A 55,822-nucleotide genomic window follows, 5' to 3' on the forward strand; every position below is an offset into this window, starting at 1 on the left:
GCAGCACCAGGAGCACCGCCTCCTGGTCGACCACAACGTCCCGCACTGCAAGTCCAACGTCGTCTACAAGGGCGCGCTGCAGGGCGAGGCGGCGCACGCCGTATGGATCGGCGACGTCCTCATCGAGGCCACGGCCGAGGGCACGGACACCTACGAGATGAACCGCAACCTCGTCCTCACGGACGGCGCGCGGGTCGACTCGGTGCCGAACCTGGAGATCGAGACCGGCGAGATCGTCGGCGCCGGTCACGCCTCCGCCACCGGCCGCTTCGACGACGAGCAGCTCTTCTACCTGATGGCCCGCGGCATCCCGCAGCACGAGGCCCGCCGCCTCGTGGTCCGCGGCTTCTTCGCCGAGCTGGTCCAGCAGATCGGTGTCGACGACATCGAGGAGCGGCTCATCGCGAAGATCGAAGAGGAGCTGGAGGCGTCCGTCGCATGACGTACGTACGCGCCTGTGACCTGAGCGAGCTGGAGGAGGACACCCCGAAGCGGGTGGAACTCGACGGCACGCCGGTCTCGGTCGTCCACACCGAGGGCGAGGTGTTCGCGATCCACGACATCTGCTCGCACGCGAACGTCTCCCTCTCCGAGGGCGAGGTGGAGGACTGCCAGATCGAGTGCTGGCTGCACGGCTCCGCGTTCGACCTCCGCACCGGCAAGCCGTCCGGCCTTCCCGCGACGCGCCCCGTCCCCGTATACCCCGTAAAGATCGAAGGGGGCAACGTCCTTGTCGACGTACGCGCCTCCCTCACCCAGGAGTCCTGAGGCACCCATGGCAACGCTTGAAATCCGCGACCTGCACGTGACCGTCGAGGTCGAGAACGGCACTAAGGAAATCCTCAAGGGTGTCGACCTGACCGTGAAGCAGGGCGAGACGCACGCCATCATGGGCCCGAACGGCTCCGGCAAGTCGACCCTCGCCTACTCCATCGCGGGCCACCCCAAGTACACGATCACGCAGGGCACCGTCACCCTCGACGGCGAGGACGTCCTGGCGATGGAGGTCGACGAGCGCGCCCGCGCCGGCATGTTCCTCGCCATGCAGTACCCCGTCGAGGTCCCCGGCGTCTCCGTCTCCAACTTCCTGCGCACGTCGGCGACGGCGATCCGCGGCGAGGCCCCCAAGCTGCGTACCTGGGTGAAGGAGGTCAAGGAGTCGATGGCCGGGCTCCAGATGGACCCCTCCTTCGCCGAGCGCAACGTGAACGAGGGCTTCTCCGGCGGTGAGAAGAAGCGCCACGAGATCCTGCAGATGGAGCTCCTCAAGCCGAAGATCGCGATCCTGGACGAGACCGACTCCGGCCTGGACGTCGACGCGCTGCGGGTCGTCTCCGAGGGCGTCAACCGCGTCCGTGACACGGGCGAGGTGGGCACCCTGCTCATCACGCACTACACGCGCATCCTGCGCTACATCAAGCCCGACTACGTCCACGTGTTCGCCAACGGCCGCATCGCCGAGTCCGGCGGCCCCGAGCTCGCCGACAAGCTGGAGAACGAGGGCTACGAGGCATACGTGAAGGGAGGCGCGTCCGCGTGACACAGCTGCCGGGCCTCCTCGACACCGAGGCGCTCCGCAAGGACTTCCCGATCCTGGAGCGCTCGCTCCACGACGGCAAGAAGCTCGTCTACCTGGACAACGCGGCCACCTCCCAGACCCCGCGCCAGGTCATCGACGTACTCAGCGAGTACTACGAGCAGCACAACGCCAACGTCCACCGCGGCGTGCACGTCCTCGCCGAGGAGGCCACGGCGCTGTACGAGGGCGCCCGTGACAAGGTCGCGGAGTTCATCAACGCGCCCAGCCGCGACGAGGTGATCTTCACCAAGAACGCCTCGGAATCGCTCAACCTCGTGGCCAACATGCTCGGCTGGGCCGATGAGCCCTACCGCGTGGACCACGACACCGAGATCGTCATCACGGAGATGGAGCACCACTCCAACATCGTGCCGTGGCAGCTGCTCTCGCAGCGCACGGGCGCGAAGCTGAAGTGGTTCGGCCTCACCGACGACGGCCGCCTCGACCTGTCGAACATCGACGAGGTCATCACGGAGAAGACGAAGATCGTCTCCTTTGTGCTCGTGTCGAACATCCTGGGCACGGTCAACCCGGTCGAGGCGATCGTGCGCCGCGCCCAGGAGGTCGGCGCGCTCGTCCTGATCGACGCCTCCCAGGCCGCGCCGCACATGCCGCTGGACGTGCAGGCCCTCCAGGCCGACTTCGTGGCCTTCACCGGCCACAAGATGTGCGGCCCGACGGGCATCGGCGTGCTGTGGGGCCGCCAGGAGCTCCTGGAGGACCTGCCTCCGTTCCTCGGCGGCGGCGAGATGATCGAGACGGTGTCGATGCACTCCTCGACCTACGCCCCGGCGCCGCACAAGTTCGAGGCGGGTACGCCCCCGATCGCGGGGGCCGTCGGCCTCGGCGCGGCCGTGGACTACCTCACGGCCATCGGCATGGACAAGATCGAGCGGCATGAGCACGCGATCACCGAGTACGCGGTGAAGCGCCTGCTCGAGGTCCCGGACCTGAAGATCATCGGCCCGTCCACGGCCGAGGACCGGGGCGCCGCGATCTCCTTCACGCTCGGTGACATCCACCCGCACGACGTGGGCCAGGTCCTCGACGAGCAGGGCATCGCGGTCCGGGTCGGCCACCACTGCGCCCGCCCCGTCTGCCTGCGCTACGGAATTCCCGCGACCACGCGAGCGTCGTTCTATCTGTACTCCACGCCCGGCGAGATCGACCTGCTCGTCGAGGGCCTGGAGCACGTCCGGAACTTCTTCGCCTGAGGGGCTGGCTGGGAATCGTGAAGCTGGATTCGATGTACCAGGAAGTGATCCTGGACCACTACAAGCATCCGCACGGGCGCGGCCTGCGCCCGGGTGACGCCGAGGTGCACCACGTCAACCCGACGTGCGGCGACGAGATCACGCTGCGCGTGAAGTACGACGGATCGCGCATCGAGGACGTCAGCTATGAGGGCCAGGGCTGCTCCATCAGCCAGGCCAGCGCGTCCGTCCTGAACGACCTGCTCGTCGGCAAGGACCTGGCCGAGGCGCAGAAGATCCAGGGCGTGTTCCTGGAGCTGATGCAGTCCAAGGGCAAGCTGGAGCCGGACGACGCGATGGAGGAGGTCCTGGAGGACGCGGTCGCGTTCGCCGGGGTCTCCAAGTACCCCGCCCGCGTCAAGTGTGCTCTGCTGAGCTGGATGGCGTGGAAGGACGCGACGGCGCAGGCCCTGGGGGCCGACGTCGACGCCGAGAGGAAGACCGCATGAGCGAGAACGAGACCCTCACGACCAAGCCCGCCTCGGAGGAAGAGGTCCGCGAGGCGCTGTACGACGTCGTCGACCCCGAGCTGGGCATCGACGTCGTCAACCTGGGCCTGATCTACGGCATCCACGTCGACGACGCCAACATCGCCACCATCGACATGACGCTCACCTCGGCGGCCTGCCCGCTGACCGACGTCATCGAGGACCAGGCGAAGTCCGCGACGGACGGCATCGTCAACGAGCTCCGCATCAACTGGGTGTGGATGCCGCCGTGGGGCCCGGACAAGATCACGGACGACGGCCGGGAGCAGCTGCGGGCGCTGGGCTTCAACGTCTGATTCTGCTCGGATTAGGAGCCCCCGGGTATACCACCCGGGGGCCTCGCCGTGTTCAGCGCCGCAGTGTGTGGGCGAACGTCCGGAAGGCGCTGATCCGCTGGTCTCCCCTCAGGCCGCGGAGTGCGACGAGGAAGCCAACGAGCAGGGCCAGCACACACGTGAGGGGGATGATCAGCACGAGGAGTAGTTCGACCAACGACATGTCGGACCTTTCGGGAGACCGGCGGGAGACACGTCGAGGGAAGCTCACCACATCGGCACATGTCGTGCGGCGGGCAGTACGGAAGCGGCGTTTCCGCAGGTCATGGGTAGCATTCGGAAGTTCCGGAGCGGTCCGGATCAGTGCCGAAACCCTCGGTCCGGGTTCCGTGCGTTCTCCGCTCGAAAGGGCTTGAACCAGTCGTCTGGGGCGAGGTTGGCTAGCCCCAGATGCTGGTTGAGATGGTGGTCGGGGTTCTCGATTCCCTCCATCCACGGCTCGTACAGCATCAGTACGTCGTGGTCCTCGAAGAGCAGTTCCTTGCAGCTCCACCAGTCGTAGTCGTCGGTTCGGGCCGGAATCCCCTCAGTGAACTCCTCGGCCAGCTCTGGTAGGTCCTCAGTGATTGAGGCTGCTTGCTCCAGCGCTAGGTGGAGGGCTATTTCCTCGCCTGTGCAACGTGGCAAGGGAAGTCGTCCCTCGGTAATGTCGCCGACGAGATCATCGAAGGCGCGGATCATCTGCCAGCGCCAGCCGATGCTTTGGTGCCAGGTTTGAGAAGGCAGGGCTTCAAAGACTCTCACCCAGTCGCAGGTCGTGATTGGCCTTCCCTCGATCCTTGTCAGGGCATCGGCAGCGTCGTCGGCCTCGATCTCCAGAGCGGTCTTCAGCACACGCAGAGTACGAGGGCTCGGCTGCCAGGGCGTATCGGCCTCGTCGTCTTCGCAGGGAAGGCCCAGAGGCTGGTGGTACGCCAGGGTGGGCTGATTGAAGTATGCCGCGGAAGCCGGGTCGCCGAGTTCGGCGGCGCGTACGTAGCACTTGCGGGCCTTCGCGTACTTGTCGCGCCGCTGGTAGAGATTTCCGAGGAGACGCAGAGAGAGGAGGTCGCCGTGGTCGAACGCCCGTCGGTACCAGTCCTTCGCGGTCTTTGCGTCAGCGTTCCACTTGCCCTCCTGCTCGGCCTGGTCGAACAACCTCTGCAGTGAGTCGGAGATGCGGCGGATGTATTCCTGATGGTCTTGTTCCGGAGGCAGGAACTTCCCCCGCCATTCGTTCAGAGCTCCGAGAGCGCGCATCGCGACGGAGTCTCCTGCGTCAGCGGCGATAAGGTAGAGCTTTTCGGCATCATCGAGGCGTCCTTGTGTGAAGAGGACCTGAGCGAGATTGGTGGTCGACTCGCGATGTCCTTTCCGTGCGGCTTCCAAATAGAGCCGTCCGGCCTCGGCGTAGTCCTCGCGCTGATAGGCCAGGATCCCGAAGCGGAAGAAGGCATCGGGCACCTCGGCCTCGAGCGCGAGGTTCCAGAGCCTCTCGGCTTCGTCGTGCTCCCCTTGATCCTCATGGACGTTGGCGAGTTTGGCGGCCGCGTCCATGAGGCCTGCATCGAATGCCCGGCGCCACCACTTCTCCGCCTTCTTCCGGCGGCCCTTTCGGGAGTGCCGGACTCCCAGGTTCAGCATTCCCCGCGTGTTCCCTGCCTTCGCGAGGCGTAGCCACCAAGGCTCCGCTGCCGCTTCCTTGCCTTGGTCTAGGAGGATCGACCCCACGTACAACATGGAATCGATATGCCCGTTTTCGGCGGACGGTGTGAAGGCGCGAAGCGCGAGCTGGACTTGCCCGGCGTGGTAGCACGAGAGGCCCACGCTGTAGCGCTCTTGTGCAGATGAGGCGTGTTCCACGGCTGCTTCCCGGATGGGCGTGGGTACCTCTGGGGCTTCTTGACGGAGCGAGTACATGTCGACCAGATAGTCGAAGGGGCGCCAGACTCCCTCGCCGAGGGGCATGAGCAGACGGCTGACGCCTATGGGGTCCTCAGTAGCCCAAGCTATTGCTTCGTCGAGGGACTCGGGCGAGAGGAGGGAGTTGTCCTCGCCCGCCAGGTAGCCGTGGTGCAGTGACGTCACGAGCTCGGTGGGCAAGGGGGCGCTGAGACCCGATCGGGCGAGATCGACTGCGGCGGCGACGAGGGCGTACCCCCGCGGATGCCCGCCTACGTAACGGGAGTTCTGCCACCGGTCCCACAGGGGCGGTCCTGCGGAAAGGTATTCGGCGATGCCGTAGCGCTGGTGGTGGCGCAAGGACTCCACCACGCGGGGATCCGTCTCCGCCCTGGCCCGGTCGAGTTCGGTAGGACTCCAAAGCCGGCTCACATCGATGGCCTCGACAGTCCTGAGTACGGGATCACCGATGTCGATCCTCGCGTACGCGTCGCTCCCCTTGGCCGTATGTGTGGGGCGGGAGGTGCGGCCGTTGAACGCCGAGAGGCGCATGGTGGCAAGGAGGACGGCCCGGCACTCGATCAGCTTGTGCAGAACCGCCTGGTCAAGTCGGTTGGGGCCAAGGTGGTGCTCCAACTCGTCCAGCCACAGCACGCACTGTCGGCCGCGGCTTGCGAGCTTGCGGGCATGGTCGACTGTGGAGTCCAGAGGGCTCTCTCGTCGAGGGCACAGCAAGTGGAAGTCCGGCAGAACGCGCGTCATCGCCTCGTAGGCAGCGCGGGTCTTGCCAGCGGTCGAGTCTCCCCTGAGTAGAACCAGGCCGCCGCTCTCGGCCGCGGTTTCGAGGGCGGCGTCGATAGCCGGGTCGCAGTCTCGTTTCACATATGCGGGTACCGGTGACAATCCGTCCACGCTGCGTGCTCGGCGGACACCGAGCAGAACGGGATCCGCGTGACGTACGAGGTTCCGGGTGGATGAGTCGGGCGCGGACGATGAGCCGGAGGCAGAGCCCTTCTGTGCAGCCGCGTAACGGGCTCGCCAACTCGAAGGGGCGAGCCGGTTGCGGGGTATGTCGGACAGTTCCCCGACGATCGACAGGAGGGTGGCGAGGGAGGCGAAGCTCGCCGGGCGTGCCGTGCCGTTCTGCCAACTGCTCAGTGTGGTGCGGGACAGTGGTACGTGGCGTCGTGTGCGACTCGCGTCCACGATGCGGTCCAAGGTCAGTCCCGAGGCGCGTATGAGATCGCGAATCGCTGCCCCAAGCTCCGGATATTTCGGCTCAACCATCCCTGTCCCCTGCCGTATCAGCTGTCGCGACTCATCATCGCGGAAAGGGCTGACATCGCCGAGGGGGCAGGGACTGCACTCCGGTGATGCCGTCACCGCGCAGTTGTGTACAGCCGTACGCATCGATGCGTACACTCGTACGCATGGGATACGGACTGCTGGCCGCGGCGATCGCGGCGGAGGTGGCCGGGACGACGGCCATGAAGTACAGCGAGGGGTTCAGCAGGCTGTGGCCGTCGCTGGTCACGGTGGTGGGGTACGTGCTGGCGTTCGCGTTGCTGGCGCAGACGCTCAAGACCCTGTCGGTGGGGACGGCGTACGCGATCTGGGCGGGCATCGGGACCGCCGCGGTCGCCGGCATCGGCATGGTGTTCATGGGGGAGTCGGCGAGTCTGCTCAAACTGTCCGGCATCGCGCTGGTCATCGCGGGGGTCGTCGTGCTGAATCTGGGCGGGGCCCACTGATGGGGCGCCGCTATGACCCCGAGCGGCGGCAGCGGATCATCGACGCGGCGCTGCGGGTCGCGGGCGAGAAGGGGATCGTGGGCCTCAGCCACCGGTCCGTCGCCGCCGAGGCGGATGTGCCGCTGGGCTCCATGACGTACCACTTCAAGACGCTGGACGACCTGCTTGTGGCGGCCCTGCGGCAGTCCGGCGAGGCGTACGCGAAGGCGGTCGCCGACCGGGGGCTGCTGCGGGCGCCCGGCGCGGGCCTCGCCGGGGAGCTCGCCGTGCTGCTCGGCGAGTGGCTCCGCGGGCGCTGCGAGGACGTGGAGCTGGAGTACGAGCTGTATCTGGCCGCCCTGCGCAGACCCGCCCTGAAGCCCGTCGCGGCCGAGTGGTGCGAGGGCCTCATGGCCCTGCTGCGGGAGCACACCGACGCCGCCACCGCGCGCGGGCTGAGCGCGCTGATGGACGGCATCTGCCTCCAGGTGCTGCTCGCGGGGGACGCGTACGACGAGGCCTACGCGCGCGAGATGTTCGCGCGTCTTATCGGCTCCCCGCGCGGCTGACCGCCCGCCCGCGCGGCCGGTCGGGGCGCGGGCCCTTCCGGGCGGCGAACGCCCGGTTCGCCTCTGTGCCCCCACCCCGGTTAGGTTTTCACCCATGACCGATACGACTGCTTCCCGCACCACCGGAGCCGTGGCCTCCGGGCTCGCCACCATCGCCGCCGACGGCACCGTGCTCGACACCTGGTTCCCCGCCCCCGAGCTCACCGAGGAGCCGGGCCCCGCCGGGAGCGAGCGGCTGAGCGCCGAGCGTGCCGTGGAACTGCTCGGCGAGGGCGCCGCCAAGGCGGTCGGCCCCGACGCCCGCCGCGGCGTGGAGGTCGTCGCGGTCCGCACGGTCATCTCCTCGCTCGACGAGAAGCCGCTGGACGCGCACGACGTCTACCTCCGGCTGCACCTGCTCAGCCACCGCCTGATCAAGCCGCACGGCGCGAACCTGGACGGCATGTTCGGCTTCCTCGCCAACGTCGCCTGGACCTCGCTCGGCCCCGTCGCCGTCGACGCCCTGGAGACCGTGCGCCTGCACGCCCGCGCCGAGGGCCTGCACCTCCAGGTGACCTCCGTCGACAAGTTCCCGCGCATGACCGACTACGTCGCCCCCAAGGGCGTCCGCATCGGCGACGCCGACCGCGTCCGCCTCGGCGCGCACCTCGCCGAGGGCACCACCGTGATGCACGAGGGCTTCGTGAACTTCAACGCGGGCACCCTCGGCACCTCCATGGTCGAGGGCCGCATCTCCGCCGGTGTCGTCGTCGGCGACGGCTCCGACATCGGCGGCGGCGCCTCCACCATGGGCACCCTGTCCGGCGGCGGCAACGTCCGCATCGTCATCGGCGAGCGCTGCCTGATCGGCGCCGAGGCCGGTGTCGGCATCGCGCTCGGCGACGAGTGCGTCGTCGAGGCGGGCCTGTACGTCACGGCCGGTACGCGCGTGACGATGCCCGACGGCCAGATCGTCAAGGCCCGTGAGCTCTCCGGCGCCTCGAACATCCTCTTCCGCCGCAACTCGGTCACCGGCGCGGTCGAGGCCCGGCCGAACAACGCGGTGTGGGGCGGCCTGAACGACGTACTGCACAGCCACAACTGACCGTCACGGTCCCGCACGAAAAGGGCGCCCCTCCGCACCGGAGGGGCGCCCTTCGCGCGTATGCTGCGCGAAACGGAGGGGAGATCAACATGAACAGAGCGGGAACGAAGGCCTTGGTGTCGGCGGGCGCGGCGGTGGCCCTGCTGCTCGCAGGGGGCGGGTCGAGCGTGGCCGGCGGGCCGAGCGTGGCCAAGGACGCGAGCGCGAAGCCCAAGGGGAGCCACAGCTACAAGCTCCAGCACACCGACATCGACTACGGCGGCGACAAGACGAGCTTCGAGTCGCAGGTGAAGCTCGCGGACGGCCGCCGCGTCGCCATGCACTACCGGGACAAGAAGGGCCTGTACGTCCAGGACTACAGCCCCAAGGCGCGCGGCTGGTCCAAGCCCAAGAACGTCTACCGCACCAAGACCGACGTCTGCCAGGGCATCACGCTCAAGGCCCGCGCCGGGACCGTCGCGGCGATCGCCGACTGGGCGAGGTGGTGCTACGACGGCGAGCCCCCGCAGGAGTCGCTCGCCGCCGTCGCCACGGGACGTCTGACGAAGTGGGACCGTCATCTCACCCGGGGCTTCGACGGCTGGATCAAGGCCGAGATCACCAAGAGCGGCAAGCAGGTCACGTTCAAGCGCTACGCGCACCAGCTGAAGTGGACCAAGGCGAAGGGCTTCCCCAAGAACCCGCTCTCGGACTGACGTCCGGCCACCGCACCGCATCCGAGGACCCGCGTCGCAGCACAGGCATAGCGACGCGGGTCCTCGCACGTCATCCACAGCAGAGGGGGCAGTGAGGCCGCCGGAGAAGAGAAGGTGACGATGGATGCCGAGAGCCAGGACCGCTTCCGGGAGTTCGTGGAGAGCAGATCGTCGGCCCTGCTGAGAACCGCCGTGCTGCTGTGCGGCGGCGACCGGCACGCCGCCGAGGACCAGTTGCAGACGGCCCTGGTGAAGGTCGCGGGCCGGTGGAGCGGGATCGAGGACCCGGAGGCGTACGTCCGGCAGGTCCTCTACCGCCAGCAGGTCAGCCGGTGGCGTCTGAAGTGGCCGCGCCGCGAGGTGGCCGTCGCCGAGCCGCCGGAGCGGCCGGGCGACGGCGGCGAGGGCGCGGCGGAACTGCGCGTCGTGATGCGCGGCGCGCTCGCCCGGCTCACCCCGCGCCAGCGCTCCGTCCTCGTGCTGCGGTACTTCGAGGACCTGCCGGAGGCCGACGTGGCCCGCATCCTCGGCTGCACCGTCGGCACCGTCCGCAGCACCACGCACCGCTCCCTGGCCCGGCTGCGCGACCTCGCGCCGGAGCTCGCGGCCCTCGGCCCCGCCGCTGCCGCCGCCGTCCCGTCCCGTGACATCTCGCCTGTGGAGGTACGTCCGTGAACGTCGAACAGCTGGTGCGCGAGGCGCTCCAGGAAGAGGCCGCCCGGGGCGGACCCGCGCGAGCCGACCTCGCCGACCGCGTCCTGACCGCGCGGCGGCGCCGCACCCGGCGCGGCATCGGAGGGGCCGCGGCCGCGGTGGCGGCCCTGATCGCCGCGGTCGTGGTGGTGCCGGGCGCGGGCTCCGACGAGGCGGCGGCGAGCCCGGCCAGCGAGTCGATCAACGGCGACGTGGTCGGGCACCCCGACCAGTCGCCGCCGCGCGAGCTGATCGCGGCCGGGAACACCGCGGTGTCCGGGTACTACACCTCGCGCAGGGTCAAGAAGCCCGGCGGCGACGAGCTGTTCGTCCGCCAGTACCACCTGCTGAACCAGAAGACCGGCAGGTACCAGAAGGCCGACGCCAAGTGGGCGTGGGTCGACGTGGCGCCCGGCATGCGCACCGCCGCCGTGCTGCAGGGTGAACTGCCCGCCCGGCGCGTCGGCCTGCTCGACCTGATGACGGGGAAGGTGGAGCGCTGGATCGACACGAAGAAGCCCGTCGCGGGCGTCGAGTGGTCCCCCGACGGCAAGCGCCTCGTCGCCACCGCCTACAGCAAGAACCCGGACCGCCTCATCAACCTGCCCGACGACCACGAGGCCAACGACGCCCAGCGGCACGGCAGCCGCACCGGCTTCTACGTGATCGACGCCGGTTCCGGCGAGGTCGGGCCCTTCCGGCCGCTGCCGCAGCCGAAGCCGGGCCCGTGGGGCGGCTACGACGGGAACGCGCGGGAGGACGTCCGCTGGGGCCGCGCCGGGGAGCAGTTGTACGTCGAGCGGCTCACCGTCTCCGACGGCAAGTCCGACGGCCGCCTCTGGTACACCACGTCCGGCGTGAAGACCCGGGTGCCCGCGGGGGAGCGGTTCGGCGGCTGGTCGGTGGCCGGTCTCTCGCCCGACGGCAAGCACGTCGCCGTGGACGGCGACGTCAAGGGCTCGCCGCTGCTCGACCCGAAGACCGGCAAGCCGGTCGGCAAGGTCCCCGGCATGCAGCCGCTCGCCTGGGCCGACGCCAAGCGCCTCGTCGCCATCGGCTGTGACCCGGCCAAGTGCTCGGGCAAGAACGAGTTCCGCAACCAGCTGATCCTGGTGCACGTCGGAAGCAAGAAGGTCGTGCCGCTGAGCGGCTTCCGCAAGGCGTCCGACAGCTACGGCGGCCGCTGGGTGCCGATGCTCAGCTCGCGCTGAGCGCCCCGGGACCCATCAGGTCCTCGTACGCCGCCCGCAGCCCGTCGGCCGCATCCCGGCCGGCGGGCCGCAGCGGCGCCCTGACCCCGCCCGCGGGCAGCCCGAGCGCGCCGAGCAGGGCCTTCGCGGTGACGGCGCCGGGCAGGCCGGAGTCCATCATCAGCTGGATCAGCGGCGTGGCCCGCAGCTGCGCGCGGGCCGCGCCCGCGGTGTCGCCCGCGTCGAACAGGTCGAGGATCTCCCGCATCGGCCCGGGCACCACGTTGGCGACCGTGCTGACGCAGCCCGCGCCGCCGAGCGCGTACAGCGGAAGGGCGTACTCGTCGCAGCCCGCGTAGTAGGCGAGGTCCGTGCGCGCGAGGACACCGGCGGTGCCGAGCATGTCGTACGCGCAGTCCTTCACCGCCACGACCCGCGGGTGCTCCGCGAGCCGCAGCATCGTCTCCGGCTCGATGCGCGTGCCGGTGCGGCCCGGGATGTCGTACAGCATCACGGGCAGCCCGCTGGCGTCGGCGACCGCCCGGAAGTGCTCCTCGACCGCGTCCTGCGGGGGCTTGCTGTAGTACGGCGTGACCGTCAACAGGCCGTCCGCGCCCGCCTTCTCGGCCTCGCGGGCCAGCTCGACGGCGTGCCGCGTGTCGTTGCTGCCGACGCCCGCGACCAGCGCGACGCGGTCCCCGACCGCCTCGCGGACGGCCCGCACCAGGGCGGCCTTCTCCGCGTCGGACGTCGTCGGGGACTCCCCGGTCGTGCCGGAGAGGACGAGCCCCTCGCAGCCGTTCGCCACCAGGTGGGCGGCCAGGTGCCCGGCGCCGTCGAGGTCGAGGGCGCCGTCCGGCGCGAAGGGCGTGACCATGGCGCACAGCGCGCGGCCGAACGGGGCGTGAGGAGCGAGAGGTGCCGTCATGGGGACAGTGTCGGCGCACCCCGTCGTGTAGCTCCACTTAAATCTTCTACGGGGTATGCGTCAGGAACGCTACGAGATGGGGGTGTTGGGCGCCCGGCCCCCGGCTCACAGCGGCAGCTTGAACCCGTCGTGGCTGGGGGTGAACCCCAGCGAGGCGTAGAAGCGGTGCGCGTCCGCGCGCCGCTTGTCGCTGGTGAGCTGGACGAGCGCGCAGCCGCGGGCGCGGGCCCTGGCCACCGCCCGCTCCATCAGGATCCGGCCGAGCCCGCCGCCGCGCCGGTCCGCGCGGACCCGGACGGCCTCGATGAGGGCCCGCTCCGCGCCGTGCTTGCCGAGCCCCGGGACGTACGTCGCCTGGAGGCTGGCGAGCACCGTGCCGTGGCCGTCGTCCAGGACGAGGACCTCGTTGCGGGGGTCCGCCTCGATCGCGGCGAAGGCGCGCTCGTAGGCGGCGTCCACGACGACGTCCGCCGGGTCCACCACCCGCTCCTCGTCGGCCAGCAGGGCGAGGACGGCGGGCAGGTCGGCGCGGGTGGCGGGGCGCAGGCGCGGGGTGGGACGGGGCATGGCCGGAGTGTGACACGGGGCGCCGACGCCTCGTTGACGGACCCCCGCCGAGCGCAGGACCCTCGGGCCATGACCTCGCATCCGTACGAGCGGTACGTCGCGGTCGGAGACAGTCGCACCGAGGGCATCGGCGACGGCGACGAAGACCGTGGCTACCGCGGCTGGGCCGACCGGCTCGCGGAGATCCTCGCCTCCTGGCACCCGGACTTCGCGTACGCCAACCTGGCGGTGCGCGGCCGGGTGGCGGAGCAGGTCAGAGACGAGCAGCTGGCTCCGGCGCTGGCCCTCAAGCCGGACCTCGCGACCGTCGTCGCCGGGGTCGACGACCTGGTGAGCCCCGGCTACGACGCCGCCCGCACCGCGCGGGCCATGGAGGAGATGTTCGCCGAACTCGCCGGGGCGGGCGCCCGCGTGGCCACCGTGACCATCCCCGACATCGGCCGCATCGCCCCCCTCGCCCGGCGCGCGCAGCCCCGCGTCGTCGACCTCAACGCGCGCATCCGGGCGGCCGCCGACCGGCACGGCGTCGTCGTCCTCGACCTGTTCCCGCAGCGGATCACGGCCGACCCCCGGCTGTGGAGCCGCGACCGGATGCACGCCAGCCCCCTCGGCCACGCCCGGATCGCCGCCGGTGTCGCCGACGCGCTCGGCGTGCCGGGGCACGCCGACTGGGCCCGCCCGCTGCCGCCGCTCGCGCCGGTCTCCGCGCTCGGCGGCGCGGCCCGCGAGGTGCGCTGGCTCGCGGGGGCGGCGGGGCCCTGGGCGCGGCGCAGGGCGCGCCGCTGGCACCCGGCACGGCGCGACGGGCACACCGCGAAGCGGCCTGGCCTGGACGCGGTGACGCTGCCGGAACGGGCTTGACCTCAACCGTGGTTCACCTTGGAGCGTAGGGCGTGCGCGGCGCCGGGAGGGCGCGGCGCACGCCCCGACGACCTTGGAGGACTCCCATGACGCGGCGCCTTTCCACACCCCCCGTCCCCCGCGGCGAGGACGAGGGCCTCACCTTCTTCAGCACCTGGGACGTCGGCACCCCCGAGCGGCAGCGGGCCACGGTCGAGGCGATCGCCCGCGCCTGGGAGAGCCGCCCGTGGCCGCACGAGGGGCTGTTGTCGTACAGCGTGTACGAGGGCGTCGACGGCGGGAGCCTGATGCACCACTCGCGGTGGCGCGACGAGCGGTCCTACCAGGAGTTCTTCGCGCTCGGCCGCGACGAGCGGAACGCCGATGTCGACGCGGCGGTGCCGGGCGTCGAGCGGCTCGGCCTGACGCGGACGCGCCTGTACCGGAGCGTCACGCCGGGGTCAGGCGTCGAGGTGCCCGGGGCGTTCGTGCGGGTCGAGGTCGACTTCGAAGGGCCGGACGCCGACCGGCAGCGGGCCTGGTCGGACGCGCTGGCGACGGCGGTCGACGACGCCCCGGCGCCGGGCCTGATCGGGGCGCACCTGCACCTGAGCACGGACGGCACCCGCGTCGTCACCTACGCGGCCTGGGCGACGGAGGACGACCACGAGCGGGAGCTGAACGCGCCCGCCGAGGGCGAGGCCTGGCGCCGGGTGCGCGCGTTCCCCGGCGTCAAGGAGAGCGTGGTGCGGCGCTACCGGTTCGCGTTCGGCGTGAGCGCGTGAGCACCGGCGCGGCGGCGGGGGCGTCCTTCGCCCCCGCCGCCCGGAGCTTTACGGCCGGAAGCGGACCACCTGCGGGTCGTGGTCGCTGTTCTGCTCGGCGAACTCGGCGTTGATGTGCACGCTGTCGTACGCGTAGCGGCCCACGCCGGGGCTGACCAGGATCTGGTCGAGCACCTGTGAATTGCCCTGGTAGACGTACGAGTAGCGCTCGGCGCGCGGCAGCGACCGCACGCCCGCGCGCAGCGCGCCGCCCGCCTCCAGGGCCTTGGTGGCGGGGGAGAACTCGAAGTCGTTGATGTCGCCCGCGACGACGACGTCCGCGTTCCGCTCGGTGGCGCGGATCTTCTGGACGAAGGCGTTGACGGCCTCGGCCTGCTTGACCCGCTGGACCTCGGAGGAGCGCGTCGGCGGCTGGTGGTGCGAGGTCAGCGACTCGTCGCCGCCCTTCGACGCGAAGTGGTTGGCGATCACGATGACGGGCTTGCCGCGGAAGCTGAACTCGCCCGCGAGCGGCTTGCGGCTGTTGGTCCAGGCCGCGTTGGCCGGGTCGATCCGGCCCGGCGAGTGGGTGAGCGCGGCCCGCTTGCCCTGCCGGACGACGTCCGTCGGCGTGGCCGCGTCGCCGCCCGCGCGGTCGGTGAACGACACCCGCTCGGGGTTGAAGAGGAACACCTGGCGGATGTTGCCGCCGGGCTCGCCGCCGTCCTTGTTGTTCTCGGGGTCGACGGAGCGCCAGCTGTAGCGGGGGCCGCCCGCGGCGGCGATGGCGTCCGTGAACTTCTTCAGGGTCTGGTCGGCGGCGACCGTGCCGTCGTTCTTCGGCCCGCTGTTGTCCTGGATCTCCTCCAGGGCCACGATGTCGGGCGAGGCCAGGTTGGTGACGACGGCCTGGGCGAGCGCGTCGAACTTGGCCTGCGGGTCGCCGGGGTCGAGGTTCTCCACGTTGTACGTCGCCACGGCCAGCTCCCGCGCGCGCTGCGGGCGGGTGCGCTCGCGCTCCAGGCCCCCCGCCGTGAGCTCGCCGAGCGTGCGCGCGGTGAGCGTGTACCCGCCGAACTGGTTGAAGTCCAGGGGCCCTTCGGTCGTCCCGGTCAGCACGTCCCCGACGTCCGCCTTCGGGAACGGCCGCTCGGCGACCGGCGCCAGCTGCTGGATCTGCAGCCGCCCGGTGTTCTGCGCGTCGTACGAGCCGTACCGCGCGCCCCCGCGCCGGGTGGCGTTCTCGTGCGGCTTCACGGTCACCCACATCTCGTTGTACGCGTCCGTCGCGCCGACCACGCGGGAGGTGCCGACGCGGACGTTCATGCCCTCCAGGGACTCGTACAGGTCCAGGGCGTAGGTACGGGGGCGCAGCGGAAGGCCGTTGACGCTGCCGCCGTCGGCCGGGTCACCGGCGGGCGCGTAGGCGGACGGCACCGACTTGGCGTTCAGGGTGACGGGGGCGGGCAGCGGGTTGCCCGAGGACTCGACGGTCACCGTCGGCTTGGTGAGCTGCGTGAGGGACTGGTTGCCGGAGCCCGCGCCACCGGGCACGTACTCCGTGACCGTGCCCGAGACCCGGACGGCGTCGCCCGGCTTCACCGTCGGCGCCGAGCCGGTGTAGACGAACACGCCCTCGCTGGTGGCGCGGTCGTCGTCCGCCTCGGAGTCCTGGATCCAGAACCCCTTCGAGCCGTACGTCCGTACGCCAGTGACGACGCCCGGAACGTCGGCGACCTGCTGCCCGGCCAGCGGCGAGAGACGGCTCGTGCCCTGGATGTCGTGCACGCGCACCCGCCCGGCGTCCGCCGAGGAGGCCGTCGAGCTGGACGCGGCGAGCAGACCGGCCGCGAGGGCGGTAGCGACGACGGCGCTCACGGCGGCAGATCTGGGCGTGCGGGATATGTGGGACATCAAGGGCTCCGGGATTCGGGAGGGTTCGACAAGGGGGGCGCAGCGGGCGTCGCGGCCCGGGGGTGGCGCTCTACGCGCGTCAATCTCTTGCCTGAGCAGGGAAGTTGTCAAGGTTGTGCCGGTGTTCTCCGGCTGTACGTTTTCTGACAGGGACATGAACTGAGGCAAAGGGGGGCAAGCCCGGGGCACCGCGGCGGGGGCCGAGCGGCGGGCGGGGCGGGGGCAAACCCGTCTAGGCTTCACGCAGCAGACCCGAACCCCGCCAGGCCCGTCAGGAGAACCAGCCGATGTCCCAAAGCCCCGCCACCCTGCCGCCGGTGCTGCTGCACTCAGAAGCGGAGCTCGCGCGGGACGCGCTCGCCACACCCCTGCTCGGCCGTGCCGCGCGGCTCGCCCGCTGGGCCGGGCCCGAGACGCGGGTCGGCGCGGGCGGCGAACTCGTCGACGAGCAGCTGCCCGCGGCGGCGGCCGAGCTCGGGCTCGTCGACGGGGCCGACGGCTTGCAGGACGGGGACGCGGCGGCGTACGCGAGCGAGGCCTGGCGGGTCGCCGTCGACACCGGCCTCGTCGAGGTCGAGGACCCTGACGAGGCCGCCGCCGATGACGCGGAGGCCGAGGGGACCGTCACGACGGGCGAGGAGCTGGCGCTGCTCACCTCGGGCAGCCCGCAGGACGTGCTCGCCATCTGGCTCGGCGCCCTGGAGGCCGTCTTCGCCGACGCGACCGTGCCGGACTTGGACGACCTCGTCGACGCCATCCAGGAGGGCGGCGAGATCGACTTCGCCGATCTTGGCTGGGACCCGCAGGCCGAGGCCGAGTTCCTGGAGGGCGTCCTCGGCAACCTGTATCTGCTGACGGTCAGCGACGGCGCCCCCGAGGACGGCGCGGTGCCGCTGCCCGCGCTCGCCGCGTCGATGATCGTGCCCGACGACATGGGCGAGCCCACCGACGACATCCTGGAGCAGGTCTCCGACGCGATGATGCGGCTCGACGACCAGTTCCGGATGCTGGAGCCCGTCGGGCTCGTCGCCTACCGGCCCGTCGACGAGGCGCTCATGGCGGACATCGACGCGGCCGACGCCGACGAGCCGCTGCCGGCCGTCGACGACGAGGACGTCACGCGGTACGGCATGGTCAGGCTGACGCCGCTCGGCCTGTACGGCATCCGGGCGCGGATGCTGGACGCCGGCCTTGACGCGCCCGCCGTCGGCGACCTCGCCGACAAGGGGGCCGACACGCTGCTCGACGCCACCGCCGAGTTCCCGCGCGCCGCCGCGCAGGCCGAGATCGAGCTGTGGCTCGGGCGGCGCGAGGCGCTCGGCGCGGCGCGCGAGCTGCTCGCCGCGGCGCGCGGCGCGGACGAGGGGGCGCCGCTGCGGCGGCTGCGCTGCCAGCAGGCGCTGTCCCTCGTCGGCGGCGAGGCCGAGCCCGCGCTGCGGGAGGTCCTCGACGACCCGGAACTCGGCGGTCTCGCCCGGGTGTGGCTCGCCGAGCACGGCGCCGCGGACGTGCCCGCGCCCTCCGAGGGCATGGTCTTCTGGCTGACCATCGACACGGTCGCCGCGCAGCTCGCGGCCGAGGGGAACTCCGAGGAGCTGCGGGCCCTCGTGGAGGGGCTCGCCGCGCAGCACACCGGGTTCTTCGCGGCGGCGTGGCGGGTGGAGCACCCCGCGACGGCGGAGGTCCTGGAGGCGATGGGGCGGCTGCACTCGGATAAGAAGGTGGCCAAGGAGGCCCGCAAGGCGGCCTTCAAGGCCCGCTCCCACCAGGGGTGACGCCCCCGGCCGGGGGCGCGCCCTCTCCGGCCCTTGGGCGCTCTCTGCCCTGCCGCCCCCGCAAAAGCACCGGCGCTCCGCGCCTTGTCCTCAAACGCCGGACGGGCTGAATCTCCGCGCTTCGCGCCTCGTCCTCAAACGCCGGACGGGCTGAATCTCCGCGCTTCGCGCCTCGTCCTCAAACGCCGGACGGGCTCGATTGTTCCGGCCTGGGCTGGGTCGTTCGGGTGCGGGTGTTTCAGCCAGGGTGTGGATGCCTCAGCCTGTCCGGCGTTTGAGGACAAGCGCGCAGCGCGGTGTATCAGCCCGTCCGGCGTTTGCGCTCCGCGCGGGTCTGGCCCTTCTGCTTGCGTGCCTGAGTGGTCATGAGCCCTCCCTTCCTGGGAGGGGGACGCCCTCAAGGGTGCCCGGAACCACGTCTTCGGTCCGGAGCCGGTCACGAGGCACGCGGCGGGTGACGAAGACGATGATCACGTCCGCCCCCGAGCCTTCGTCCCTCCCGACGCCGACCCCGTTCACATGGGCCAGCCTCGGCGGGGCCGGGTGGACGGCGCCCGGAGCGCCCCGTTCCGATGAGTGCGGGGGTGAGTGCGGGGGACGCGTCCTTCGGCGGGAATTTCCTCCGGGTAAGGGAACGGCAAAGTATCCCCGCTCGTTACCCCAGGCATGACAGCTATGACCCCCGGCTCGAACATCCCCCTGACCGCGGCCCGCGTCGCCGTGGACGTCTCCGCCCCGGTGCGGCTCGACGTATCGGGCCTGCTGCTCACCGCCGACGGCAAGGTGCGCTCCGACGACGACTTCATCTTCTACAACCAGCCCACGGGCCCCGGCGTGACCTACCGCTCGGGCGGCGGCACCACCCCGGACGCGATCACGGTGGACACCACCGCCGTCCCGCCCGGCATCGAGAAGATCGTCGTCACGGCGAGTCCGGACGCGGCGGGCCAGACCTTCCAGGGCGTCGAACCCACCGCCACCCTGCGCAACGCGGACGACGGCTCGGTCCTCGCCACCTTCACCCCGCCCCAGCTGGGCGGCGAGACGGCCCTGGTCATCGTGGAGGTCTATCTCCGCAACGGCGCCTGGAAGGCCCGCGCCGTCGGCCAGGGGTACGCGAACGGCCTCGCGGGCATCGCCACCGACTTCGGCGTGACGGTCGAGGAGCCCGCCCCCGCCCCGGCCCCCGTGGCCGCGCCCCCGCAGCCCGCCGCCCCCATGGCGCCCCCGAGCGGGCCGCCGGTCCAGGGCCCGCCCCCGCCCGTCGCGGCCGCCGCGCCCGCCGCCCCGGCCGCGCCCGCCCCCGGCAGCGGGAAGATCAATCTGGACAAGGGCCGCGTCAGCCTCCAGAAGAACCAGACGGTGTCCCTGGTCAAGGGCGGCCGCCCGCTGCTCTCCCAGGTCAAGATGGGCCTCGGCTGGGAGCCCGCCTTCCGCGGCAAGGACATCGACCTGGACGCCTCGGTCATCGCGTACGGCCCCCAGCGCAACCACCTCGACAGCTGCTACTTCGGCAAGCTCTCGATCCTCAACGGCGCCATCAAGCACTCCGGCGACAACCTCACGGGCGAGGGCGGCGGTGACGACGAGGTGATCGTGGTCGACCTCGGCCGCCTCCCGCAGGACGTGACGGGCCTGGTCTTCACGGTGAACTCGTTCTCCGGCCAGAAGTTCACGGAGGTCGCCAAGGCCTACTGCCGTCTCCTTGACGCCGCCACGGGCGAGGAGCTCGTCCGCTTCGACCTGACGGGCGCCGAGGCCCAGACGGGCGTGATGATGGCCAAGCTGATCAGGCAGTTCTCCGGCGAGTGGGAGATGACCGCCATGGGCGACTTCGTGAAGTCCCGCACGGTCCGCGGCATGGTGAAGCCCGCGGCGCAGGCCCTGTAGCGGGGCGCGGCCGGGGCCCGCGACGGCGGGGCCCCGGCGCGCGAAGGCCGCCCGGAGTCCCAGGGACTCCGGGCGGCCTTCGCGCGCCCGCGCCAGGGCCCTAGTCCTCGAACAGGGAGCTGTAGGCGTTCAGGGCGGGCTGGCCGCCGAGGTGGGCGTACAGGACGGTCGCGTCGCGGTCGATCTCGCCGCGGCGGACGAGGTCGATGAGGGCCGCCATCGACTTCCCCTCGTAGACGGGGTCGGTCACCATGCCCTCGGTGCGGGCCGCCGTGCGCATCGCGTCGAGGGTGGCGGCGTCGGGGATGCCGTAGGTGCCCGCGTGGTAGCGCTCGTCGAGTTCGACGTCCGCGTCCGTGATCGGCCGTCGGACGCCGAGGAGCGCGGCCGTGGCGCGGGCGATGCGCAGGATCTGCGCGCGGGTGCGGGCGGGGTCGGCGGAGGCGTCGACGCCGAGGACGCGCCGGGGGCGGGCCCCCTCGCCCGCGGCCTCGGCGAGCGCGGCGAACCCCGCGACCATCCCGGCCTGCGTGGACCCGGTCACCGAGCACACCACGACCGTGTCGAAGTACACCCCCAACTCCCGCTCCTGCTCGGCGAGTTCGGCGGCCCAGGCGGCGAAGCCCAGACCGCCGAGGGGGTGGTCGGAGGCGCCCGCGGGGATGGCGTACGGCTTGCCGCCCGCCTCCTCCACCTCCCGCACCGCCCGCTCCCAGCTCTCCCGTACGCCGATGTCGAACCCGGCGCGCACCAGGCGGACATCGGCGCCCGCGAGGCGGCTGAGGAGGATGTTGCCGACCTTGTCGTAGCCGGGCTCGGACCAGTCCACCCAGCTCTCCTGCACCAGGACGCACTTCAGCCCGGCGCGGGCGGCGACCGCCGCGACCTGCCGGGTGTGGTTGGACTGCACGCCGCCGATCGACACAAGCGTGTCGCAGCCCTGGGCGAGCGCGTCGGCGACCAGGTACTCCAGCTTGCGGGTCTTGTTCCCGCCGTACGCGATGCCGGAGTTGCAGTCCTCCCGCTTGGCCCACAGGGCCGGGCCGCCCAGCTGGCTCGTGAGGCGTTCCAAGGGGTGGACGGGGGAGGGGCCGAACAGGAGCGGATGGCGCGGGAAGGGGCGCAGCGCGGCGGCGAGGGACAAGGGAACCTCCGGACGGTCAGGGGCCGGTGAGGCCGGGTTCGTCATCGGCGAGCTCTTCGAGGGCGCGCCAGATGTCCGTGGTGACGCGGACGGCGGCGTCGGCGTCACCGGCCGCGCACGCGTCGATCAGACGGTCGTGCAGCGCGGCGGAGCGGCACCGGCTGCCCGCCCCGAACAGACGGCGCTCCAGGCGGCGGATCAGCGGGGTGTAGCGGGCGATGGTCGCGGCGGCCGCGCGATTGCCCGAGGCGCCCACGAGCACCTCGTGCAGCTCGTCGTCGGCGCGCAGCGCGGCGTCCACGTCACCGGACGCGACGGCCCCGGCGAAGCGGGAGTTGGCCGCGCGCAGGGCGGCGAGCCGCGCCGGGTCGAGCCGGGGCACGGCGGCGCGCGCGGCCAGTTCGTGCATCGCGCGCACCACGGCGGCCGCGTCCCGCACATCGGCGGCGGCCAGCGGCGTCACCCGGGTGCGGCTCTGCGGCTTCGTCTCGACCAGGCCCTCGTCGGCGAGGCGCGCCAGGGCTTCGCGGACGGGCGCCCGGGACAGGCCGAGCGACTCGGCGAGGTCCTGGTCGCGCACGACGGAGCCGGGCGGGATGTCGCCGCCGACGATGGCGTCGCGCAGCGCTTCGTACGCCTGGTCGCGCAGGAGCGTGCGGCGTACGGGTCGGATGGCAACCATGGACTGACATATTAGATACCAGTTCGATGGTTGAACAGGGGTACGACTCGTGTCCTTGGGGGGCGGCGCGGGCGCGTGACGGACCGTCGGTCGTCACGCGCCCCTGCTCAGCCGGCCCAGGGCCAGTCGGCCGCGCGCCCCGCCTCAAGGAGGCGCACCATGCGGAACGCCGCGTCCGAAAGGCCGCCGAACACATGGCGGTTGGCCTGGCCCGACGCGCCGTGGCCGGTCCGGTACCCGGCCAGGTTCCAGGTGTACACCGGGATGTGCGCCGGGATCTGGTCGGTCGGGTCGCCGTGGCGGCTGTACGCGGTCTGCTCGTCCGTGACGATCAGGACGCGGTCGTGCTTCCGGTAGTGGCGGCGCACGGCCTCGGTCGTGTTCGTGCCGCCGAGCTCGCCGAAGCGGCCGAGCACCTTCAGGACGGACTCGCCCTCGCCGTACGCCACGGGCGCGCTGCTCGTGCCGAACTCGACGAGGTCCGCGTCCTTGGCCCGCAGCGCGAGCGCCGCGCCGAACACCGCTGCCGCGTCGGCGCGGTTGAGCTGCGAGCGCTCCGACAGGGGCGCCCACATCGAACCTGAGCGGTCGACGAGGATCAGCGAACGGCCGGGCAGCGAGGGCACGTTGGCCAGCGAGTGGCCAAGGGCCCGCTCCAGGGCGTACGACCAGCGCAGCGACGGCGCGTGCTGGTACGCGGCCAGGTAGCGGAACGGGAACTGCCGCGAGCGCGCGACCTCCTCGGGGTCCGCGATGCGGGCCGCGACCGCGGCCGCCACCTCGTCGCCGACGCCCGCCTCGTCGAAGTTCCGCAGGTTGCGCGTCAGCGCCATCGTGCCCATGGACGGGATGACCGCCTCCCAGGCGGCCCTGTCCATCGGCCCCTGCAGCCAGCCCGCGAGCGCCTCCCAGGTCATGCCCGCGGCCGCGAGCCGCTCGGCGCCGCCCGCGCCCGTGACCACCCGGCGCCGCTTGGCGACGCGCAGCGCCATCAGGTCGCGGTGCGCGGCGAGCGTCCGCAGCGAGGCGGGCACGGCGGCGCTCTCCGGGTGGTGCCGCCGGTCGAGGGCGTACTGGAACAGCTCGCCCTGCCACGGCTTGGCGGGGTCGGGCGCGGCGTGCACGAGGTTCAGGATGTCGCCGAAGCGGTAGCCCTTGGACGCGGTGTCGTACTTCAGGAGGGCCTTTTGCGTGTAGAGGCGGCGCACCGCGTCGGCGATGCCGCGCTTCAGGGGCTTGGGCACGTTCCTTCCGTACGTCGCCGTCCAGTAGCCGAGCAGTTCGCCGGGCTCGTCAGGGCGGCGCAGGACGGAGGCGACGACCGCGCGGTTCGTGGGCCCTTCGGTGGCGCCCGCCGCCAGGCGCGCCCGTACGTACTCGGCGGCGCCGACCAGGGCGGCCGTGCGCATGGTGCCGTCGCCGCGCAGCCAGCCGAGCAGGCCCGCGGTCCACCGCGGATCCTCGACGGCGAGCTCGCGCACGAGCGCGGCGAACCGGTCGTCGCGCGTCGCGCCGCTCTCGTAGTGCGTCGGCTGCGTCACGAAGTTCGCCACCGCCAGCAGGAAGAGCTCGGAGCGGGCGTCCCGGACGTGTCCCCGGCCGCCCTGGTGGGTCAGGGTGACCTCGCCGGTGGAGCGCACGGGCGAGGTGAGGAGCGTCTTGGCGGCCTTGGCATTGAAGCGGGCCATGGTGAATTCCCCCGAATTCAGAGACTCCCGAGAACACCTCGGCCACGGCGCCCTTTTCCGTGGTGGATTCCTTCGAGGGAATCCTCGAAGGAATCCACAGAGAAAAGAAGGGCGCCGTGGCCGTCGCACCGGGAGGCACAACGATCTGGGTGTCCAGAGATCTCTTCGGCGGAACTGACGATGGCGCTCTATCCCCTGAGCTACACCGGCCTGAAGTGCCGGTGGCGGGACTCGAACCCGCGGCCTCCCCATGAAGAGTGGAAGTAAGTCCTGCCTGCGCACCTGGACAGGGATCACTTTAGGAGGGCGAACTCGGCGGGCGCCAAGGGTTTTTCCCGCGCGCGAGGGGTCAGCCGCGCTGGCGCCGCCACGGGCCGGTGATCGCGAACATGATGCCGGGGGTCTGGATGTTGGCGTACAGCGTCCTTCCGTCCGGGGAGAACGTCACTCCGGTGAACTCGCTGTAGGACGGCTTCTCGGGCGTGCCCTCGTTGAGTTCGTTGCGGGCGATCGGGTACGTGCGGCCGCGTTCCGTCGCGCCGAACAGGTGCTGCACGCCGTCGCCGTCCTCGGCGAGGATCAGACCGCCGTACGGCGACACGGTGATGTTGTCCGGGCCGTCGAAGGCGCCGTCCTCGCCCGGGTCGGGATTCACGCCGAGCAGCACCTTCAGGGTCAGCGTCCGGCGGCCCGGGTGGTAGAACCACACCTGCCCGTCGTGCTGGGCGCCGGGGCTCTCCGCGCGGGCGTACGAGGAGACGATGTACGCGCCGCCGTCGCCCCACCACATGCCTTCGAGCTTGCGGGCGCGCGTGACGGCGCCGGTGCCGAACTGCTTGCGCACCGGGACCGTGCGCGCGTCGCGGTCGGGGACCTCCACCCAGTCGACGCCGTACACGGTGCCGATCCGCGTCGCCCGGGACAGGTCGTCGACGAAGCGGCCGCCGGAGTCGAAGCACTTGGGCGCCTTGAGGACGCCCGCGTCGTCGGCGAGGGTCCGCAGCCTGCCGCGGCCGTGCTGGAAGCCGCTCGGCGGGGTCCAGCGGTAGAACAGGCCGTTGGGTCCGGCCGCGTCCTCCGTCAGATACAGGTGGCCGCGCTTGGGGTCGACGACGACGGCCTCGTGCGCGTAGCGGCCCAGGGCCTTGAGGGGCTTGGGGGACCGGTTGGCGCGGCGGTCGTAGGGGTCGACCTCGAAGACATAGCCGTGGTCCTTGGTCATGCCGTTCTGGCCGGCCTTGTCCTCGGTCTCCTCGCAGGTCAGCCAGGTGCCCCAGGGCGTGGACCCGCCCGCGCAGTTGGTGGCGGTGCCCGCGACGCCCACCCACTCGGCGACCTCGCCGCCGCGGCGGTGCTCGACGACGGTGCAGCCACCGGCGGCGGCCGGGTCGTACACGAGCCCCTCCGCCAGCGGAACCGGATGCTTCCACTTGCTCCGGGGGCCGCTCAGCTCGTGGTTGTTGACCAGCAGCGTCACCCCGCGCCTGCCCTCGAAGGCGGCGGTGCCGTCGTGGTTGGACGGCGTGAACTCGCCCGTCTCCAGGGTGGTGCGGCCGCTGTGCGTGAGGACGCGGTACGAGAACTTGGCGGGCAGCGCGAGGAGGCCCTTGGGGTCGGGCAAGAGCGGGCCGTAGCCGGGGCCGCCGTGGCCGTGGCCGTCCGGGGCGTACTCCTCGACCTCCTGCGCGGCGAGGGCGCCCGGCGCGGTCGCGAGCGCGCCGACGCTGCCGGCGAGCGCCACGCCCGCACCGGTGACCGCTGATCGTCTGGCGAAGTCCCTGCGAGTGAGCGACGACATGGTTTCTCCTGAGGGAGCGAATGCGGGCGCACATGGGGGCGCGTACGACCGGGCCTGCTGTCGCCGACAGATTCCCGCTCACGTATAAACGGCAGTTGAACGGTGGCCGACTTCGACGGTCGGCTTCCGGACCCCGCCGTTCCGTCCCACGTTCCGTCCCACGTTCCATCCCACGGCTCCGCGCCACCGCCCCGCCAGGAGACCCCGCATGACTCTGTCCAGCACCGGCCGCCGCGTCCTCGTCAGCGGCGCGTCCCGCGGCCTCGGCCGGGCCCTGGCCCGCGCGTTCGCCGACAACGGCGACCGGGTGGCGGTGCACTTCGGGGCGCGCGAGGAGGAGGCGCGCGAGACGCTCGACTCCCTGCCGGGCACCGGTCACGCGCTGGTCGGCGGCGACCTGTCAGAACCGGCGGGCGCGCGGGACGTCGGCGACCGGGCGGCCGACGCCCTCGGCGGCATCGACGTGCTCGTCAACAACGCCGCCGTGAACCTGCCGCACCCGCCCGCCAGCACGTCGTACGAGGACTGGGCGGAGCTGTGGCAGCGGCACGTGTCGGTGAACCTGCTCGCCACGGCGAACCTCAGCCACCTGGCCGCCCACCGCATGATCGCCCAGGCCACGGGCGGCCGCATCGTCAACATCGGCTCCCGGGGCGCCTTCCGCGGCGAGCCCGACCACCCCGCCTACGGCGCGACCAAGGCGGCCGTGCACGCCCTCGGCCAGTCCCTCGCGGTGGCCCTCGCCCCGCACGGCATCGCGGTGGCCTCGGTGGCCCCCGGCTTCTTCGCCACCGAGCGCGTGGCGCACCGCCTGACCGGCGAGGAGGGCGAGGCGATCCGCACCCAGAGCCCCTTCGCCCGCACGGGCACCCCCGAGGAGATAGCCGCCGCGGTCCTCTGGCTTGCTTCACCACTGGCCGAGTGGGCTTCGGGCACGGTCCTGGACCTCAACGGAGCGTCGTACCTGAGGACATGAGACCAAGCTGCGCAGCGGCGAGGCATCTCAGCCCGTCCGGCGTTTGAGGACAAGCGCGAAGCGCGGAGATCCAGCCCGTCCGGCGTTTGAGGACGAGGCGCGAAGCGCCAATTGCAGTTGAGCGGGGGAACGGGGGGCAGGCTAGGGCACCACCAGAACCTTGCGCCCGGCGCCCGAGGCGAACGCCTCCAGCGCCTCCGGATACCGCGCGAGCGGCACCCGGTCGCTGATGAAGACGCCGGGGTCGAGCACCCCGCCCGCGAACAGCTCCGCGGCCCGCTCGAAGCTGTGCAGGACGGCCATCGACCCGGTGATGGTGATCTCCTGGTGGTAGATGCGGTACGGGTCGATGGTGACGCGGGCCGCGTAGTCGGCGACCCCGAACTGCAGGAACGTGCCCGCCTTGGCGACCCGCCCGAGCCCGTCCTGGATGGCGGCCGCGCTGCCCGTCGCGTCGATGACGACGTCCCAGCCCTCAGGCCGGTCGAGGGCGTCGGCACTGGTGGCGGAGCCGGTGACGCCGAGGTGCTCGGCGGTGGCGAGCCGCTCCGGGTTGAGGTCGACGACGTCGACGCCGGCCGCGCCGGTCCGCTTGGCGAGCTCCAGCATCATCAGGCCCATGGTGCCCGAGCCGTAGATGAGGACGTGCGCGCCGAGCCGGGTGCGCAGCACGTCGTAGCCGCGCACCGCGCAGGACAGGGGCTCGATGAGCGCCGCGTCCTGGGTGCGCACGTGCTCGGGCAGGCGGACGCAGTTGGCGACCGGCGCGAGGGCGTACTGCGCGGCGCCCCCGGCGCGCGTCACGCCGATCGCGGCCCACCGCTCGCACAGGTTGTTGCGGCCGGTGCGGCAGTAGCGGCACTCGTGGCAGTACAGCGAGGGGTCGACGGCCACGCGGTCGCCCACGCGCAGCTCGGTGACCTCGGTGCCGACGCCCACCACCGCCCCGGCGAACTCATGCCCCGGCACCACCGGGAGCGTCGGCGCGAACTCGCCCTGGAGGATGTGCAGATCGGTTCCGCACAGACCGCACGCGGCGACCTCGACGACGACGTCGCGCGGCCCGGGCACGGGGTCGGGCACCTCGCCGACCACCGCGGTGCCGACGGACTCGATGATGGCGGCCTTCACTTGACGGCTCCCAACGACAGGCCCTGGACCAGCTTGTCCTGGGCGGCGAACCCCGCGGCGAGCACCGGCAGGGAGATCACGAGCGACGCGGCGCACACCTTGGCCAGGAACAGACCCTGGCTGGTGATGAAGCCGGTCAGGAACACAGGGGCGGTCTGGGCCACGACACCGGTGAGCACCCGTGCGAAGAGCAGTTCGTTCCAGCTGAAGATGAAGCAGATGAGGGCGGTCGCGGCGATGCCGGGCAGCGCGATGGGGGCGACGATCCGGGTCAGGACGGTGGGCAGGCGCGCCCCGTCCACGTGCGCGGCCTCGATGACGGCGACGGGCACCTCGGCCAGGAAGGACTGCATCATCCACACGGCGATCGGCAGGTTCATCGAGGTGTAGAGGATGACGAGCAGCCAGATGTTGTCGAGGAGCCCGGTGTTCTTGGCGAACAGATAGATCGGAAGCAGGCCCGCGACGACCGGCAGCATCTTCGTGGAGAGGAAGAAGAAGAGCACGTCCGTCCACTTGCGCACGCGGCGCAGCGAGAGCGCGTACGCCGCGGGCAGCGCGAGCACCAGGACGAGCAGGGTGGAGGCCGTCGAGGCGACCAGGGAGTTGACCAGGGACGGCCAGGGGCTCGCGCCGCCGCCGGTGCCGAAGAACTCGCGGTAGCCGTCCAGGGTGAGCGAGGCGGCGAGCGAGGGCGGGTTGGTCGCCGCGTCCTGTTCGGAGTGGAAGGACGTCAGGGCCATCCAGGCGATCGGCAGGAAGAAGACGATCCCGGCGAGCCAGGCCGTCAGGCCGAGGCCGAGCCGCTTGACCCGTACGGTGCTCACGCGCGGGACACCTCCTCGTGGAACAGGGACGACACCACGCGCAGCGCGAAGGTCGCGATGAGGATCGAGCCGATGACGACGAGCACACCGGCGGCGGACGCCAGGCCGTTCTCATGGGCCTGGTAGAAGCTCTGGTACACGGTGTAGGGCAGGTTCGCGGTGCCCAGGCCGCCGGAGGTGATCGTGAAGACGGCGTCGAAGTTCTGCACGATGTAGATCGAGCCGAGCAGCGCGCCGAGCTCCAGATAGCGCCGCAGGTGAGGGAAGGTCAGATAGCGGAACACCTGCCAGGCGCCCGCGCCGTCCATGCGGGCGGCCTCGATGAGTTCGGTGTCGCGGCTCTGCAGCCCGGCCAGCAGGATCAGCATCATGAAGGGCGTCCACTGCCAGATCAGGGACAGCTCGACGGCGAGCAGGGGGGTGCGGGATATCCAGTCGGTCTTGCCCGCGCCGTCGCCGCCCACCCAGTGCAGGACGCCGTTGAACAGGCCGTACTCGGGGTTGTAGAGCACGTGTTTCCACAGCAGCGCCGCCGCGACCGGCACAAGGAGGAACGGCGCGATGAGCAGGGTGCGCACGACGCCGCGGCCGCGGAACCTGCGGTCGAGGAGCAGGGCGAGACCGAGGCCGATGACCAGGCTGGCGAGGACCACCGTCGCGGTCAGGACGACCGTGGTGAGGACGGACTCGCGCAGGTCGGCGTCGGTGAGGACCTCTTCGTAGTTCGCGAGGCCGGTGAATTCACGGGCGTCCGGATAGAGCGCGTTCCAGTCGAAGAAGGAGATCACCAGGGTCGCCACGAACGGCAGCTGGGTCACCGCGATCATGAAGACGAGGGCGGGCAGGAGCGGGGCCCGGGTGGCCCAGGCGCGCAGCCGCCCCGGAGGGCGGGGTGCGGCGGCGGGCACGGACGCCCGCGTCAGCGGGTTGGGCCTGGTGGCGGTCATCGTCCCTCGTACTCCTCGGAGATCTTCTCGGCGAGGTCCTGGGCCCGGTCCAGGGCGGCGGCGACGGAGGTGCGTCCGGCGATGGCCGCGCTGATCTCCTGGGAGACCTTGGTGCCGAGGTCGGTGAACTCGGGGATGCCGACGAACTGGATGCCGGGCGCGGGCCGGGGCTGCACGCCCGGGTCACGCGGCCGCGCGCCCTCGATCGCGGCCCGGGTCACGCCCTGGAAGGCCGCGGCCTCCTTCCGGTAGCGCGGGTTGTCGTACGTGGAGGCGCGTTTGCCCGCGGGCACGTCGGACCAGCCGACCTTCTCGCCGACCAGCTCCTCGTACTCCTTGCCGGACGCCCAGGAGATGAACTTCCAGGCCTTGTCGTGGTTCTTGGACGCCTTCTGCAGGCCCCACGCCCAGGTGTAGAGCCAGCCGGAGCTCGCCGTCCGCTCCACGGGCGCGGCGACATAGCCGATCTTGCCCTTGACGGGGGACTTGGCGGACTCCAGGGACCCCGCGGCGGCCGTGGCGTCGTACCACATGGCGGTCTTGCCCTGGGTGAGGTTGTTGAGGCACTCCGCGTACCCGGACTGGGCGGCCCCCGACTGGCCGTGCTCGCGGACGAGGTCCACGTAGAAGCGCGTGGCCCGCGCGAACGCGGGGGAGTCGAGGCGGGCCTTCCAGTCCTTGTCGAACCAGGTGCCGCCGAAGGTGTTCACCACGGTCGTCAGCGGCGCCATGACCTCGCCCCAGCCGGGAAGACCGCGCAGGCAAATGCCCTTCATGCCCTTCTCGGCGCCGTCGACCTTCGCCGCGAGGCCCGCGACCTGGCGCCAGGTGGGGCGCCTCGGCATGGTGAGCCCGGCCTTCGCGAAGACGTCCTTGCGGTACATCAGGAACGACGACTCGCCGTAGAAGGGCTCCCCGTAGAGCTTGCCGTCCTCGCCGGTGAGCGACTGGCGCATCGGCGCGAGGATGTCCCGCTGGTCGAAGGCGCGGTCGCGCCGCGCGTAGCCGCCGAGCTCGCGCAGCCAGCCGTTCCTGGCGTAGATGGGTATCTCGTAGTTGCTGAGCGTCGCCACGTCGTACTGGCCCGCCTGGTTGGCGAAGTCCTGGCTGATCTTGTCGCGGACGTCGTTCTCGGGCAGCACGGTGAAGTTCACCGCGATGCCCGTCTCCTTGGTGAAGTGCGCGGCCGTCAGCTTCTGCAACTCCACCATCTGCGGGTTGTTGACCATCAGGACGTTGAGGGAGTCGCCGCCGGAGCCCGCCCCGCCCGCACCGGCCCAGCAGCCGGAGAGCGGCGGGGCGAGCAGCGCCCCCGCGGCGGCCGCGGCGAGCAGGGGCCGTGACCTCCGTCGGCTCTGGGTTCGCATGAATCGCTCCTGGGGTGAGGGAGATACGGGGAGGGGCGGGGCATAACGGGCGGCTTGAGGGCGCGCGGGTGCCGGGCGCGGCTGGGTGGGGGTGACCGGGACGGCCGCGGGCGGCCGGAGAGGGGCGCTCAGACGCGGATGACCTGCGGTCCCATCAGCGCGTAGCGGTGGGCCTCGGACGCGGACAGGCGCGTGCTCGTGACGATGGTCTCCAGGTCGCCGATGCCCGCGAACCGGCAGAAGCTCGCCGCCCCGAACTTGGTGTGCACCCCCGTGAACACCGCCCGCCGCGATGCCCGCAGGGCCTGCGCCTTCACCTCGCTGACCGCCGGGTCGGGGGTGGTGAGCCCGTGCTCGCGGGAGATGCCGTTGGCGCCGATGTAGGCGAGGTCGATGACGAAGCCCGCCAGCATCCGGGTCGTCCAGTGGTCGACCGTCGCGAGGGTCCCGGCGCGGACCCGGCCACCGAGCAGCAGCACCGTGATGTGCTCGGCCGTGGCGAGGGCGCCCGCGGTGGTGAGGGACGCGGTGAGCACGGTCAGCTCGCGGTTCTTCGGCAGCGCCTCCGCGATCAGCTGGGGGGTGAACCCCTCGTCGACGAAGACGGTCTCGGCGTCGCCGAGCAGCCCGGCCGCCGCGGCCGCGACCCGCCGCTTCTCCGGCACGTGCATCGTCGTACGGAAGGCGAGGGTGGTCTCGAAGCCGGAGCTCTCCACCGGGTAGGCGCCGCCGTGGGTGCGTCTGACCAGGCCGTGGTCCTCCAGGGCGCGCAGATCGCGGCGTACGGTCTCCTTCGCGACGCCCAGTTCGACGGCGAGGGCGCTGACGTCGACGGAGCCCGAGCGGCGGGCCGTGCGCACGATCTGCCGCTGCCGTTCCTCCGCCGTCATGACGCCACCTCTTCCCCTTGGCCGGATCGCGCTGCCCGTTCGGGCCTGTGGGGAAGTTCTACAGCGCGGGCAAGGGCCTTGCCAGGCTCGCAGCGGGCGTGATGCTGCCCGTATGTGCCCGCTGGGGGCGGGCGTGGCCTGCGGCGCGGGCCGCGCGCCCGCCCGTTTCGGCGCGGACGGCGCCCGTTGGCCGCCCGCGCCGGCCAGCCGGATCAGTGCTGCCGGATCAGTGCCGTCGGATCAGTGTTGGTGGATCAGTGCTGGAGGATCAGGGCTGGTGGAACCCCACCTCCGGGTGGGCGGACGTGGGACCTTGAAGCAGCGGGCTGTCGATGCCGCGCAGGTGCCGGTCGAAGAACGCGCCGATGTAGGCGCGGGTGATCCGCTCGGCGCGGGTGCCGGAGATCGGGGCGTCGGGGTCGTCCACGCCGAGCTGCTGGAGCACGACGGGCGCGTCAGTGAACGTGAAGTGCCCCGATCCGGCGACGGTCAGCCAGCGCTTCCAGCCGTCCATGAGCGGCCAGGCGCTCGCCCACTGGTAGGGGTCGTCCGGCTGGGCGGTGAGCTCGGTGCCGAGCAGCAGGAACGGGCGGCCGCGCAGCCCGTCGGGCTTGATCTGGGTGCCGCCGTCCATGTTCATGCCCGCCCGCACCCGGCGGTCGGAGTTCATCAGGGCGATGGTGGCGGCGCCGCCGATGGAGTGGCCGCCCGAGCCGATCCGCTTGCGGTCGATCATCTTCGCGTGCCGCCAGGCCGCCTTGCCGGTCTTGCCCCCGATGAGGCGGTCGAGGACGAACGACAGGTCCTCGGCCCGGTTCTCGGTGATGCGCGGGCCCGGCACCCCCGAGTCCGGGTCGCAGCCGAGGCAGGGCGGCAGCCGCCCGCCCTCGAACTCCCCTCCGGCCGCCTCGTGGGCGTGGTCGACGGTCGCGACGACGTAGCCCCGGCTCGCCAGGTCCTCGGCGAGGTGCGTCAGCGTCGAGCGCGGCGCGGTGAAGCCGGGCGAGAGCAGCACGAGCGGGAACCGGCCCGGCACGGCGGGCGCCCCGGTGCGGGCGTAGGTGCGCGTCGAGCCGTACGCGATGGGGGACACCTTCAGGTCGTACTGCTTGATCAGGGCCTCGGCGGCCGCGACGGACGTGTACCGGGTGGGGCGCCCGCCGTCCGCCCGCGCCGGGTAGTACAGCGACGTCATCAGCTCGCGCGGCTTGGCGGGGTCCCACAGGTCGCGGCGGCCCTTGTCGACCAGGTGCAGGGTGTCGCGGCCCACGGCGTACTCGCCGGTGGGGCGGGGGAGTTCGGGCCGGGTGACCGGGGCCTGGGGCGTGGCGGTCGTGGTGGTCCCCGCGGGGTCCTGGGGCGAGGCGAGCGCCGCCGACGCGCCCGCGACCGGCAGGGCCAGGGACAGCGCGAGCACGGTGGCGAGCGCCCGCCCGCGCGTGGCATTGCGAGTGGTCATCATGTCGACTCAGGCTAGAAGAGCCGCCGTCGCCGCACGTCGCCCGACGGTCTGACCCCGGCGCTACCGCAGACGGAGAGCGGGGTCAGCTCCCAGGATGAGCTCAATACGGCCACACTGGCGGATTCGTGCAGAAGCGGCCGCCGAGGTGCGCGTGGTCGGGGTTCTCGGGGTCCAACTCCCCGTGCTCGGCGACGAGTTTGTCCGCGAACCGCTCGGAGTCGTCGCGCGGCGCGTACCCGAGCGCCCGCGCCGGGCCGAGGTCCCACCACAGACGGGTGTTGGCGGAGGAGCCGTACACGACGGTGTGGCCCACGTCCGGGGCGGTGAGCGCCGCGTGGAAGAGCCGCGCCCCGTCCTCGGGCGACATCCACACCGACAGCATGCGCACGTCGGCGGGTTCCGGGAAGCAGGCGCCGATCCGCACGGACACCGTCTCCACGCCGTGCTTGTCCCAGTAGTACTGGGCGAGGTCCTCGCCGAAGGACTTCGACAGGCCGTAGAAGGTGTCGGGGCGGCGCGGCGCGGTGACCGGGATCAGCGGATCGTCGCCGACGGGGCGCGGGGTGAAGCCCACCGCGTGGTTGGAGGAGGCGAAGACGACGCGCCGCACGCCTTCCTCGCGCACGGCTTCGTACAGGTGGTAGGTGCCCTCGACGTTGGCCTTGAGGACCTTGTCGAAGGTGGACTCCAGGGAGATGCCCGCGAGGTGCAGCACCGCGTCGGCGCCGCGCACGGCCTCGCGCAGCGCGGCCCGGTCGGCGAGGTCCACCCGCAGCGCGTCCGGATCGCCGTCGACGGGGCGCTGGTCAAGGGAGCGCAGCGCGTAGCCGTACGAGGGCAGCAGGCCGCGCATCAGGGTGCCGAGACCGCCGGCGGCTCCGGTCAGCAGGACGGTGCGGGGAGCGGTCATGCGGCGATCTCCTCGGGCTCCTTGGCGGGGTGATACAGCGAACGTGCATATGGATGCGATTCACATCCGTGGACACGCTAGGGAGTGGCGCCGACGGGAGTCAAGGGGGCGGAGGGGTGGCGTGGCGGAGGAGGCGCGGAGGGGTCGCGGAGGCGGCGAATCCGTTCCCGGGCCGGTCGTGTGCGCGCTTGACCCGCACGAGGAGCCGTCCTAGCGTGGGCGCGTTCAGGGACATGGACGTGAATCAGAAACGTGCACGCTTAGGGAGAGCCCGTGATGTCAGGTCGGTCCGATTCGCTCGCCTCCCGGCTCCGCGTCCCCAGCGGGCCGCTGTTCTTCCCCGTCACCCCCTTCGGACCCGATGGCTCCGTGGACGCCGGCGTCCTGCGCGCGCACGTGCGCGCGGGGGTGGACGCGGGCGCCGCCGCGGTCTTCGCCTGCTGCGGCACGGGCGAGTTCCACGCGCTGACCCCCGAGGAGTTCCAGAGCTGCGTCGCGGCCGCCGTCGCGGAGACCGCGGGCCGCGTCCCCGTGATCGCGGGCACCGGATACGGCACCGCGCTCGCTGTGCGCCACGCGCGCCTCGCCGAGGAGGCGGGCGCCGACGGCCTGCTCGCCCTGCCGCCCTATCTGGTCGTGGCCGCTCAGGAGGGCCTGCTGCGCCACTACGCCGGACTCGCCGCCGCCACCTCCCTCGACGTGATCGTCTACCAGCGCGACAACGCCGTCTTCACTCCGGAGACCGTCGTCGGCCTCGCCCGCGCCGAGGGCGTCATCGGCTTCAAGGACGGCCTCGGCGACCTCGACCTGATGCAGCGGATCGTCAGCGCCGTGCGCGCCGAAGTCCCCGGCGACTTCCTCTACTTCAACGGCCTGCCCACCGCCGAGCTCACCGGCCTCGCCTACCGCGGCATCGGCGTCGGCCTCTACTCGTCGGCCGTGTTCTGCTTCGCGCCCGAGATCGCCCTCGCCTTCCACCGGGCGCTTGCCTCCGGCGCCGACGCCACCGCGAACCGCCTGATCGACGGCTTCTACCGGCCCTTCGTCGAACTGCGCCGCGAGGGCAAGGGATACGCCGTCTCGCTGGTCAAGGCGGGCGTACGGCTCGGCGGGCTCGACGTCGGCGGGGTGCGCCCACCGCTGTGCGAGCCGACCGACGACCACATCAAGCGCCTGGCCGAACTCATCGAGCGCGGCCGCGCCCTGGCCGGGGAGTGCGCCGCGTGAAAGCGTCCGCGTTCCTCTACCCCTGGGACGTCATCGGCGACCCCGAGGCCCCCGGCCGCCTCGCCGGACTCGGCGTGCGCCAGGTGACCCTCGCCTCCGCCTACCACTCCACGCGCGCCCTCACCCCCCGCCACCCGCGCCACCGCGTGGTCACCGCCGGGCACGCCGCCGTCCTGTATCCGCCGGGCGAGCGCTGGGACGGCCGCGCGCCGCGCCCGTACGCCGCCGGGGACTGGGCGCCCGGCGAGGCCTACGCCGAGGCCGCGCACGCCCTCGCGGCGGCCGGGCTCGACGTGCACACCTGGGTGGTCCTCGCCCACAACTCCCGCCTGGGCGCCGAGCACCCGGACCTCGCCGTCGTCAACGCCTACGGCGACCGCTACCCCTGGGCGCCCTGCGTCGCCCAGGCCGCCGTCCGCGCCTACCTCGTCGACCTCGCCGCCGAAGCCGCCGCGCGGCCCGGCGCGGGCGGCACCGAACTGGAGTCGTGCGGGTGGTACGGGCTCGCGCATCTGCACGCCCACGACAAGACCGCGGGCGTGGCGCTCGGCGAGGCGGGCCAGTACCTGATGTCCCTGTGCTTCTGCGGCAGTTGCCGCTCCGGATACGGCGCCCACGGCCAGGACGCCGACGCGCTCGCGGCCGCCGTGCGCCGGGGCCTTGAGCCGGTGTGGCGCGGGACGCCGCCCGCGCCGGGCTGGCCGGGGGTGGAGCGGCTCATCGGCGCCGAGGCGGCGGCGGCCACGCGCGCCTGGCGCGAGGACCGCGCCCGCACCCTCCAGGAGGACGCGGTCGCCGCCGTGCGCGCCGAGGCGCCGGACCGCGCCTTCCAGGTGCTGCTGCACGCGGACCCGGTGACGTACCACTGCGGCGCCAACGCGGGCGTGGACCCCGCGCACATCCTGTCCGTGGCCGACGGCGTCGTCGTGCCCTGCGCGGAAGGACCGGGCCCGCTGGCGCCGTTCGCCGCGCACGCCCGGGAGCGCACGGTCCTCGCCGCGAACCTCACCGTCGTGGCGGGAATGGGCGGCAGACCCGCCGCGCTCGCCGACGACGCCCGGCGCGCGGCCGCGCGCGGCGCCACCGAACTGCGCCTGTACCACGCCGGTCTCGCCTCCGACGACGACCTCGCGCACGTCAGGAAAGCCCTGTCGCGCCTCGCCTGACTGCCGTTACGATCCGCGCACCACACCACTCCCGCAACCGGGGTACAGAGGAGACAAGGTGCGCAACAAGGGGATATCCGCGCTGGTCTGCGCCGGAATCACGGCGGGCGCCGCGGTGCTCGCCACCGCCCAGGCCGCGGCCGCCCAGACCGGGCCGGTACAGACCGGGGCGGAACGGGCCGGGGCCGCGCGGGCACAGGCAGGACAGCGGGCCGCCGCCGAGGACATCCGTGACCGCCTGGAGAAGATCCCGGGCATGACGGTCACCTCGGTGACGGACAAGGAGGGCTACCCCCTCTACTCGCTGACGTACCGCCAGCCCGTGGACCACCAGCGCCCGCACAAGGCGACCTTCACCCAGCGCCTGACGCTGTGGCACAAGTCCACGGCCAAGCCGACCGTCCTGTACACCACCGGCTACGGCCTCGGCTCCGGCACCAGCGCCGTCACCAGGCTCCTCGACGCCAACCAGGTCAGCCTCGAACACCGCTACTTCCTCCAGTCCCGCCCCCAGGGCGCGGCGGGCGACGACTGGTCGAAGATGACCGTCCAGCAGGAGGCCGCCGACGAGCACCGCGTCACCCAGGCCCTGCGCGGAATCGAGCGGGGCAAGTGGATCGGCACCGGCGCCAGCAAGGGCGGCATGACGGCGACGTACCACGAGCGCTTCTACCCCGAGGACCTGGACGCCGTGGTCGCGTTCGTCGCGCCCAACGACAAGAACAACAGGGACGACTCCGGCTACGAGCGCTTCTTCAGATCCGTCGGCACCCAGGAGTGCCGCACGGCCCTGAACGCCGTCCAGCGCGAGATGCTCGTCCGGCGTGACGCGCTCCTGCCCAAGTTCGAGGCGGACGCCAAGGCGAACGGCCAGACCTTCGAGGAGACGCTCGGCACCACCGACCGGGCCTATGAGTTCGCGGTCCTCGACCAGGTGTGGAACTTCTGGCAGTCGGGCAGCATCGACAACTGCGCCACCGTCCCCGACGCCAAGAAGGCCACCGACGACGAGCTCTACACCTGGTCCAAGGGGCACGGCCTGAGCGTCTACTACGACGAGGACCTCGGCGTGAACAGCTCGGGCCCCTACTACCGCCAGGCCGCCACCCAGCTCGGCTGGGCCGACCTGCGGTTCAAGCACCTCAAGGGCGTGCGCCACTACCCCGACATCTACCAGCCCAACTCGGTCCTGCCCGCCGCCATGCGGGGCTCGTACAACAACGCCACCATCGCCGACGTCGACCGCTGGGTGAAGACCAAGGGCCAGCGGATGATGTTCATCTACGGCGAGAACGACCCGTGGAGCGCGGAGAAGTTCACGCCGAGCCACCGCGACTCGTACCGCTACGAGGTGCCGGGCGCCAACCACGGCGCGTCCATCGCGAAGCTGCCCGAGCCGCAGCAGTCGCGGGTCATCGCGACGATCAAGCGCTGGGCGGACGCGGAGTAGCCCCCCGCGACGGCGTGCCCCGGCGGCGATGATTTCCGGCCGCCGGGGCAGTCACGTTAGGGAGAGGGCCCCACCGGGGCGAGCTTTCCCAGCGCGAAGGAGACGGCCATGCCGGAGACGACCAACCCCCTGCCGGACGCGGTGGACCCCGCGGGGGAGCCGCACGAGCTGCCGGACCTCAGGCCGCAGGCGCGGCTCGTGGCGAGCCTCGCCGCGGGCGTGCTGGACGGCCAGCTGGAAGGACCGACGCCCTGCCCCGACTACACCGTGCGCCACCTCCTCGGCCATGTCGCCGGGCTCGCCGTCGCGTTCACCGACGCCGGGCGCAAGGAGCTCGGGGCCAGCACCGACACTGACCCCTCCGCCGCGCTGCCCGACCTCGACGACGACTGGCGCGACGCCCTGCCGCGGCGCCTCGCCGAACTCGCCGAGGTGTGGCGGGACTCCGCCGCGTGGAGCGGGCCGACCCGGGCGGGCGGCGTGGACTTGCCGGGGGAGCTCGCGGGCGTCATCGCCCTCAACGAACTCGTCGTGCACGGCTGGGACCTGGCCCGCGCCACGGGCCAGGCGTACGCGCCGGACGCCGCGAGCCTCGCCGTCTCCCACGGCATGCTGGCGGCCACGGCTCCCGATGAGCGGGGCGCGCTCTTCGGACCGCCGGTCCCCGTCCCGCCCGGGGCGCCGCTCCTGGACCAGATCATCGCCCTGAGCGGCCGCGACCCGCTCTGGCACCCCTAGCCACCCCCGCGGGCACTCGGCGTCTCGACCTAGGTTGCGTAACTGACTAGCTAGCCATACGGTCTAACCCTGACCAGTTGGTCACACGTGTACCTGTCGCCTGCGCACCCGCGTTTCGCGTGCGCACGCCTGTCGTCGCCCAGGGGGACCCATGACGATCTCGCCCGACCTCTCGACGGCCGCCACGGCCGTCGGAGGCGCGCTCGCCGCCTATCTGCTGCTCGGCGAGCCCTGGCTCGGCCGCCGCATGTACGCGACCCTCGAGCGCCGCCGCCGCGACGGCGAACCGGGCGCCCTCGTCCGCTACTTCACGCTCTTGATCACCGCCTGGTGGGGCCTGGCCGCCCTGGCCGCGGCGGCGCTGCTCCTGTCGCCCGGCGCCGCGGCCGCCGACTTCGGCGTCGCGCTGCCCGACGACGTGCCGTACACCGTGCTGGTCGTCGTGCTCTTCAGCGTGACCGCGGTGGTGTCAGGGCGCCACTTCCACAAGCTGGCCAGGCAGGGCAAGCACGTCCCCGGGCGCGCCGCCATCGAGGCCATGCTCCCGCGCGGCCGCCGCGAGCGGCGGTTCGCCGTCGCCGCCGCCGTGACCGACGGGGTCTGCGCCGAGTTCGTCTACCGCGGCCTGCTCATCGCCTTCGGCGTCGGCGCCCTCGGCCTGCCGCTGTACGCGGCCGCCGCGCTCTCCGTAGCCGTCTACGCGCTCGCCGGGTGGTACCAGGGCCGTACCGGCCTGCTCGTCTTCGCCTTCTTCGGCACCCTGCTCACCGGCCTGTACCTGGCCACCGGCAGCCTGCTCCTGCCCATCGCCGTGCACGTCATGCTGTCCGTGCGCGACCTGACGATCCCCGCGCCCGACCTGCCCTACGCGCGGAGCGGGGCGGCGTGAGCGGCGACCGGCGCGCCAGCTGGTTCAAGGGCGTCCTCGACCTGCTGGTCCTCGCGAGCCTCACCGACGGCGAGAGCTACGGCTACGAGATCGCCAAGCGGCTCGGCGCCGCCGGGTTCGGACAGATCCGCGGCGGCACGCTCTACCCGGTGCTCAACCGCCTGGAGGAGGCGGAGCTCGTCGCGGCGGAGTTCCGCGCCACGGAGAAGGGACCGGGGCGCCGGTACTACACGCTGACGGACGCGGGCCGGGCCGTGCTCACCGAACAGGGCGGCCTGTGGCTGGCCTTCGACACGTCGGTACGGGACGTCCTCGGGAAGGCGGGAGTGCGGTGAACGGCGACGCCGAGCGGTATCTGACGCGCCTGGCGGAGCGCCTGCGCGAGCGGGGGCTCGCGCCGGAGCGGGTCCGGGTGACCGTCGCGGACCTCGCGGCGCACCTCGCGGAGTGCGGGGCCGACGCCGAGGAGGAGTTCGGGCCCGTCGAGGACTTCGCCCTGCTCCTCGTACCGGAGGCGGATGCCGGTCCCGTGCCGCCGCCCGCGGGCACGGGCGCCGAGACCTGGCGGTGGACCGCCGACACGCACGTCGACGAGGAGCTGCTCGGGCGCTTCGGCGACGAGGGCTGGGAGGTCGAACGCGTCGACGCGCTCGGGCGGTTCGTGTGCCGCCGCGAGCGGGAGCGGCCGCAGCGGTGGGAGTACCGGCGCGAGCTCGTCACGCGCGGGCGTGAGGGCCTGGACGAGCGCCTTGCGCCCGACGGCTGGGAGGCGTGCGGCAACTGGGCCGTCTACGCCTGGTTCAAGCGGCCGCGGGCGGCGAGCGAAGGGCCCGCGGCGGAGCTGGGGGGTGCCGCGGTGCCGGTGCCGGGGCGGCGCGTGTTCCTCAGCCGGCGCTTCTTCGCCCTGTGCGGGGCGGTGGCCGCGGTGGCCCTCGTGGCGGCCGTCACCGTCTCCGTCCGCGACGGCGATCCCCTCTCCGGCCTGGGCCTCCTGACCGGCCTGGCGGCCGGGGCCGCCTTGCCGTTGGCGGCAGCCGTGGCGTTGCGCCACCGCGGCTGAAGGGCTGCCCGGCGGCTTCGGGCTGTGCCCACCCGTTCCGCCCTCTGGGCGGACCAGCTGCCCACAGCGAGGACGGCGAAAAGGCGCATCCACCCACCCACCCGCAGCGCTACGCGTCGAGGGTGCGGGGCGAAGCCGCGAGTGATCGGGTGGGTGGGTGGGAAACATCCCGCCGCGTTAGCGGCGGGCGCCGAAACGCACCCCAGGTCAGCGGAGCCCGGCGCGCATCATCGCGGCGGCGACCGGCGCCGCAAGCCCATTGCCGCTGACTTCGGAGCGCGCCGCGTCCGAGGACTCGATGATGACCGCCACGGCGACCTCCTTGCCGTCCGCGCCCTTGGCGTACGACGTGAACCAGGCGTACGGCGTCTTGCTGTTGTTCTCGCCGTGCTGCGCGGTGCCCGTCTTGCCGCCGACGGTCGCGCCGTCGATGCGCGCCTGTGTCGCGGTGCCCTTCTCCACCACCGTCCGCATCGCCGACTGGAGCCCCTTCGCCGTGGACTCGCTGATCACGCGCTCGGAGCCGGTGTCGCCGTCGTAGTTGTGCAGGACGTTGCCGTCGGCGTCGGTGGTCTTGGACACCATGTGCGGGGACTTCAGCTCGCCGCCGTTGGCGATGGCGGCGGACACCATGGCCATCTGCAGCGGCGTCGCCGTCACGTCGAACTGGCCGATGCCGGTCAGGCCGGTGCTCGCCTTGTCCATGTCCTTCGGGTACACGCTCGCAGCGGCGCGCACCGGCACGTCCAGCTTGTCGGCGTTGAAGCCGAACTTCTCCGCCTGCGCGCGGACCTTGTCCTGGCCGAGGTCCACGGCGAGCTTGGTGAAGACGTTGTTGCAGGACCACTGCAGGGCCGTGCGCAGCGAGGCGTTCTCGCAGGGGGCGGACTTGACCTCGTTGGGGATGGAGGTGCGGGTGCCGGGCAGCGTGTACGGGTCCGGGCTGTCGGTCTTGTCGTCGACCGAGTCGTAAAGACCGTCCTCCAGGGCCGCGGCGGCGACGACCAGCTTGAACGTCGAGCCGGGCGGCAGCGGCTGGCGCATCGCCCGGTTCACCATCGGCTTGTCCTTGTCGTCCATGGACAGCTCCCGCCACGCCTTGCCGTCGTTGGAGCCGCTGATCCGCGACGGGTCGTACGACGGCGTGGAGACCATGCCGAGGATGCGGCCCGTCTTGGGGTCGATGGCGACGGCCGCGCCCTTCTTGTCGCCGAGGGCCTTGTACCCGGCCTTCTGCACGGCGGGGTCGATGGTCGTCAGGACGTCACCGGGGTCGGCCCGCTTGTTGGTCAGCGTGTCCAGGGGGCTCTTGAGCTGGGTGTCGGAGCCGTCGAGGAGGCCGGAGTAGATGCCCTCTAGCTGCGTGCTGCCGTAGACCTGCGAGCTGTAGCCCGTCACGGCGGCGTACAGCGGGCCGTCCTTGTACGTGCGCTTGTAGGCGAGGTCGCCGCCGCGCGTGCGCTTGGAGCCGGTGACCGCGTCCCCGGCCACGATGATGTCGCCCAGCGGCGCCGAGTACTGCGCGATCGCCTTGCGCTTGTTGAGCTTGTCCTCCGCGAGCGCCTTCGAGTCGTGGAACTGCACCCAGGTGGCCCGCACGAGGAGCGCGAGCACCAGGGTCAGCGCGAAGACCGCGGCGTGTCTGATCGTCTTGTTCATCCCACAACAGGACGAGTCAGCGGCGGCGGTCCGTTCCCATCTGGCGCCGTTGTGTCCGGTTTCTCACGAACTCCTCATGAAGCCGGCCTCGTACGCGGCGATCACCGCCTGCGTCCTGTCCCGCGCCCCGGTCTTCGCGAGCACCGCCGCCACGTGCGTCTTCACCGTCGCGGGCCCCACCTCCATGCGCCCGGCGATCTCCGCGTTGGTCAGCCCGGCCGCCATCAGCCGCAGCACCTCGCTCTCCCGCCCGGTGAGCCGGGCCACCCAGGGGGCCTGGGCGGGCGCGGTCGCGCGCGCGTGCTCGTCGGCGAGGGCGCGCACCGCGGCCGGGAACAGCAGCGAGTCGCTGCGCGCGACCAGGCGCACGGCCTGCACCAGGGCGTCCGCGTCGGCCCGCTTCAGGAGGAAGCCGGACGCACCGGCGCGCAGCGCCTCGTACACGTACGCGTCGTTCTCGAAGGTCGTGACGACGACGATGCGCGGCGGCGCGTCCATGCTCCGCAGGATCCGCTCGGTGGCGCGGATGCCGTCGACCTCCGGCATGCGTACGTCCATGAGGACCACGTCGGGCCGCAGCTCCCGCACGACGGACACCGCCTCCGCGCCGGTGGTGGCCTCGCCGACGACCTCCAGGTCGGGCTCGGCGGAGAGGATGGCGCGCAGCGCGGTGCGCACCATGCGCTCGTCGTCGGCGAGCACGATGCGCAGGGCGGGGGCGGCGGGGTCGGCGGCGCTGGTCATCGGGTTTCTCCGGACTGGTCGTGAGGCCCTCGCGGGGGCTTCAGGGGCAGGTGGACGCGCAGGCGCCAGACGTCGTCCGCGGGCCCGGCGGCGGTGGTGCCGCCCAGGAGCCGGGCGCGGTCGGCGATGCCGGTCAGGCCGTGGCCGCCGCCGGGGCGCGGGGCCTGGCCGCCGGGCGCGGTCGGCAGCGGGTTCTCGGCGACCAGGTCGAGCCCGTCGCCGTCGAGGGTGATCCGCAGGTCGGCGGCGGTGTCGGGGCCGCCGTGCCGGAGCACGTTGCTGAGGGCCTCCTGGACGATGCGGTAGGCCTCACGGGACACCATCGGCGGCAGCGCGTCGGCGCCGCCGGGGCCCAGGTCGACGGCGGCCTTGACCCGCAGGCCGCCCGCGCGGGTGCGGCGCAGCAGGCCGTCGAGGTCGGCGGCGAGGGTGGGCGCGGGGGCGGTCGAGGCCCGCTGGTCGCCGTCGCGCAGCACGCCGAGGACCGCGTCGAGCTCGCCGACGGTGCGCCGGGTGGTGTCCTCGATGGCGGCGAGCGCCTCGCGCACGAACTCCGGGTCGTGGTCGAGGACCCGGCGGGCGGCGCTCGCCTGGAGCGTGACGGCGCTCAGCGCGTGGCCCACCGAGTCGTGCAGCTCCCGCGCGAGCCGGTTGCGCACCGCGAGGTCGGCGGCGCGCCGCTCGGCGGCGGCGATCCTGTCGGCGGGCGCCGGGCCGAGCAGCGCGGGCGCCCAGCGGGCAAGCAGCGCCCCCGAGCCCGCCGCGCACCCGGCGAGGGCGAGCAGGGACAGCGTGCCCGAGACCGGCCCGAGCGCCAGGATCCAGGGCTCGCGCAGCGACTCGGGCAGGCCGAGCCAGGATCCCCGCAGACCCACGCAGAGCGGCAGCACGATCTGGAAGACCGCGAACGGTACGAGCGCCAGCGTCGCCCCGCTGATCACCCCGCCGAAGCCGAGGTGCAGCGTGAACCAGGCGACGGTGCGCCCGCGCGCCTCCCGCGACCGGGGCGGCCCGTCGGCGAGCGCGTCGTCCGGCACCGAGCACAGCGCGCGGACCGCGGCCACCGACATCGGCCGGGTCAGCGGGAACAGGGCGGTGATCGCGGCGAGCGGCAGGCCGAAGCCGAACGCGAGGAGCTGCGCGGCGAAGGAACCGAAGATGATGTTGTCGCCGAGCAGCGGGCCCGACGCGAGGGAGCCGACGAAGACGTACGGCATGGCGAGGGCGCCGCCGAGGATCAAATGGATCCACCGCCGCCGCGCCCGCCGCCCGAAAAGCCCCGCCCCAACCCGCCTCACACGCCCCCGCCACCCACCCACTGCCCGCCCCCCAACGACTGCCCGGCACCCGCCTGCTCACCGGCGCCTGCCAGCCGCCCGCCGCCGGACGGCTGCCCGTCGCTCGCCTGGTGCCTGGCGTCCGCCTGCTCACTGGCGTCCGCCTGCTGCCTGGCGTCTGACGGCTGCCCGTCGCTCGCTCGCTGCCTGGAGTCTGCCTGCTGCCCGCCGCCTGCCCGCTGCCCGGCGTCCGCCTGCTCACTGGCGCTCGCCCGCTGCCCGGCGTCCGCCTGCTCACTGGCGCTCGCCTGCTGCCTGGCGACTGACGGCTGCCCGGCGTCCGCCTGCTCACTCGCGTCCGCCAACTGTCCGGCGCCTGACGGCTGCCCGCCGCTCGCCTGGTGCCTGGAGTCTGCCTGCTGCCCGCCGCCTGCCCGCTGCCCGGCGTCCGCCTGCTCACTAGCGCTCGCCCGCCGCCAGACGCCCGACGGCTGCCCGTCGCCCGCCTGCTCACTCGCGTCCGCCAGCCGCCCGGCGCCCGACAGCTGCCCGGCGTCCACCCGCTCCCCGGCGCCCGACGGCTGCCCGTCGCCCGACGGCTCCCCGGCACCCGACGGCGCCCCGGCGCCCGCCCGCTCCCTCAGGAAGCGCGCGCCGACGGCGGCCCCCAGCACTCCGGTGATCATCTGCACAGCGTAGGACAGGACCATCGCCGTCGTGGGCCGGTCGGAGACGTCCGCCGCCGCGCCGAACGACGCGGCGAACTGCCAGGCGCCCCAGCACCCCACCGCGCCCGAGCCCACCCAGGTGAGGGCGAGCGGCAGCCTCACCGGCAGGGCGGGGGCCCGGCGGAAGGCGAGGGCCAGGGCGCCCGCGGCCGCCGCGGCCAGGTAGCCGGCCTCCAGGGTCCGCAGCACCGCGAAGTCGGTGGTGCGGGCGTCGGCCTGCGCCGCGTTCAGGCCGAGGGCCGAACCGCCCGCCCACAGCAGCCGCAGGGCCGCCGGGTACAGGGCGAGGACGGCCGCCGCGACGGCGCACGCGCGCATCGCCCGGCCGGGGCGCGGCGCGGGCAGGTCCGCCAGGCGCCCGCGCCACAGGTGCCCCCAGCGGTCGCGGGCGTACAGGGCGAAGAGCAGGCCGAGGCTGATCCCCTGGAGGATGAACCCGCCGTACACCACCCCGAAGACCCACTCGTCGAGGAACGCCTGTCCGTCCCCGCCCCCGTCGCCGTGTCCCGCCACGGACCCGCCGAGCGCCCGGACCGCGAGCTGCGCCGGGAACCCGGCCATGATCGGCGTGAGCAGCCCGGTGGCCGCCCACATCGCCGTGCCGAGCAGCCAGGCGGGGACGCGCTGGCCCCAGGGCCGGGTCAGGAGCAGCGCCAGGACGATCACGACCGCGTCCATCAGCACGGTCACGGTGTTGGCGACGATCATCAGGCCGCGGTGGTCCAGGAGCGAGCTGCCCTCGGGGATGCCGACGCGGCTCCCGGCGATCCAGGCGAGCTTCAGGGACAGATACGGCACGCAGGAGACGACGGCGACGGCGCGCAGGGCGCGGCGGGGCCTGCTGAGGGCGCCGGGCGGAGGGAGGGCCGCGGCGGGGGCGGGGACGAATGCCTGGGTCATGGCTCCACGCTCCCGCGCGGCCCGCCCCGGCACCTCCTGCGCGAAGACGAAGCGCCTCCGCCGCGCGGGGGAGACGCTTCGTCATCGCGAAAGCGGAGGTCAGAGCCTGCGCGTGGCCAGGGTGAGGCGGTCGCGGGCGTCGAACAGGGCGTCCTTGACCATCTGCTCGTGGGCGGGCGTGAGCCGGGCCACCGGCACGGAGCAGCTGATCGCGTCCCGCGCGGGCGTGCGGTAGGGGATGGCCACGCCGAAGCAGCGCAGGCCCAGCGTGTTCTCCTCGCGGTCCACGGCGAAGCCCTGCTCGCGCACGGTGTGCAGCTCCTCGATGAGCTGCTCGCGGTCGGTGATCGTGTTCTCGGTCAGCGACGGCAGCGTCTGCGGGAGCAGCTTGCGCACCTGCTCGTCGGTGTGGGTGGCGAGCAGCGCCTTGCCGAGCGACGTCGAGTGCGCGGGGAGGCGGCGGCCCACGCGCGTGAAGGGCCGCAGATAGTGCTGGGACTGGCGGGTGGCCAGATACACCACGTTGGTGCCGTCGAGCCGGGCCAGGTGGATGGTCTCCGTGGTGTCGTCCGAGAGCCGGTCGAGCGTGGGGCGGGCCGCGGCGACGACCTCGTCGCCGTCGATGTACGAGGTGCCGACGAGCAGGGCCCGCACCCCGATGCCGTACCGCGTGCCGGTCGCGTCCGTCTCGATCCAGCCCAGCTCGACCAGCGTGCGAAGCAGCATGTACAGGCTGGACTTGGGGTAGCCGACCGCCTCCTGCACGTCGGCCAGGGAGTGCATGCCGGGGCGGCCCGCGAAGAACTCCAGCAACTCCACCGTCCGCACCGCGGACTTGACCTGCGAGCCCCCGCCCGTCTCCGCACCAGCCATCGCCCTTGACCCCTCACCTGCGACGAGAAATAGTCTCCACTGTCCCCCGTGAATTCACCATGGGAGACGGCGTTCAGCATATCGAACGGCCGTGGTGAGTGGCAGGCAAGCGGCACCGAACCGAGTCGCGTCAACCCTGGAGGAACCCCCGGTGGCAGCAGCACCAGTCTGGAGCGTCGACCCCCGAACCGGGAAGCGGCGCGAGCGGGTCGCCGTGGAAGCCACGGCCCACGACGTGGACCGGGCCGTGCGCGCCGCGCACGCCGCGCGCGCGGCCCTCGCCGACCGGGACACCCGCGCGGCCTTCCTGCGCACCGCCGCCGATCTCCTCCAGGGCGCCGAGGGCGATCTGGTGGCGGCCGCGGACGCGGAGACCGCGCTCGGCCCCGTCCGGCTCACCGGCGAACTCGCCCGCACCCGCTACCAGTTGCGGGCCTTCGCGGACGTCGTCGACGAGGGCGCCTACCTGGGCGTCGTCATCGACCACCCCGACGCCACCACCGCACCCCCCACCCCGGACCTGCGCCGCCTCAAGGTCCCCCTCGGCGTCGTCGCCGTCTACGCCGCGTCCAACTTCCCCTTCGCGTTCTCCGTGCCCGGCGGCGACACCGCGAGCGCGCTCGCCGCGGGCTGCCCCGTCGTCGTCAAGGCCCACCCCGACCACCCGGCCACCTCCGAGCTCGCCGCGGCCGTGCTGCGCCGCGCCGCCGCCGAACACGGTATTCCGCAGGACGCCATCGGGCTCGTCCACGGCTTCGAAGCGGGCCTCGGCCTCGTCCGGCACCCGCTGGTCGCCGCCGCCGGGTTCACCGGCTCCGTCCGCGGCGGCCGCGCCCTCTTCGACGCGGCGGCCGCGCGCCCCGTACCGATCCCCTTCCACGGCGAACTCGGCTCCCTCAACCCGGTCGTCGTCACCGAGGACGCCGCCGCCGAGCGCGGCGAGGAGATCGGCGGCGGCCTCGCGGGCTCCATGACGCTGGGCACCGGCCAGTTCTGCGTGAAGCCCGGACTCGTCCTCGCCCCCGTGGGCGCGGGCGGCGACCGCCTGGTGAAGGCCCTGGCGGCGGCCGTCGGCGACACCGCGCCGGGCGTGCTCCTCGACCACCGGATGCGTGAGCACTTCGTCGCGGGCGTCGCCGCCCGCGCCGCGCTCCCGGACGTGGCGGCCCCCGTGCCGCCCGGCGCGGGCGGCGCGCACACGGTCACCGCGGGCTTCCTCACCGTCCCGGCGGCTCGCCTGACCGCCGAAGGCGCCCATGACCTGCTCCTGGAGGAGTGCTTCGGCCCGGTCACGGTCGTCGCCCGCTACACCTCTGAGGCCGAGGTCACGGCGGTGCTCTCCCGGCTCCCCGGCAACCTCACGGCGACGGTGCAGCTGTCGGCCCGGGAGGCGGCGGGCGAGGGCCGGGGTGCCGCGCTCCTCGCCGAACTGACGCCCCTTGCGGGCCGCGTCCTCGTCAACGGCTGGCCCACCGGCGTGGCCGTGGCCCCCGCCCAGCAGCACGGCGGCCCCTACCCGGCGACGACCTCCACCTCCACCTCCGTCGGAGCCACCGCCATCGAGCGCTGGCTGCGCCCCGTCGCGTACCAGAACACCCCCCAGGCGCTCCTGCCGCCGGAACTTCACGACGCCAATCCCCTGGGACTGCCCCGCCGCCTCGACGGCCGCCTGGAACACTGACGGCATGAACGCCAAGGACACCGGCAGCCTCGCGCTGCCCGAACTGCCCTTCCCGCTCAGACCGTACGGGCCCGACGGCGACTGGAGGTACGAGGACGGCGTCCTCACCGGCTGGGCCGGGCCCCGCCAGGACCGCTTCGTGCCGCCGACCGGCGAGGCCCTGGACCCCGCCTCCGACGCGCCCCGGCTGCTCGGGGCGCCCGAGGGCGACTTCCAGCTCATCGCCCGCGTCACGGTCGGCTTCGCCGCCGCCTTCGACGCGGGCGTGCTCTACCTCCACGTCGGCGAGCGGGAGTGGGCGAAGCTCTGCTTCGAGCGCTCCCCGGACCTGCCGACGATCTGCACCGTCGTCACCCGGGGCCGCTCCGACGACGCCAACGCCTTCGTCGTGGACGGCTCCCACGTCTGGCTGCGGATCAGCCGCACGGGCACCGCGTTCGCGTTCCACGCGGCCACGGACGGCGAGCACTGGACGTTCGTGCGCATCTTCCAGCTCGGCGACGAGACGGCCGCAGCGGCCGCCCTCGTCGGCTTCCTCGCGCAGTCCCCGCAGGGCGAGGGCTGTGTGGTGACGTACGACCACATAGAGTTCCGCCCCCACTGGCCCAAGGGCCTGCGCGACGGCTCCTGATCACAGCGCCACCCGCGCCCCGGTGGCGGCGGCCCGCTCGATCGCGTCGAGCAGCCGCTGCCGCCGGGCCGCGTGCGCGAAGTCGGGCACCTCGCGGGTGCCCGCGCGCAGGTCGCGCCGGATCCGGTCGTACTGGACCCCGATGTTGTACGCCACCTCGCCGCGCAGGGCGTCAAGCGCGGGCACGTCGAAGTAGCCCTCGGGAACGGGCAGTTCACGCACGGCGCCGTCCGCGCCCCGGCCGCCGCGCACCGTCAGGCGGGCCTGCTGGAGATGCCCGTGGTCGCCGGTGACGACGAGGTCCCCCTCGGTGCCGTTGATCTCCCAGAGGAAGTTCGTGCCCCGCGAGAGCCCGCCCCGGAAGTGCGCGGAGACCACCGCCCCTGACCGCAGGACGCCGGTCACGGCCACCTGGTCGGCCACCGTCATGGCGGCGGTACGGGCCGTGCCCTCCTCCCGGACCTCGCGCCGCCGTGTCGCCGTCGTCGCCGACACCTCGGCGAACTCGCCGAGCACCATGGCCAGCGCGTCGACGGTGTGCCCGAACGGGATGGTCAGCAGGGAGCCGCCGCTGGCCCGGTCAAGGAGGTAGCCGCCGCCCGGCTCGAACGTGGGGCCCCAGCGTCGCCCGGACGCCACCAGGCTGGTCGAGAGGACCTCGCCCGCGTAGCCGTCCGCGACGAGATCGCGCACGTACCGCACGGCGGGCGCCGAGCGGGCCTGGAGCCCGGCGAACGTGGCCGCGCCCGACCGGGCCGCGGCGGCGGCCAGCTCCTCGGCCTCCGCCAGGCCGTTGCCCAGCGGCCACTCCGAGAGCACGGCCTTGCCCGCCGCGAGGGCCTCGGAGATCACCTCGCGGTGCAGCGGGACGCGGACGCTGACCACGACGAGCTCCACGTCCGGGTCCCGGACGAGGTCGTGGACGCTGCCGTACGCGCGCGGGATGCCGTACGCCGCGCCCGCCGTTGCGGCCGCCTTGGGGCCGGACGCGGCGAGCGCAAGGAGGTCGTAGCCGTCGAGGCGGGCGAGGGCCGGAAGATGCGCGTGCGAGGCCCAGCCGCCGCGGGCGGACAGACCGACGATGCCGGTCCGGACGGGGGAGTGAGAGGTGGTCTCCATGCCCGCAAGGTAGGAGCCGGGCCCTGATCACCCGCAAGGGCGCCAACTATATTCTGGAAACCATGACAGGTCAGAGCCGTATTCAGCCGCCAGGTACCGACGTCGACGCCGCCCACCGGCACGACATCTACGGCCTGCTGTGCCCCGGCCGGGAGATCTTCGAGCTGCTCGCCAACAAGTGGACGGGCCTCGCGATCACCGCCCTGGAAGGCGGCCCCCGCCGCTTCGGCGAGCTGCGCCGCAAGCTGGAGGGCGTGAGCCCCAAGGTCCTCACCCAGACCCTGCGGCGCCTGGAGGACTACGGCCTGGTGCGGCGCACGGCGTACGCGGAGGTGCCGCCGCGCGTCGAGTACGAGCTGACCGCGCTCGGCCGGGGCGCCCTGGAGCCGCTGGCCCACCTGCGGACCTGGATCCGCGCGAACACGGCACGCTTCGCACCGCCCGAGGACCGAGCGGACCGGGCGGAATGAACGGGCGCCGCGCGCGGTTGCACCCGGGAGCGGAGGCAGTCTCCGCATCGCACCGCTGAGCGCGCCGTCAGCGCACTGCCAGCGCACCGCCCGTCGTACTACCTGGAGAAGAGTCACACCATGCGCGTCGAGATCTGGAGCGACATCGCCTGCCCCTGGTGCTATGTGGGCAAGGCCCGCTTCGAGCGGGCCCTCGCGGGCTTCCCGCACCGCGACGCCGTGGAGGTCGTGCACCGCTCCTTCGAGCTCGACCCGGGCCGCGCCAAGGGCGACACCACCGCCGTGCTCACGATGCTCACGCGCAAGTACGGGATGACCGAAGCGCAGGCCGAGGCCGCCGAGGACGGCGTGGGCGCGCAGGCGGGCGCGGAGGGCCTCGCCTACCGCACCCGCGGCCGCGACCACGGCAGCACCTTCGACATGCACCGCCTGCTGCACTTCGCCAAGGCCGAGGGCCTGCAGGACGAGCTGATCGGCCTGCTGTACCGGGCGAACTTCGCCGAGGAGGAGTCCGTCTTCGACAGCGACGACCGCCTCGTGGCGCTCGCCGCCGAGGCGGGCCTCGACCCCGAGGCGGCCCGCGCGGTCCTCGCCGACCCCGCCGCCTACGCCGACGACGTCCGCGCCGACGAGCGCGAGGCCGCCGAACTCGGCGCGAACGGCGTACCTTTCTTCGTCCTCGACCGGACGTACGGCGTCTCCGGCGCCCAGCCCGCCGAGGTGTTCGAGCAGGCCCTGGAGCGGGCGTGGGGGAGCCGCTCGCCGCTGACGGTGATCGGCGACGGCGCGGCGGACGGCGCGGACGCTGATGCCTGCGGCCCCGACGGCTGCGCGGTGCCCGGGGCCTGACCAGGGGCGGGGAGCGACGCGTTAGCGCTGCTGAGAGGTACCGCTCACGGATCCGCGATGGACCGGGGCCTGGGCACGCGGCACAGTGATCCCATGGAGACCACCGGACAGCGTTTGGACCAGTCCCTCGTACGCGCCGAATTCGCTCCCCGCACCACCTATCTGAACAGCGCGAGCACCGGCCTGCTCCCCGCCCGCGCCGTGCGGGCCCTGCACGAGGGCGCCCTCTCCGTGGCCGAGGGCCGCCCCGCCGACATGTTCGCGGACGTGGAGGCGGCCCGCGCCGCGTTCGCGCGGCTCGTGGGCGTGCCGGTGACCCGTGTCGCGGCCGGTGCCTCGGTGGCCGTCTACAGCGGTCTCATCGCCCTCTCGCTGCCCGAGGGCGCCGAAGTCCTCACCGCGGAGGGCGACTTCAGCTCGACCGTGAACCCCTTCCACGTCCGCGGTGACCTGAAGGTGCGCACCGTGCCCCTGGAGCGGATCGCCGAGTCGGTCCGCCCCGGCACGGACCTCGTCGCGGTCAGCGTCGCGCAGTCGGCGGACGGCAGGCTCGCGGACCTGGCGGCGATCCGCGACGCGGCCCGCGCCCACGGCAGCCGGGTCTACCTCGACGCCTCGCAGGCGGTCGGCTGGCTGGACCTCGGCGACCACGTCGCGACGGCCGACTTCACGGCGGCGGTCGGCTTCAAGTGGCTCACGTGCCCGCGCGGCGTCGCGTTCTTCGTCGCCCCCGAGGAGGCCGAGGCCTTCGGCGGGGTCCGGCCCCTGCTCGCGGGCTGGGTCGCGGGCGAGCGCCCCTGGGACAGCTGCTACGGCCCGGTGGCGGAACTCGCCCACTCGGCGCGGCGGTTCGACGAGAGCCCGGCCCTGCTCGCGTACGCGGGGGCCCGCCACAGCCTCGAACTGGTCGAGCGCCTCGGCGCGGCCGCCATCGGCGCCCACGGCCTGGCGCTCGCGGACCGCTTCCGCGCGGGGATCGCCCGCCTCGGCCACGCGCCGGTGCCCGCGCCGGGATCGCCCATCGTCAGCGTGCCCGGACTCGGCGCCCGCCAGGCGGAGTTGAGCGCGGCGGGCATCGAGGTATCCGACCGCGCGGGCAACCTGCGGGCGGCCTTCCACTTCTACAACACGGAGCCGGACGTGGACCGCCTCCTGGAGGCCCTGGCGCGGGGGTGACCGGGGCGCGGGCCGCAGCGCCCGAAGCCCCCGACGCCTCTCTTACGGGCACCCCCCGGCGTCCGGGCACAGGTTGGCCTCGACCCGGCCGAGCAGCCGCTCCAGCGTCCGGCGCTCGTCCGCGTCGAGGCCCGCGAGCGTGCGCTCCTCCAGGCCGCCCCAGGCGCGCTCCACGTCGGCGAGCAGGCCGCAGGTGGTGTCCGTCGCCTCGACCAGGACCGCGCGCCGGTCGTCGGGGTCGGGCCGCCGCCGCACGTGCCCGGCCTGCTCCAGGCGCTGGAGCATCTTGGTGACCGTGGACGGGTCGAGCTCCAGGACCTTGATCAGCTCCGACTGGCGCACGGGTCCCGTGTCCCACAGGTGCATCATCACGAACTCCTGGCCGGGGTAGAGCCCGAGCCCCTTGAGCTGCTTGCCCGCCGCGGCCCGGTGCAGCCGGGCGACCCGGCTCACGAGGTGGCTGACGGGGCCCCGGCGGGCCGCGCTGGGCAGCCGCTCGGTCTCGGTACAGGGGGGATCGGTCTGCGCGGCCGAGGTGGCTCCTGGGTCGGCCTTCATCGGAACTCCTGCTCGTCGGGTGGCGCCGTGGTGGTCCACCAGTGTGACCCCGCTTCTCCTCCGAGATTAACTTGGTCGGCCAAGGAATGCGCTACAGTGGCTCTCGGTTGAATTACTTGGCCGACCAAATATGGCCGCCGTGACCAGCTACGTACCGCTTGGAGACGTCATGACCACCGCGTTCGACCCGATCGACCTGTCCGGAGTCCCGCTCGGCAACCGCATCGCCCTGGCGCCGATGACCCGCAGCCGGGCGGGCGCAGGCGGAGTCCCGACCGACCTCACCGCCGAGTACTACGCGCAGCGCGCCACCGCGGGCCTGCTCATCACCGAGGGCGTCCAGCCCTCCGCCGTCGGCCAGGGCTACCCGGACACCCCGGGCCTGCACACCGCCGAGCAGATCGCGGGCTGGCGCAAGGTCACCGACGCCGTGCACGCCCGGGGCGGCCGGATCTTCGCCCAGCTCATGCACACCGGCCGCATCGGCCACCCGGTGCTCCTGCCCGAGGGCCTGGTCCCCGTCGGCCCGTCCCCGATAGCGGCCGCGGGCCAGGTGTACACGCACGAGGGCCCCAAGGACTACGTCACGCCGCGGGAGCTGACCGGCGACGAGGTGCGCGCCACCATCGGCGAGTTCGTGGCCGCCGCGCGCGGCGCGGTCGAGGCGGGCTTCGACGGCGTCGAGCTGCACGGCGCCAACGGCTATCTGATCCACCAGTTCCTGGCGCCCGGCTCCAACCAGCGCACCGACGAATGGGGCGGCTCGGCACAGCACCGCATCCGCTTCGCCGTCGAGGTCGCGAAGGCCGTCGTCGCCGAGATCGGCGCGGCCCGCACCGGCATCCGCCTGTCGCCCGGCAACCCGCTCAACGACATCTCCGAGCCCGCCTCCGGCCTCCACGAGACGTACACCGCCCTGGTCGCGGAGCTGGACGCGCTCGACCTCGCCTATCTGCACATCATGGAGGTCGGCCCGGTCCGCGAGCTGGTCACCACCCTGCGCAAGGGCTTCGAAGGACCGTTCATCCTGAACCCCGCGACCGAGGGCCCCACAGGACCCGACGCGCTGGCGCTCATCGAGGACGGCACGGCCGACCTGGTCTCGTACGGCTCCCTGTTCCTCGCCAACCCCGACCTGCCCGCGCGGCTGCGGGCGGGCGGCCCGTTCAACGAGCCCGACCGGGCCACGTTCTACGGCGGCGACGCCAAGGGCTACACCGACTACCCGGCGCTGACCGGCTGACCGGCTGACCGGGCTGACCGGCTGACGCGCGAGGGCCCGGCACCGCACAGGTGCCGGGCCCTCGCACGCGCCGGTTCACATCACCGCGGGCTCACCCCACCGGGGTGAAGTCCCGCGCCCCGATGAACTCGGGCCGCCGCACGGGCGCCGCGAACGGCTCCACCGCCGCGTTCTCCACGCTGTTGAAGACGAGGAAGACGTTCGAGCGCGGATACGGCGTGATGTTGTCCCCGGAGCCGTGCATGGCGTTGCAGTCGAACCAGGTGGCCGCGCCCGCCGCGCCCGTGAACAGCTTGATGCCGTGCTCGGCGGCGAGCCGGGTGAGCGCCTCGTTCGACGGGGTGCCCGCGTCCTGCATCCGGAGGGACTTCTTGTAGTTGTCCTTCGGCGTCTCGCCCGCGCAGCCGAGGAACGTCCGGTGCGAGCCCGGCATGATCATGAGCCCGCCGTTGGTGTCGTGGTTGCGGGTGAGCGCGATCGACACCGAGACCGTGCGCATGGCGGGCAGGCCGTCCTCGGCGTGCCAGGTCTCGAAGTCCGAGTGCCAGTAGAAGCCGGAGGCCCCGAAGCCGGGCTTGACGTTGATCCGGGACTGGTGGACATAGACGTCCGAGCCGAGGATCTGCCGGGCGCGGCCCGCGATCCGCGGGTCGGCCGCGAGCCGCCCGAAGAGCTCGCTGATCTTGTGCACCTCGAAGACGGACCGGATCTCCTGGGAGCGCGGCTCGACGATGGAGCGCTCGTCGGCACGCATCCCCGGGTCGTTGACCAGGCGCTCCAGCTCCGCGTGGTACTCCGTCACCTCGCCCGGGGTGAGCAGCTGGTCGACGGCCAGGAACCCGTCCCGGTCGAACCCGGCCAGCTCCTCGCCGGTGAAGGGCCCCGGGGCGCCGGGCGGTGACCACACCACGGGGTCCTTGCGCGGGGTGAGCACCTCCGCGGCGCCGCGGGTCGGGTACGGGTCGCTGAGCGCGGTGGTCACTTGCCGTCCTCCTCCGTCAGGAGCGGGTACACCCCATTCTCGTCGTGGTCCTCGCGGCCCGTCACCGGCGGGTTGAAGACGCACAGGCAGTGGAAGTCCTCCTTGACGCGCAGCGTGTGCTTCTCGTGCCCGTCGAGGAGGTACATGGTGCCGGGCGTGATCCGGTGCGACTCACCGGTCGTGCGGTCGGTGAGCTCCGCCTCGCCCTTGGTGCAGACGACCGCCTCCACGTGGTTGGCGTACCACATCTCGGTCTCCGTGCCCGCGTACAGGATGGTCTCGTGCAGGGAGAAGCCGACGCGCTCCTTGGCGAGCACGATGCGCTTGCTCTCCCAGGTGCCCGACGCGGACTTCACATGCCGGTCGGTGCCCTCAATGTCCTTGAACGAACGGACGATCACGGTG

The 55,822-nt window shown here is 72.8% G+C and carries 54 protein-coding genes (1 of these 54 only partly in view); 30 read left to right on the plus strand and 24 right to left on the minus strand.

Annotated features, from left to right (window positions below; genetic code table 11):
- The 6 genes in view from sufD to AC07A4_RS35475 are tightly spaced (at most 17 nt apart) and all read left to right on the plus strand, a layout consistent with a single transcriptional unit that may run on beyond the window.
- A protein-coding gene (gene sufD / locus AC07A4_RS35450) for a Fe-S cluster assembly protein SufD (RefSeq protein WP_478606970.1) crosses the window boundary here: on the plus strand, nt 1–442 show its final stretch. 743 nt of this gene lie to the left of the window's left edge; 442 of the gene's 1,185 nt are visible here — the last part of the coding sequence; its start codon lies off the left edge, out of view; it ends in the stop codon at nt 440–442.
- On the plus strand, nt 439–768 hold the full coding sequence (locus tag AC07A4_RS35455) for a bifunctional 3-phenylpropionate/cinnamic acid dioxygenase ferredoxin subunit (protein ID WP_478606972.1): 330 nt from the start codon (nt 439–441) through the stop codon (nt 766–768). Before sufD ends, AC07A4_RS35455 begins: the two co-directional genes overlap by 4 nt.
- 7 nt (nt 769–775) lie before the next feature.
- Complete coding sequence (gene sufC / locus AC07A4_RS35460; protein ID WP_478606975.1) at nt 776–1,540, plus strand: Fe-S cluster assembly ATPase SufC; 765 nt, start codon at nt 776–778, stop codon at nt 1,538–1,540.
- Nucleotides 1,537–2,793, plus strand: a complete 1,257-nt coding sequence (locus AC07A4_RS35465) for a cysteine desulfurase (RefSeq protein WP_478606977.1) — start codon at nt 1,537–1,539, stop codon at nt 2,791–2,793. The genes sufC and AC07A4_RS35465 overlap by 4 nt, the downstream gene beginning before the upstream one ends.
- Before the next feature lie 17 nt (nt 2,794–2,810).
- Complete coding sequence (gene sufU, locus AC07A4_RS35470; RefSeq protein ID WP_478606979.1) at nt 2,811–3,281, plus strand: Fe-S cluster assembly sulfur transfer protein SufU; 471 nt, start codon at nt 2,811–2,813, stop codon at nt 3,279–3,281.
- The gene (locus tag AC07A4_RS35475) at nt 3,278–3,616 is read left to right on the plus strand and encodes a metal-sulfur cluster assembly factor (protein WP_030687191.1); all 339 of its coding nucleotides are present in this window, start codon (nt 3,278–3,280) and stop codon (nt 3,614–3,616) included. The genes sufU and AC07A4_RS35475 overlap by 4 nt, the downstream gene beginning before the upstream one ends.
- Before the next feature lie 339 nt (nt 3,617–3,955).
- On the opposite strand, the gene AC07A4_RS35480 is transcribed toward AC07A4_RS35475, so the two are convergent.
- Nucleotides 3,956–6,439 (minus strand): tetratricopeptide repeat protein, encoded by a 2,484-nt coding sequence (locus AC07A4_RS35480; RefSeq protein WP_478606981.1) that lies wholly within the window; start codon nt 6,437–6,439, stop codon nt 3,956–3,958.
- A 527-nt stretch (nt 6,440–6,966) separates the two neighbouring features.
- On the opposite strand from AC07A4_RS35480, the gene AC07A4_RS35485 reads away from it, so the two are divergent.
- From AC07A4_RS35485 to AC07A4_RS35510, 6 genes are all read left to right on the plus strand, one after another.
- Entirely contained in the window at nt 6,967–7,287 is a 321-nt protein-coding gene (locus tag AC07A4_RS35485) for a DMT family transporter (RefSeq protein WP_478606984.1), read from the plus strand.
- Nucleotides 7,287–7,835 carry a TetR/AcrR family transcriptional regulator gene (locus AC07A4_RS35490; RefSeq protein WP_478606987.1) on the plus strand — a complete coding sequence of 183 codons (549 nt, stop codon included), beginning with the start codon at nt 7,287–7,289 and terminating at the stop codon, nt 7,833–7,835. Before AC07A4_RS35485 ends, AC07A4_RS35490 begins: the two co-directional genes overlap by 1 nt.
- Before the next feature lie 94 nt (nt 7,836–7,929).
- A complete protein-coding gene (gene dapD, locus AC07A4_RS35495; protein WP_478606989.1) occupies nt 7,930–8,919 on the plus strand; it encodes a 2,3,4,5-tetrahydropyridine-2,6-dicarboxylate N-succinyltransferase in 990 nt (329 codons plus the stop codon).
- Between the two features lie 89 nt (nt 8,920–9,008).
- Nucleotides 9,009–9,614 (plus strand): hypothetical protein, encoded by a 606-nt coding sequence (locus tag AC07A4_RS35500; RefSeq protein WP_478606991.1) that lies wholly within the window; start codon nt 9,009–9,011, stop codon nt 9,612–9,614.
- 120 nt (nt 9,615–9,734) lie between these two features.
- Nucleotides 9,735–10,289: a SigE family RNA polymerase sigma factor gene (locus AC07A4_RS35505; protein WP_478606993.1), complete on the plus strand. Its 555-nt coding sequence runs from the start codon at nt 9,735–9,737 to the stop codon at nt 10,287–10,289.
- Entirely contained in the window at nt 10,286–11,518 is a 1,233-nt protein-coding gene (locus AC07A4_RS35510; protein WP_478606995.1) for a WD40 repeat domain-containing protein, read from the plus strand. Before AC07A4_RS35505 ends, AC07A4_RS35510 begins: the two co-directional genes overlap by 4 nt.
- Here the strand turns inward: AC07A4_RS35510 and dapA are convergent.
- A complete protein-coding gene (dapA, locus tag AC07A4_RS35515; protein ID WP_478606997.1) occupies nt 11,505–12,425 on the minus strand; it encodes a 4-hydroxy-tetrahydrodipicolinate synthase in 921 nt (306 codons plus the stop codon). The genes AC07A4_RS35510 and dapA overlap by 14 nt on opposite strands.
- Before the next feature lie 105 nt (nt 12,426–12,530).
- Nucleotides 12,531–12,992 carry an N-acetyltransferase family protein gene (locus tag AC07A4_RS35520; protein WP_478607000.1) on the minus strand — a complete coding sequence of 154 codons (462 nt, stop codon included), beginning with the start codon at nt 12,990–12,992 and terminating at the stop codon, nt 12,531–12,533.
- A gap of 69 nt (nt 12,993–13,061) precedes the next feature.
- Between AC07A4_RS35520 and AC07A4_RS35525 the strand changes: the two genes are divergently transcribed.
- Complete coding sequence (locus AC07A4_RS35525) at nt 13,062–13,853, plus strand: SGNH/GDSL hydrolase family protein (protein WP_478607002.1); 792 nt, start codon at nt 13,062–13,064, stop codon at nt 13,851–13,853.
- 86 nt (nt 13,854–13,939) lie between these two features.
- Entirely contained in the window at nt 13,940–14,617 is a 678-nt protein-coding gene (locus AC07A4_RS35530) for an antibiotic biosynthesis monooxygenase (RefSeq protein WP_478607005.1), read from the plus strand.
- Nucleotides 14,618–14,665: 48 nt separating this feature from the next.
- Here the strand turns inward: AC07A4_RS35530 and AC07A4_RS35535 are convergent, their stop codons facing one another.
- Nucleotides 14,666–16,510: an endonuclease/exonuclease/phosphatase family protein gene (locus tag AC07A4_RS35535; protein WP_478607007.1), complete on the minus strand. Its 1,845-nt coding sequence runs from the start codon at nt 16,508–16,510 to the stop codon at nt 14,666–14,668.
- Between the two features lie 287 nt (nt 16,511–16,797).
- On the opposite strand from AC07A4_RS35535, the gene AC07A4_RS35540 reads away from it, so the two are divergent.
- Nucleotides 16,798–18,285 (plus strand): hypothetical protein, encoded by a 1,488-nt coding sequence (locus AC07A4_RS35540; RefSeq protein WP_478607010.1) that lies wholly within the window; start codon nt 16,798–16,800, stop codon nt 18,283–18,285.
- Nucleotides 18,286–18,960: 675 nt separating this feature from the next.
- Nucleotides 18,961–20,175 carry a TerD family protein gene (locus AC07A4_RS35545; RefSeq protein WP_478607353.1) on the plus strand — a complete coding sequence of 405 codons (1,215 nt, stop codon included), beginning with the start codon at nt 18,961–18,963 and terminating at the stop codon, nt 20,173–20,175.
- Between the two features lie 100 nt (nt 20,176–20,275).
- Here AC07A4_RS35545 and AC07A4_RS35550 read toward each other — a convergent pair whose 3' ends face one another.
- The 4 genes from AC07A4_RS35550 to AC07A4_RS35565 all read right to left on the minus strand — a co-directional run bounded on the left by AC07A4_RS35550 (nt 20,276) and on the right by AC07A4_RS35565 (nt 25,487).
- A complete protein-coding gene (locus AC07A4_RS35550; RefSeq protein ID WP_478607013.1) occupies nt 20,276–21,364 on the minus strand; it encodes a 1-aminocyclopropane-1-carboxylate deaminase in 1,089 nt (362 codons plus the stop codon).
- A complete protein-coding gene (locus tag AC07A4_RS35555) occupies nt 21,336–22,001 on the minus strand; it encodes a GntR family transcriptional regulator (protein ID WP_478607015.1) in 666 nt (221 codons plus the stop codon). Before AC07A4_RS35555 ends, AC07A4_RS35550 begins: the two co-directional genes overlap by 29 nt.
- A gap of 107 nt (nt 22,002–22,108) precedes the next feature.
- Nucleotides 22,109–23,689 (minus strand): TROVE domain-containing protein, encoded by a 1,581-nt coding sequence (locus tag AC07A4_RS35560; protein ID WP_478607018.1) that lies wholly within the window; start codon nt 23,687–23,689, stop codon nt 22,109–22,111.
- A gap of 349 nt (nt 23,690–24,038) precedes the next feature.
- The gene (locus tag AC07A4_RS35565; RefSeq protein ID WP_478607020.1) at nt 24,039–25,487 is read right to left on the minus strand and encodes an alkaline phosphatase PhoX; all 1,449 of its coding nucleotides are present in this window, start codon (nt 25,485–25,487) and stop codon (nt 24,039–24,041) included.
- Nucleotides 25,488–25,695: 208 nt separating this feature from the next.
- On the opposite strand from AC07A4_RS35565, the gene AC07A4_RS35570 reads away from it, so the two are divergent.
- A complete protein-coding gene (locus tag AC07A4_RS35570) occupies nt 25,696–26,463 on the plus strand; it encodes an SDR family NAD(P)-dependent oxidoreductase (protein ID WP_478607022.1) in 768 nt (255 codons plus the stop codon).
- Nucleotides 26,464–26,604: 141 nt separating this feature from the next.
- Here the strand turns inward: AC07A4_RS35570 and AC07A4_RS35575 are convergent, their stop codons facing one another.
- The 7 genes from AC07A4_RS35575 to AC07A4_RS35605 all read right to left on the minus strand — a co-directional run bounded on the left by AC07A4_RS35575 (nt 26,605) and on the right by AC07A4_RS35605 (nt 33,997).
- On the minus strand, nt 26,605–27,594 hold the full coding sequence (locus tag AC07A4_RS35575; protein WP_478607025.1) for a zinc-dependent alcohol dehydrogenase family protein: 990 nt from the start codon (nt 27,592–27,594) through the stop codon (nt 26,605–26,607).
- Nucleotides 27,591–28,421 carry a carbohydrate ABC transporter permease gene (locus tag AC07A4_RS35580; protein ID WP_478607028.1) on the minus strand — a complete coding sequence of 277 codons (831 nt, stop codon included), beginning with the start codon at nt 28,419–28,421 and terminating at the stop codon, nt 27,591–27,593. The genes AC07A4_RS35575 and AC07A4_RS35580 overlap by 4 nt, the downstream gene beginning before the upstream one ends.
- Nucleotides 28,418–29,368: a carbohydrate ABC transporter permease gene (locus tag AC07A4_RS35585; protein WP_478607031.1), complete on the minus strand. Its 951-nt coding sequence runs from the start codon at nt 29,366–29,368 to the stop codon at nt 28,418–28,420. The genes AC07A4_RS35580 and AC07A4_RS35585 overlap by 4 nt, the downstream gene beginning before the upstream one ends.
- Complete coding sequence (locus tag AC07A4_RS35590) at nt 29,365–30,735, minus strand: ABC transporter substrate-binding protein (protein WP_478607033.1); 1,371 nt, start codon at nt 30,733–30,735, stop codon at nt 29,365–29,367. The genes AC07A4_RS35585 and AC07A4_RS35590 overlap by 4 nt, the downstream gene beginning before the upstream one ends.
- A 128-nt stretch (nt 30,736–30,863) precedes the next feature.
- On the minus strand, nt 30,864–31,625 hold the full coding sequence (locus AC07A4_RS35595) for a DeoR/GlpR family DNA-binding transcription regulator (protein ID WP_478607036.1): 762 nt from the start codon (nt 31,623–31,625) through the stop codon (nt 30,864–30,866).
- Nucleotides 31,626–31,893: 268 nt separating this feature from the next.
- Entirely contained in the window at nt 31,894–33,087 is a 1,194-nt protein-coding gene (locus AC07A4_RS35600) for an alpha/beta hydrolase family protein (protein ID WP_478607038.1), read from the minus strand.
- Nucleotides 33,088–33,187: 100 nt separating this feature from the next.
- On the minus strand, nt 33,188–33,997 hold the full coding sequence (locus AC07A4_RS35605) for an NAD-dependent epimerase/dehydratase family protein (RefSeq protein ID WP_478607041.1): 810 nt from the start codon (nt 33,995–33,997) through the stop codon (nt 33,188–33,190).
- Between the two features lie 276 nt (nt 33,998–34,273).
- Here AC07A4_RS35605 and AC07A4_RS35610 point away from each other — a divergent pair, with 276 nt between their 5' ends.
- The 7 genes from AC07A4_RS35610 (at nt 34,274) to AC07A4_RS35640 (ending at nt 40,527) form a co-directional block, all read left to right on the plus strand.
- On the plus strand, nt 34,274–35,224 hold the full coding sequence (locus AC07A4_RS35610) for a 5-dehydro-4-deoxyglucarate dehydratase (protein WP_478607044.1): 951 nt from the start codon (nt 34,274–34,276) through the stop codon (nt 35,222–35,224).
- The gene (locus AC07A4_RS35615; RefSeq protein WP_478607046.1) at nt 35,221–36,390 is read left to right on the plus strand and encodes a hypothetical protein; all 1,170 of its coding nucleotides are present in this window, start codon (nt 35,221–35,223) and stop codon (nt 36,388–36,390) included. The genes AC07A4_RS35610 and AC07A4_RS35615 overlap by 4 nt, the downstream gene beginning before the upstream one ends.
- Nucleotides 36,391–36,448: 58 nt before the next feature.
- Complete coding sequence (locus AC07A4_RS35620; RefSeq protein WP_478607049.1) at nt 36,449–37,840, plus strand: S28 family serine protease; 1,392 nt, start codon at nt 36,449–36,451, stop codon at nt 37,838–37,840.
- Nucleotides 37,841–37,948: 108 nt separating this feature from the next.
- Nucleotides 37,949–38,578 carry a TIGR03086 family metal-binding protein gene (locus tag AC07A4_RS35625; protein ID WP_478607051.1) on the plus strand — a complete coding sequence of 210 codons (630 nt, stop codon included), beginning with the start codon at nt 37,949–37,951 and terminating at the stop codon, nt 38,576–38,578.
- A gap of 151 nt (nt 38,579–38,729) precedes the next feature.
- On the plus strand, nt 38,730–39,467 hold the full coding sequence (locus AC07A4_RS35630; protein WP_478607054.1) for a CPBP family glutamic-type intramembrane protease: 738 nt from the start codon (nt 38,730–38,732) through the stop codon (nt 39,465–39,467).
- Entirely contained in the window at nt 39,464–39,802 is a 339-nt protein-coding gene (locus tag AC07A4_RS35635) for a PadR family transcriptional regulator (protein ID WP_478607057.1), read from the plus strand. Before AC07A4_RS35630 ends, AC07A4_RS35635 begins: the two co-directional genes overlap by 4 nt.
- Nucleotides 39,799–40,527 (plus strand): hypothetical protein, encoded by a 729-nt coding sequence (locus AC07A4_RS35640; RefSeq protein ID WP_478607059.1) that lies wholly within the window; start codon nt 39,799–39,801, stop codon nt 40,525–40,527. The genes AC07A4_RS35635 and AC07A4_RS35640 overlap by 4 nt, the downstream gene beginning before the upstream one ends.
- Before the next feature lie 207 nt (nt 40,528–40,734).
- On the opposite strand, the gene AC07A4_RS35645 is transcribed toward AC07A4_RS35640, so the two are convergent.
- The 5 genes from AC07A4_RS35645 to AC07A4_RS35665 form a co-directional block, all read right to left on the minus strand.
- Entirely contained in the window at nt 40,735–42,186 is a 1,452-nt protein-coding gene (locus AC07A4_RS35645) for a peptidoglycan D,D-transpeptidase FtsI family protein (RefSeq protein WP_478607062.1), read from the minus strand.
- A 63-nt stretch (nt 42,187–42,249) separates the two neighbouring features.
- Complete coding sequence (locus tag AC07A4_RS35650) at nt 42,250–42,930, minus strand: response regulator transcription factor (protein ID WP_478607065.1); 681 nt, start codon at nt 42,928–42,930, stop codon at nt 42,250–42,252.
- On the minus strand, nt 42,927–44,228 hold the full coding sequence (locus tag AC07A4_RS35655) for a sensor histidine kinase (protein ID WP_478607067.1): 1,302 nt from the start codon (nt 44,226–44,228) through the stop codon (nt 42,927–42,929). The genes AC07A4_RS35650 and AC07A4_RS35655 overlap by 4 nt, the downstream gene beginning before the upstream one ends.
- The gene (locus AC07A4_RS35660) at nt 44,225–45,835 is read right to left on the minus strand and encodes a hypothetical protein (RefSeq protein WP_478607069.1); all 1,611 of its coding nucleotides are present in this window, start codon (nt 45,833–45,835) and stop codon (nt 44,225–44,227) included. Before AC07A4_RS35660 ends, AC07A4_RS35655 begins: the two co-directional genes overlap by 4 nt.
- A 99-nt stretch (nt 45,836–45,934) precedes the next feature.
- Nucleotides 45,935–46,708: an IclR family transcriptional regulator gene (locus AC07A4_RS35665; RefSeq protein ID WP_478607072.1), complete on the minus strand. Its 774-nt coding sequence runs from the start codon at nt 46,706–46,708 to the stop codon at nt 45,935–45,937.
- A 151-nt stretch (nt 46,709–46,859) separates the two neighbouring features.
- Here AC07A4_RS35665 and AC07A4_RS35670 point away from each other — a divergent pair, with 151 nt between their 5' ends.
- Entirely contained in the window at nt 46,860–48,389 is a 1,530-nt protein-coding gene (locus AC07A4_RS35670) for an aldehyde dehydrogenase (NADP(+)) (protein WP_478607073.1), read from the plus strand.
- A 4-nt stretch (nt 48,390–48,393) separates the two neighbouring features.
- Nucleotides 48,394–49,020: a DUF1349 domain-containing protein gene (locus tag AC07A4_RS35675; RefSeq protein WP_478607076.1), complete on the plus strand. Its 627-nt coding sequence runs from the start codon at nt 48,394–48,396 to the stop codon at nt 49,018–49,020.
- Here the strand turns inward: AC07A4_RS35675 and AC07A4_RS35680 are convergent, their stop codons facing one another.
- Complete coding sequence (locus tag AC07A4_RS35680) at nt 49,021–50,139, minus strand: Gfo/Idh/MocA family protein (protein ID WP_478607079.1); 1,119 nt, start codon at nt 50,137–50,139, stop codon at nt 49,021–49,023.
- 62 nt (nt 50,140–50,201) lie between these two features.
- On the opposite strand from AC07A4_RS35680, the gene AC07A4_RS35685 reads away from it, so the two are divergent.
- The 3 genes from AC07A4_RS35685 to AC07A4_RS35695 all read left to right on the plus strand — a co-directional run bounded on the left by AC07A4_RS35685 (nt 50,202) and on the right by AC07A4_RS35695 (nt 52,634).
- Nucleotides 50,202–50,609: a winged helix-turn-helix transcriptional regulator gene (locus AC07A4_RS35685; protein ID WP_478607081.1), complete on the plus strand. Its 408-nt coding sequence runs from the start codon at nt 50,202–50,204 to the stop codon at nt 50,607–50,609.
- A 120-nt stretch (nt 50,610–50,729) separates the two neighbouring features.
- A complete protein-coding gene (locus AC07A4_RS35690) occupies nt 50,730–51,458 on the plus strand; it encodes a DsbA family oxidoreductase (protein WP_478607084.1) in 729 nt (242 codons plus the stop codon).
- A 57-nt stretch (nt 51,459–51,515) separates the two neighbouring features.
- A complete protein-coding gene (locus AC07A4_RS35695) occupies nt 51,516–52,634 on the plus strand; it encodes an aminotransferase class V-fold PLP-dependent enzyme (protein WP_478607087.1) in 1,119 nt (372 codons plus the stop codon).
- A 42-nt stretch (nt 52,635–52,676) separates the two neighbouring features.
- Here the strand turns inward: AC07A4_RS35695 and AC07A4_RS35700 are convergent, their stop codons facing one another.
- Nucleotides 52,677–53,192: a MarR family winged helix-turn-helix transcriptional regulator gene (locus tag AC07A4_RS35700; protein ID WP_478607089.1), complete on the minus strand. Its 516-nt coding sequence runs from the start codon at nt 53,190–53,192 to the stop codon at nt 52,677–52,679.
- A gap of 169 nt (nt 53,193–53,361) precedes the next feature.
- Here AC07A4_RS35700 and AC07A4_RS35705 point away from each other — a divergent pair, with 169 nt between their 5' ends.
- Nucleotides 53,362–54,435, plus strand: a complete 1,074-nt coding sequence (locus tag AC07A4_RS35705; protein ID WP_478607092.1) for an alkene reductase — start codon at nt 53,362–53,364, stop codon at nt 54,433–54,435.
- Between the two features lie 91 nt (nt 54,436–54,526).
- Here the strand turns inward: AC07A4_RS35705 and thpD are convergent, their stop codons facing one another.
- Both thpD and AC07A4_RS35715 read right to left on the minus strand, forming a co-directional pair.
- Nucleotides 54,527–55,417 carry an ectoine hydroxylase gene (thpD, locus tag AC07A4_RS35710; protein WP_478607095.1) on the minus strand — a complete coding sequence of 297 codons (891 nt, stop codon included), beginning with the start codon at nt 55,415–55,417 and terminating at the stop codon, nt 54,527–54,529.
- The gene (locus AC07A4_RS35715; RefSeq protein WP_478607098.1) at nt 55,414–55,818 is read right to left on the minus strand and encodes an ectoine synthase; all 405 of its coding nucleotides are present in this window, start codon (nt 55,816–55,818) and stop codon (nt 55,414–55,416) included. The genes thpD and AC07A4_RS35715 overlap by 4 nt, the downstream gene beginning before the upstream one ends.
- Nucleotides 55,819–55,822: the final 4 nt, after the last annotated feature.

The organism is Streptomyces sp. NPDC043996 (assembly GCF_056435225.1).

Coding starts and splice junctions, on each gene's coding strand:
- AC07A4_RS35455 (WP_478606972.1), top strand. CDS start 439: ATGACGTACGTACGCGCCTGTGACCTGAGCGAGCTGGAGGAGGACACC.
- sufC (WP_478606975.1), top strand. CDS start 776: ATGGCAACGCTTGAAATCCGCGACCTGCACGTGACCGTCGAGGTCGAG.
- AC07A4_RS35475 (WP_030687191.1), top strand. CDS start 3,278: ATGAGCGAGAACGAGACCCTCACGACCAAGCCCGCCTCGGAGGAAGAG.
- AC07A4_RS35485 (WP_478606984.1), top strand. CDS start 6,967: ATGGGATACGGACTGCTGGCCGCGGCGATCGCGGCGGAGGTGGCCGGG.
- AC07A4_RS35490 (WP_478606987.1), top strand. CDS start 7,287: ATGGGGCGCCGCTATGACCCCGAGCGGCGGCAGCGGATCATCGACGCG.
- dapD (WP_478606989.1), top strand. CDS start 7,930: ATGACCGATACGACTGCTTCCCGCACCACCGGAGCCGTGGCCTCCGGG.
- AC07A4_RS35500 (WP_478606991.1), top strand. CDS start 9,009: ATGAACAGAGCGGGAACGAAGGCCTTGGTGTCGGCGGGCGCGGCGGTG.
- AC07A4_RS35505 (WP_478606993.1), top strand. CDS start 9,735: ATGGATGCCGAGAGCCAGGACCGCTTCCGGGAGTTCGTGGAGAGCAGA.
- dapA (WP_478606997.1), bottom strand. CDS start 12,425: ATGACGGCACCTCTCGCTCCTCACGCCCCGTTCGGCCGCGCGCTGTGC.
- AC07A4_RS35520 (WP_478607000.1), bottom strand. CDS start 12,992: ATGCCCCGTCCCACCCCGCGCCTGCGCCCCGCCACCCGCGCCGACCTG.
- AC07A4_RS35525 (WP_478607002.1), top strand. CDS start 13,062: ATGACCTCGCATCCGTACGAGCGGTACGTCGCGGTCGGAGACAGTCGC.
- AC07A4_RS35530 (WP_478607005.1), top strand. CDS start 13,940: ATGACGCGGCGCCTTTCCACACCCCCCGTCCCCCGCGGCGAGGACGAG.
- AC07A4_RS35535 (WP_478607007.1), bottom strand. CDS start 16,510: ATGTCCCACATATCCCGCACGCCCAGATCTGCCGCCGTGAGCGCCGTC.
- AC07A4_RS35540 (WP_478607010.1), top strand. CDS start 16,798: ATGTCCCAAAGCCCCGCCACCCTGCCGCCGGTGCTGCTGCACTCAGAA.
- AC07A4_RS35545 (WP_478607353.1), top strand. CDS start 18,961: ATGACCCCCGGCTCGAACATCCCCCTGACCGCGGCCCGCGTCGCCGTG.
- AC07A4_RS35550 (WP_478607013.1), bottom strand. CDS start 21,364: ATGACGAACCCGGCCTCACCGGCCCCTGACCGTCCGGAGGTTCCCTTG.
- AC07A4_RS35555 (WP_478607015.1), bottom strand. CDS start 22,001: ATGGTTGCCATCCGACCCGTACGCCGCACGCTCCTGCGCGACCAGGCG.
- AC07A4_RS35560 (WP_478607018.1), bottom strand. CDS start 23,689: ATGGCCCGCTTCAATGCCAAGGCCGCCAAGACGCTCCTCACCTCGCCC.
- AC07A4_RS35565 (WP_478607020.1), bottom strand. CDS start 25,487: ATGTCGTCGCTCACTCGCAGGGACTTCGCCAGACGATCAGCGGTCACC.
- AC07A4_RS35570 (WP_478607022.1), top strand. CDS start 25,696: ATGACTCTGTCCAGCACCGGCCGCCGCGTCCTCGTCAGCGGCGCGTCC.
- AC07A4_RS35585 (WP_478607031.1), bottom strand. CDS start 29,368: ATGACCGCCACCAGGCCCAACCCGCTGACGCGGGCGTCCGTGCCCGCC.
- AC07A4_RS35590 (WP_478607033.1), bottom strand. CDS start 30,735: ATGCGAACCCAGAGCCGACGGAGGTCACGGCCCCTGCTCGCCGCGGCC.
- AC07A4_RS35595 (WP_478607036.1), bottom strand. CDS start 31,625: ATGACGGCGGAGGAACGGCAGCGGCAGATCGTGCGCACGGCCCGCCGC.
- AC07A4_RS35600 (WP_478607038.1), bottom strand. CDS start 33,087: ATGATGACCACTCGCAATGCCACGCGCGGGCGGGCGCTCGCCACCGTG.
- AC07A4_RS35605 (WP_478607041.1), bottom strand. CDS start 33,997: ATGACCGCTCCCCGCACCGTCCTGCTGACCGGAGCCGCCGGCGGTCTC.
- AC07A4_RS35610 (WP_478607044.1), top strand. CDS start 34,274: ATGTCAGGTCGGTCCGATTCGCTCGCCTCCCGGCTCCGCGTCCCCAGC.
- AC07A4_RS35625 (WP_478607051.1), top strand. CDS start 37,949: ATGCCGGAGACGACCAACCCCCTGCCGGACGCGGTGGACCCCGCGGGG.
- AC07A4_RS35630 (WP_478607054.1), top strand. CDS start 38,730: ATGACGATCTCGCCCGACCTCTCGACGGCCGCCACGGCCGTCGGAGGC.
- AC07A4_RS35645 (WP_478607062.1), bottom strand. CDS start 42,186: ATGAACAAGACGATCAGACACGCCGCGGTCTTCGCGCTGACCCTGGTG.
- AC07A4_RS35650 (WP_478607065.1), bottom strand. CDS start 42,930: ATGACCAGCGCCGCCGACCCCGCCGCCCCCGCCCTGCGCATCGTGCTC.
- AC07A4_RS35660 (WP_478607069.1), bottom strand. CDS start 45,835: ATGACCCAGGCATTCGTCCCCGCCCCCGCCGCGGCCCTCCCTCCGCCC.
- AC07A4_RS35665 (WP_478607072.1), bottom strand. CDS start 46,708: ATGGCTGGTGCGGAGACGGGCGGGGGCTCGCAGGTCAAGTCCGCGGTG.
- AC07A4_RS35675 (WP_478607076.1), top strand. CDS start 48,394: ATGAACGCCAAGGACACCGGCAGCCTCGCGCTGCCCGAACTGCCCTTC.
- AC07A4_RS35680 (WP_478607079.1), bottom strand. CDS start 50,139: ATGGAGACCACCTCTCACTCCCCCGTCCGGACCGGCATCGTCGGTCTG.
- AC07A4_RS35685 (WP_478607081.1), top strand. CDS start 50,202: ATGACAGGTCAGAGCCGTATTCAGCCGCCAGGTACCGACGTCGACGCC.
- AC07A4_RS35690 (WP_478607084.1), top strand. CDS start 50,730: ATGCGCGTCGAGATCTGGAGCGACATCGCCTGCCCCTGGTGCTATGTG.
- AC07A4_RS35695 (WP_478607087.1), top strand. CDS start 51,516: ATGGACCGGGGCCTGGGCACGCGGCACAGTGATCCCATGGAGACCACC.
- AC07A4_RS35700 (WP_478607089.1), bottom strand. CDS start 53,192: ATGAAGGCCGACCCAGGAGCCACCTCGGCCGCGCAGACCGATCCCCCC.
- AC07A4_RS35705 (WP_478607092.1), top strand. CDS start 53,362: ATGACCACCGCGTTCGACCCGATCGACCTGTCCGGAGTCCCGCTCGGC.